A 57671-nucleotide genomic window follows, 5' to 3' on the forward strand; every position below is an offset into this window, starting at 1 on the left:
GTCGTCGAGCAGCTCGATCAGCCCGGTGCTGAGCACGATGAACGGCTTGCCGCTGCCGATCGTCATCGCGTTCGGCGTCGGGTCCTGCACCACGTACAGCTCGGGGACCTCGTCGAAGTCCAGGATGTAGGCCGCGTCGCGGACCATGTCGTGGATGTTGCGGAACTGGTCGTCGCCGACCCGCACGGCCCCGCCCAGGAACATCAGCCGCAGGGCGCGTTCGCTGAACATGCCGGACAGCCGGCGCAGGACGGTGTCGAACCCGGTCAGCGACCGCAACGCCACCAGGGCGGACCGGTCGGCCGGATGCTCATAGGCCCGGGAGCTGATCCCGGGGAAGCGTTTACGTGCCCGGTCCGGCGTGTTCTTCGTCATATCCGGCATGCTAAGTCCGACGAGCGGCCCCGCCCCAAGGTTCCCGAAGGCCCGTTCCGGCCACCTTCAGCGGCCCGAACGTCCGGGCCGCAACCCCGGGGCGGCCTGCGACCTGAAGATCGGCGCTCGTTATGGTCACCGATATGACCAGCAGCACTGCCGATGGTCCCAGGCGACTCGGCATCATGGGCGGCACCTTCGACCCCATCCACCACGGCCACCTGGTGGCCGCCAGCGAGGTCGCCCACCTGTTCCGGCTGGACGAGGTGGTCTTCGTCCCCACCGGCAGACCCTGGCAGAAGTCCGAACGCCAGGTGACCGCGGCCGAGGACCGCTACCTGATGACGGTGATCGCCACCGCCTCCAACCCCCGCTTCTCCGTCAGCCGCGTCGACATCGACCGGCCCGGACCCACCTACACCATCGACACGCTGCGGGAGATGCGCAAGATCTACGGCCCGCAGACCGAACTGTTCTTCATCACCGGCGCCGACGCCCTGGCCAAGATCCTGACCTGGCGCAACGCCGCCGACATGTTCAACCTCGCGCACTTCATCGGCTGCACCCGGCCCGGCCACCGCCTCGCCGACCCCGGCCTGCCCAAGGGCCGGGTCAGCCTGGTGGAAGTGCCCGCCCTGGCGATCTCCTCCACCGAGTGCCGCGACCGGGTCCGCGCCGGGGAACCGATCTGGTACCTCGTCCCCGACGGCATCGTCCAGTACATCAACAAGCGCGGCCTGTACCGCGACGCCCCCGACCGGCGCTGACCTGCGATGAAGCGACCCGCACCCGCCGGGCGCCGCCACGGCATAACCTGGAGGGAAGCGACCGCCGCCCGCTTTGCCGCGAAAGCACGGGCAGCGGCGACGGTCGTGAGAGAGTAGACCGGGAACCGTCCCCAACCGGGAGGATCACGACCGCACGTGACCGCATCCGACAGGGCCGCCGAGCTGGTCCGGATCGCCGCCGAGGCGGCGGGCGACAAGCTGGCCGACGACATCATCGCCTACGACGTGAGCGAGCAGCTGGTGATCACCGACGCCTTCCTGCTCTGCTCGGCGCCCAACGACCGTCAGGTCCGGGCCATCGTCGACGAGATCGAAAAGCGACTGCGCGAGGAGGCCGACGCCAAGCCCGTGCGTCGCGAAGGGGAACGCGAGGGCCGCTGGATCCTGCTGGACTACCTCGATGTGATCATCCACGTCCAGCACCAGGAGGAACGCGCCTTCTACGCCCTGGAACGGCTGTGGAAGGACTGCCCCGTCATCCCGCTGCCGCAGGCAGTCACCGCGCACGCCGCACAGCGTGCCTCCATGGCCGGTTCCGGAGGTCTGGGTGAGTGACGAGATGGGCACGGGCGCCCGCCGGGAGCCCGGCCGCCGCCGGCTGGTGCTGTGGCGGCACGGCCAGACCTCGTGGAACGTCGAGAACCGCTTCCAAGGCAAGACCGACATCCCGCTGAATGAGGTCGGTCGCGCCCAGGCGGCCCGCTCCGCCCGGCTGCTGGCCGGGCTGCGGCCCACCGCGATCGTCTCCTCCCCGCTGCAGCGCGCCGCCGACACCGCCGCCGCACTCGCCGAGATCACCGGTCTGACCGTCACCTACGACCGTGACCTCATCGAGCGCGACGGCGGCAAGTGGGAGGGCCTGACCGGCAAGGAGATCCGCGAACGCTGGCCGGTCGAGCACGCCCTCTGGCAGCCGCCCGGCGGCGAGACCAGCACCCAGGTCGCCAAGCGGGTCAGCGCCGCCCTGGAACGCGCCGTGGACGCGCTGCCCCCCGACGGGCTCCTGGTCGCCGCCTCCCACGGCGCCGCCCTCCGGCTGGGCATGTGCGGGCTGCTGGGCCTGCCCGAGGAGCTGTGGGAACGGCTCGGCGGCCTGTCCAACTGCTGCTGGTCGGTGCTGGAGGAGATGCGCGACGGCGGCTGGCGCCTGGTCGAGCACAACGCCGGCACCCTGCCCGAACCGGTCCTCAGCGACGACCGTCCCGGGCAGGACGACGGCAACGGCACCACCTGAACGGCAATTCGATTCGAGTCAACGGCCGGTGTCCTATACACTGGCTGCGCGCTGCGGGATGAAAGTCCACGCAGTTGCGCGGGGCTATGGCGCAGTTGGTAGCGCGCCTCCATGGCATGGAGGAGGTCTGGGGTTCGAATCCCCATAGCTCCACCTGGATCCAGGGCCGGTGAAGTCAGCGGTACAGCCGCTTTCCTCACCGGCCCTCGTCGTATCGGCCCGGGGAACGACCCCTGGGTCTCCGGGTTTTGCCTTCACACGTCGGTACAAGGCCCTGAGTGCGCAGGACCTTGAAGGTTTCGGCTCGGCGGGAACCCGGTTGTTCTCGAAGGGCACCGACCCGTTCTTAGGACAGGACCTCTTCCGCCGCGGGCGAGCGATAGGGCCCATGAGGCTTTCTGACCCGCTCCTTCGGACCGGCCTCGGAATTACCTTGCAGACTGCTCCAGCGGGTTTCGTTCGGCCGCTGTCAGCTCCACCGCGCACAGCCCCCTGGGGTCGGAACCGCCCACCAGCAGCCGGGCGCCATCCGATGTGAAGGCGAGAGCGGAGATCGCGCGGGAGACGGCCCGGTAGACGGTGGACGAACCGGTCATGGTCACATGGGCCACCCGGCCGTCTCCGAATCCCACCGCGAGCCAGCCGCTGGGGTGGAAGCACAGGGCGTTGGGTGCTTTGTCCGAGCCGAGTTCACGGGTGTCCAGGGCGAGCACCACCCGGCCGGTGGCGGTGTCGAGGACTGTGAGATTGACGTCTTCGGGCAGGGCGTTGTCCGCGATGCGCACCACCAGCCGGCCGCGCGGGCCGGGAGCGGAGGCGAACGCCGCCAAACGGCCGCCCGGCAAGGCTCCCGGAACAGGCGCTTTTTCTCGGTGAGCGCAGGCTGAGACCACACCAGTTCGCCCGTGGCCACCGAGAACCCCACCAGGCGGCTGTACACCCCGTAATCGGACGTATGGACGATGGCCACCGCCCCATCGCCCGTGACCGCCAGTTGCGCCCCCTGATACAGGGTGCCGCCCAGCACCCGGTGCCGGTCCAGGGCGGTCACTTCTGCCCGCACGACGTCAGCGGCCACCAGACGGGCCTTTGCGTCCCGCTCCAGGCCGAGCAGGTCGTCCACGACCGCCGCCGGCGGAATCGCCGGGGACATGACCGGCGGGCGCATGCCGGGGCGACGGGTGAGCGCCACCAGCGTCTCGCCGCTGGGCGTCCAGCCGAAAAGCGCCTGAAGAGGCCAGTGCACGCCCTCGGTTCCGTCCCCCACCTCGATCACCCGGACGCCCGGGGACGGTGAGGTCCGCTCCGACCCGGGCGGGACCGTCTCCGCCGCGGCCAGGCGCCTGCCGTCCCGGGTGAGCGCCACCGGCGCTCGCAACGCCTCGTACCGGGCGACCTGTGCCTGCAGATCGGGACCGGACCGTACGTGCACCTCGCAGGCGGAGTCCGGCGCGTGCCGGGGAGCCTCGTAGGCGATCGCGCAGGTGCCGTCCTCGGCCACCGAGATCGACCGGACCGCCCCCGGGCCATCGGGGAGGAGCCACTTCTTGGCGCGCCGTCCCGGCCCCGGGGGCAGCGTGAAGTCCAGATCGGACGCTTGACGGGCTGGCGGGGTCACAGGTCGAACCAGGGCAGGCAGGACAGGTCGTAGAGCCTGTTGGAGTCCAAGGTGGCCTCGACGACCTCGTGCCAGTTGCCGCCGTGCTGGGCGTGCATCCACTCCACCGTGGGGCCCATCGGGTCGCCGTAGCGGGCCCGGTTGCGCTCCTCCAGCTTGGCCACCTCCTTGGCCTTCATCTTGGTGCGCACCAGGGCCTTGGCCTCGTTGTGCCGCGGGACCATGATCTCGGCGATCTCCTTCTCGGAGCGTCCCTCCACGCGGAGCTTGTTGACCTCCACCCGCATGGCCTCGAGGCGGTCCAGGTACTGCTGCCGGACCTGGCAGTTGTGCACCCAATCGTCGAAGGGGCCGAAGCCGGTCCACAACGACAGCCCGAACGTGCTGGGCAGCACCAGGAGCGCGATGATCAGCCGCCGCATGCGCAGAACCTCCGGAGGACCGACAGGGCGCCATCGAGGAGGCGACGCCGCACAGGTCAAGGCTGATCAATGATCCCGCAATCGGGGTCGCTGTGCAGATTCACTCGCCGAGTGCACTAAGCTCTCTTCCAGCAGTCGGCGGATCTTCCGGCCACCGACGAGCACGGGGCTATGGCGCAGTTGGTAGCGCGCCTCCATGGCATGGAGGAGGTCTGGGGTTCGAATCCCCATAGCTCCACCTGAATCGAAGGCCACTGTGGTCAGCGGCAGTGACGCTCCCCACAGTGGCCTTCGTCGTTGTCGGCCCGGGATGAGCCTCGCAAGCATCGGCTTTCCCCGCTGAGGTTTCCGTCCCGAACCTCCAAAGCCACATGTTGAACAGGCTCAGGGCCGGCGACCTGGCTGAACGCGAGTGCGATCGGGTGCCGCGCCTCCGCGTCCGAACGGGACTCACCCAACAATCCACTCTTTCGCCGTTGTCTCACCCCTTGGAACACACCGGCGCAAAATGGGGCGATGCGCGTCCGAGTGGGAGATGTGAAGCTCTACTTCGATGTCGACGGCCCTCACCTCGTCCCGGACGGGCCGGCGATGCGAGAGCGCCCGACGATCGTCGTGCTGCACGGCGGGCCGGGCGCCGACCACACGCTCTTCAAACCGATCTTCACCGCTGCCACGGCCTTCGCCCAGGTGATCTACCTCGACCAGCGGGGCAGCGGACGCTCCGACCGCGGCGACGCCCGCTCATGGACGTGGGAACGCTGGGCCGATGACGTCATCGCCTTCTGCGACGTCCTGGAGATCGCAGATCCCGTCCTGCTCGGCACTTCAAGCGGGGGCTGGGTCGCGCTGACGGCGGCGCTACGCCACCCGGACAGGTTGTCCAAACTGGTGCTGGACAGCGTCATGCCCGGACCCACCGCAGAACGCCTGGCGGTCTTTGAACGCCTTGGTGGCCCGCGCGCCCGCGAGGTGGCCCGGCGCTACTGGAAGGGGGAGACCGGCGACGAGATCCGCCGGGAATGGGAGAGCGTCTGCCTACCCCTCTACTCCCGCCGCCCAGACGGCGACCCCGAAGCCGCCGACCGGCTGCGCCGCATCCGCTGGAACCACGATGTCCTCGAACACTTCCGGCATCACCTGGCGGCCGACTTCGACCCCTGGGACCGGCTCCATGCGGTGAGGTGCCCCACGCTCATCCTGGCGGGCGAGGACGACCCGGTGGCCACGGCACCGGCGGCCCGACGCCTCGCCGGTGCGCTCACCGGCTGCCCGGTGCGACTGCATGTCCTAGCGGAGGTCGGGCACGGCGTCTTCCGCGAGGCTCCGGACCGGGCTTTCGAGCTGCTCCGCGACTTCGTGATGGAAGAAGCCGAGTCTCCGGGCCAGTGAGTCAGCCTCGCCCGTGCCGGCCGAGCGGAGGCACCGGGACGACAACGCCCGAGTGAGTGTCTTTCCAGGTCGATCTACTGGCTGCCTGCCTATCGGGGCTTGGAGCTCCCTGGGACCACGACCGGAGCGTTCACCAGATCAGGGGCCGGTGGGCGCTGACGGCTTGGAGGTCTTTCCTGGGAGCCTGTCTGGAGACTGTGAGGTAGTGAGGCGCATGTTGCGCTGGCAAGAGCTCGGAGCAGTGACCAGTGGGATGCGACCGGCAGGGGTGGCCAGCGGTGCCTACCGGGGCTGGTTTGACGTTTGTGTTGATCTTGCTTAGAGTTCTCGTGCCCTCCGGGGAGCGGGGCCGCCGGTAGTGAGGCGGCCGGCTTGGAAGGAGGGGGTCTCTCTGGGGAATCTCGTTCGACGGGGTGTTCGGGCGGGGGTATCCTGGAGAGGTGAGCCCAGACGGGATGCGGGACACCGGGTGAGGTGGCCGGCCCGACGGGACTCCCACACCGGGTTCGGTCTTTGATCGTTGCGGCTCGTCGGCTGTGTCGGCGGGTGTGGGTGTGGGGCTGGGCGAGGTTCCTGGTCGGTGAGGTCGATTTGATCGGTCTCTTGACTGGGGCTAGGATCCCGGTAGTGTTGAAGGGTTGCCCCGGGGTCGGGGCCCGTGGTTGCGGGTCGCTGGTCCGGTGGGTGTCCGTTTCTTGAGAACTCAACAGTGTGTCAAAAGCCAGTGCCTTGTGTCAGCCTCTGCCTGGTGTGGGTGGGGGTTGTGGTTCCTCGTCAGAGGATGATGTTGTTGGGATCGTTTGATCTCGTCTGAAGGTTTGGCTCACCTGGTGTTTGTGCCGGGTGGGTGTGTGGCCTTTGGTGGAGAGTTTGATCCTGGCTCAGGACGAACGCTGGCGGCGTGCTTAACACATGCAAGTCGAGCGGAAAGGCCCCTTCGGGGGTACTCGAGCGGCGAACGGGTGAGTAACACGTGAGTAACCTGCCCTCGACTCTGGGATAAGCCTGGGAAACTGGGTCTAATACCGGATATTCACCTCCTGTCGCATGGTGGGGGGTGGAAAGTTCCCTCTTTTTGGGGGTTCGGTCGGGGATGGGCTCGCGGCCTATCAGCTTGTTGGTGGGGTGACGGCCTACCAAGGCGACGACGGGTAGCCGGCCTGAGAGGGCGACCGGCCACACTGGGACTGAGACACGGCCCAGACTCCTACGGGAGGCAGCAGTGGGGAATCTTGCGCAATGGGCGAAAGCCTGACGCAGCGACGCCGCGTGGGGGATGAAGGCCTTCGGGTTGTAAACCCCTTTCAGCACCGACGAAGTTTGGACGGTAGGTGCAGAAGAAGCGCCGGCTAACTACGTGCCAGCAGCCGCGGTAATACGTAGGGCGCGAGCGTTGTCCGGAATTATTGGGCGTAAAGAGCTCGTAGGCGGCTTGTCGCGTCTGTCGTGAAAGCCCACGGCTTAACCGTGGGTTTGCGGTGGATACGGGCAGGCTAGAGGCAGGTAGGGGAGCATGGAATTCCCGGTGTAGCGGTGAAATGCGCAGATATCGGGAGGAACACCGGTGGCGAAGGCGGTGCTCTGGGCCTGTTCTGACGCTGAGGAGCGAAAGCGTGGGGAGCGAACAGGATTAGATACCCTGGTAGTCCACGCCGTAAACGTTGGGCGCTAGGTGTGGGGTTCTTCCACGGATTCCGCGCCGTAGCTAACGCATTAAGCGCCCCGCCTGGGGAGTACGGCCGCAAGGCTAAAACTCAAAGGAATTGACGGGGGCCCGCACAAGCGGCGGAGCATGTTGCTTAATTCGACGCAACGCGAAGAACCTTACCAAGGCTTGACATCACCCGAAAACCTGCAGAGATGCAGGGTCCCTTCGGGGGCGGGTGACAGGTGGTGCATGGCTGTCGTCAGCTCGTGTCGTGAGATGTTGGGTTAAGTCCCGCAACGAGCGCAACCCTCGTTCCATGTTGCCAGCGGGTTATGCCGGGGACTCATGGAAGACCGCCGGGGTCAACTCGGAGGAAGGTGGGGACGACGTCAAGTCATCATGCCCCTTATGTCTTGGGCTGCAAACATGCTACAATGGCCGGTACAGAGGGCTGCGATACCGTGAGGTGGAGCGAATCCCTAAAAGCCGGTCTCAGTTCGGATCGAAGTCTGCAACTCGACTTCGTGAAGTCGGAGTCGCTAGTAATCGCAGATCAGCAACGCTGCGGTGAATACGTTCCCGGGCCTTGTACACACCGCCCGTCACGTCACGAAAGTCGGCAACACCCGAAGCCCGTGGCCTAACCCGTAAGGGGGGGAGCGGTCGAAGGTGGGGCTGGCGATTGGGACGAAGTCGTAACAAGGTAGCCGTACCGGAAGGTGCGGCTGGATCACCTCCTTTCTAAGGAGCACTTGTCCAACCTGCCGGCACTTGTGTGGTGTTGGTGTGGTTCAGGGTTTCGGTCTACGGGGCCGTGGGTGCCTCGGACCGGTGCTCGCAAATCGTGGAACACTGGCTAGTCAACCTGCCTGGGTTGCTGCCCGGTCAGTACTACCCGCATCCGACGGTGTCGGATGGCTCCTCTTGACTGAGGGGTCGGAGCCTTGCTTCTCCCTGTGCGGGGGGTGGGGTTCGGGGTGTGGAACCTCCGGTGTCGGGGGCTTGGGTGGGTTGGGCACACTGTTGGGTCCTGAGGAAACGGGCCTCTTTGGGGGTTGGTTTTCTCGGACTGTTCGGGGCCACGTGCCTGGCGCTCTGCCTGGTGGTGGGGTGTGTGGGTGTGGTTGTCCGGTTGTTTTTTGTGAACTGCATAGTGGACGCGAGCATCTGTTGATTGCCCGACCACCTGTTTCCTCCCTTTTTTGTGGAGGGGTTGGTGTTGGTAAGTTGGTAAGGGCATACGGTGGATGCCTTGGCACCAGGAGCCGATGAAGGACGTGGGAGCCTGCGATATGCCTCGGGGAGCCGGCAACCAGGCTGTGATCCGGGGATTTCCGAATGGGGTAACCTGGCACCTGTCATGGGGTGTCGCCGCCGTCTGAATGTATAGGGCGGTTGGTGGGAACGCGGGGAAGTGAAACATCTCAGTACCCGCTGGAAGAGAAAACAAATTGTGATTCCGTGAGTAGTGGTGAGCGAAAGCGGAGGAGCCTAAACCGTGCGCGTGTGATACCCGGCGGGGGTTGCGTGTGCGGGGTTGTGGGAGCGCCCAGCTGGGTCCGCCGGCCTGGCGGGGAGTGAGAAACCGTGTGTGTAGCCGAACGATCTGGGATGGTCGACCGTAGACGGTGAGAGTCCGGTAGGCGAAACGCATGCGGCTCCCGGGCGTTGTCCCGAGTAGCACGGGGCCCGTGGAATCCCGTGTGAATCTGCCACGACCACGTGGTAAGGCTAAATACTTCCTGGTGACCGATAGCGGACTAGTACCGTGAGGGAATGGTGAAAAGTGCCCCGGTGAGGGGTGGTGAAAGAGTACCTGAAACCGTATGCCTACAAGCCGTCAGAGCCGTTGGCCCTGCCTTTGGTGGGGTTGGTGATGGCGTGCCTTTTGAAGAATGAGCCTGCGAGTCATGGTGTGTGGCGAGGTTAACCCGTGTGGGGTAGCCGTAGCGAAAGCGAGTCTGAAGAGGGCGTTTGAGTCGCATGCTGTGGACCCGAAGCGGGGTGATCTAGCCATGGGCAGGGTGAAGCGCCGGTAAGACGGTGTGGAGGCCCGAACCCACCAGGGTTGAAAACCTGGGGGATGACCTGTGGCTAGGGGTGAAAGGCCAATCAAACTCCGTGATAGCTGGTTCTCCCCGAAATGCATTTAGGTGCAGCGTCGCGTGGTGCTTGCCGGAGGTAGAGCTACTGGATGGCCTAGGGGCCTTACCGGGTTACCGAAGTCAGCCAAACTCCGAATGCCGGTAAGTTGAGCGCGGCAGTGAGACTGCGGGGGATAAGCTTCGTGGTCGAGAGGGAAACAGCCCAGATCATCGGCTAAGGCCCCGAAGCGTGTGCTAAGTGGTAAAGGATGTGGAGTTGCCGTGACAACCAGGAGGTTGGCTTAGAAGCAGCCATCCTTGAAAGAGTGCGTAATAGCTCACTGGTCAAGTGATTCCGCGCCGACAATGTAGCGGGGCTCAAGCACACCGCCGAAGCCGTGGCATCTCGTGTTCTCCTTGGGAGGGCGCGGGGTGGGTAGGGGAGCGTCCTGTAGCCGGTGAAGCCGCCGAGGGATCGAGTGGTGGAGGCTGCGGGAGTGAGAATGCAGGCATGAGTAGCGAGTCACACGTGAGAATCGTGTGCGCCGGATGACTAAGGGTTCCTGGGGCAGGCTGTTCCGCCCAGGGTAAGTCGGGACCTAAGGCGAGGCCGTGAGGCGTAGTCGATGGGCAACGGGTTGATATTCCCGTACCCGCTGGTATGCGCCCATATCGAACCTCCGGATGCTAACCACCCGAACCGCCCCTGCGACCTTCGGGTCGTGGGTGTTTGCGGGGAGGCTGGGACCCGACGGGGTAGTAGGTAAGCGATGGGGTGACGCAGGAGGGTAGCTCAGCCCAGGCGGTGGTTGTCCTGGGGTAAGCATGTGGCCCGCGCGGTAGGCAAATCCGCCGCGCATTGAGGGTGAGGTGCGATGCCGAGCCGTTTTAGGCGAAGTGAGTGATCCCATGCTGCCGAGAAAAGCCTCTAGCGAGCATGCCGGCGGCCCGTACCCTAAACCGACTCAGGTGGTCAGGTAGAGAATACCGAGGCGTTCGGGTGAACTGTGGTTAAGGAACTCGGCAAATTGCCCCCGTAACTTTGGGAGAAGGGGGGCCCTGTCTGGTGAACCCACGTGCTGGGGGAGCTGGGTGGGGTCGCAGTGGCCAGGGGGAAGCGACTGTTTACTAAAAACACAGGTCCGTGCGAAGTCGTAAGACGCTGTATACGGACTGACGCCTGCCCGGTGCCGGAACGTTAAGAGGACCGCTTAACCCCTTCGGGGGTGAAGGTGAGAATCTAAGCGCCGGTAAACGGCGGTGGTAACTATAACCATCCTAAGGTAGCGAAATTCCTTGTCGGGTAAGTTCCGACCTGCACGAATGGCGTAACGACTTCCCCGCTGTCTCAACCACAGGCCCGGCGAAATTGCAGTACGAGTAAAGATGCTCGTTTCGCGCAGCAGGACGGAAAGACCCCGGGACCTTCACTACAGCTTGGTATTGGCGTTTGAGGTGGCTTGTGTAGGATAGGTGGGAGACTGTGAAGCCTGGACGCTAGTTCGGGTGGAGTCGTTGGTGAAATACCACTCTGGTCATTTCGAGCGTCTAACCCGCGCCCGTGGATCCGGGTGGGGGACAGTGCCTGGTGGGTAGTTTAACTGGGGCGGTTGCCTCCTAAAGGGTAACGGAGGCGCCCAAAGGTTCCCTCAGCCTGGTTGGTCATCAGGTGGTGAGTGCAAGGGCACAAGGGAGCTTGACTGTGAGACGGACGTGTCGAGCAGGTGCGAAAGCAGGGCCTAGTGATCCGGCATCTCCGTGTGGAAGGGGTGTCGCTCAACGGCTAAAAGGTACCCCGGGGATAACAGGCTGATCTTCCCCAAGAGTCCATATCGACGGGATGGTTTGGCACCTCGATGTCGGCTCGTCGCATCCTGGGGCTGGAGTAGGTCCCAAGGGTTGGGCTGTTCGCCCATTAAAGCGGCACGCGAGCTGGGTTTAGAACGTCGCGAGACAGTTCGGTCCCTATCCGCTGCGCGCGTAGGAGACTTGATGGGGGGCTGTCCCTAGTACGAGAGGACCGGGACGGACGAACCTCTGGTGTGCCAGTTGTCCCGCCAGGGGCATGGCTGGTTGGCTACGTTCGGGAGGGATAACCGCTGAAAGCATCTAAGCGGGAAGCCTGCCCCGAGATGAGGTCTCCCTCCCCGCCCTTCGGGGTGGGGGTAAGGCTCCCAGGAGATGACTGGGTTGATAGGCCGGGCATGGAAGCCCTGTGAGGGGTGGAGTGGACCGGTACTAATAAGCCGAGTGGCTTGCCTACACCGTTGGGTGGTTGGGCAGTCAACAGGTGTTCGTGTCCCTGTGTGGTTCACAGGAAACAACCCCGCACACACCCGCGCAAGGGGTGGTTTCGGGGTGGTTTGATAAGTGAACAGTGTGTGAGCGTGTGGTTTCCCGCCCCTTTTTGATGGGGGTGGGGGGAGCGTCCATGATGGGTTTCCTCACCGGCCCGCCGGTGGGCCTGGCCCCTTCCCCGGAGGACGGGGAGGGTGTGGCCGGCCCCCTGGGTGGGTTGGGGTGGGGGTTGGGCGTTCCGGTGGTTATGGCGGAGGGGAAACACCCGGTCCCATTCCGAACCCGGTAGTTAAGCCCTCCAGCGCCGATGGTACTGCATGGGAGACTGTGTGGGAGAGTAGGTCACCGCCGGAACACACACGTTGAAAAAGGAGGGGGTCTCGTCCCGGGTTGGGGGCGGGGCTCCCTCTTTTCTTTTTGTTGGGCCCGTGGGGGTGGGTTTTCGGCTCCTGAGCGGGGTTGAGAGAGGTGCTTCCGGGTTTTCCCGGAAGGGCGGGAGCTCCCTTTTTTGTTTTGTTGGGGTGTGGGGTGGTGTGCCGTCCCCGGTTTTCAGGTGGGGCTGAGAAAGGGTCGGGGGTGCGTTCGGAGAGCCCAGAGGGCGGGTCTGCGACCGTGTGGGCGGGGGGTGGGTTTCGGCTCCTGAGCGGGGCTGAGAGGGACGGGCTCCGGGAAGCACGGGGACCGGGGGTCCCCCCTTTTTTTGTGTTGTTGGGCGAGGGGGGGCGGGTTGGTGTGCCGATCCCCGATTCAGGCTGGGTTTTGTTTGCTCTGCCGCTTGGTTTGAGGCGGTGTCATGTGGGGGTGAGGTCCCTCATCGCTTCGGCAGACTGACGGGTGAGGTGGGGGGGTCAGCATGGCCACCGCCTCCCCACAAGGGTGAGGGAGCGGAGTTCTTCTCGGCTGATGACCCAGCACACCAAGGACTCGATGCCGGCCGCCAGGGAACTGCCGGCCACCTGCACCCGCGGGCCGCTCTCCAACAAGCCCGTGACCACTCTCCACCGCCTACCTCTCGGCTTCGTGCAGCATCCGAGCAGCTCGAACGGCCACAGCGCCTCTCCGAACAGGACACGGCGCAGACTCGCCGAGCCGTCTTCTGCAAGCAGGGAGTGGGACGGGCGCCGTGCGATCAAGAAACGGTACACCCAGGCTCGGGACGAGGCGGAACCGGCCGCTATGGAAGCTCGCCCCTCGACAAGAGACGCCGCGCCACACGGAGACTGACATCACCTCAGCTCGTTGATTCGGGTGATGGTGGGGAGGATTCCAGGCGTTGCAGGTGGGCGGCTGCGGCGTTGAGGTCGTTTTCGCTGAAGACGGTGATGCCGTGGCGTTCCAGGAGGGCCGTGGTGACGCCGATGCCGGGGGACAGCCGGCCGGTGAAGGAGCCGTCGTAGATCCGGGTGATGCCGCAGGATGGGCTGGATTCTTTAAGGATGGCCAGGCGGGCGCCTGCTCGCCGGGCCGCCTCCAGGGCGCGCTGGGCGCCGGCCAGGAAGGCCGCGGTCACGTCCTGGCCGGTGTCGGTGAGGACGCGGGCGGTGCCGTCCAGGACCGCCGGGCCGCCGCCGGGGCCGGTGATCTCCGCGGGGCGGCGGGGGACGGGCAGTCCGCCGCCGACCTCGGGGCAGTAGGGCACCAGGCGTCCTTCGGCCTGCCAGCGGTGGAGGATCGCATCGTCGCGCCGCTTATCGCGGCCGTCGTAGCGCACCGGCCGGCCCAGCAGGCAACTGCTGACCAGGATCTTCTCCACACCCTCACGCTACCCGGCCGGTGGGAGGGCTCGTTTTCGCGCGATGGATCTCGCGGTTGGGGCCTGCGACGTTGCCGGGGTGTCCGGAAGGTGCGGTCTGACCGGCGCTGACGTGGGCGTTCGTCCCGTGCGGTGCATGGACCCCGCCGTTAGTGGACAGGTAGAGCGGTGACAAGGAAGTCCCGTCTCGAGGAGCCCAGCATGGTTCTGCTCGGCCGTCAGTTGCCGGAGGCGCCGCCGGTGCGGCGTAGCCGGGGCTCGCAGCTCGTCTCCTGGATCACCTCGACCGATCACAAGGTGATCGGCCACCTGTACTTGATCACCTCGTTCGTGTTCTTCCTGATCGGCGGAGTCATGGCGCTGGTGATACGCGCCGAGCTGGCCGATCCCGGGCTGCAGGTCGTCACCAACGAGCAGTACAACCGGCTGTTCACCATCCACGGCACGGTGATGATGCTGCTGTTCGCCACCCCGCTGTTCTTCGGGTTCGCGAACGCGATCATGCCGTTGCAGATCGGGGCGCCGGACGTGGCGTTCCCGAGGATGAACATGCTGAGCTACTGGTTCTTCCTGTTCGGCGGCACGATCGTGATGCTGGGGTTCCTCACCTCCTCCGGTGCGGCCAGTTTCGGCTGGACCGCCTACACCCCCTTGAGCAACGAGACCTTCTCACCGGAGGTCGGCGGGGACCTGTGGATCATGGGGCTGGCGCTGTCGGGCCTGGGCACCATCTTGGGCGCGGTCAACTTCATCACCACCATCCTGGGGATGCGGGCGCCCGGCATGACGATGTTCCGGATGCCGATCTTCACCTGGAACACCCTGCTGACCAGCATCCTGGTGCTGCTGGTGTTCCCGCCGCTGGCGGCGGCGCTGCTGGCGCTGATGGCCGACCGCAGGCTGGGCGCCCACATCTACGACGCCTCGACCGGGGGCGCGCTGCTGTGGCAGCACCTGTTCTGGTTCTTCGGCCACCCGGAGGTCTACATCATCGCGCTGCCGTTCTTCGGGATCATCACCGAGATCATCCCGGTGTTCAGCCGCAAGCCGCTGTTCGGCTACGTCGGCATGGTCGGGGCGACGATCGCGATCACCGGGCTGTCGATGGTGGTGTGGGCGCACCACATGTTCACCACCGGCCAGGTGCTGCTGCCGTTCTTCTCGTTCATGACGTTCCTGATCGCGATCCCGACCGGGGTGAAGTTCTTCAACTGGGTCGGCACCATGTGGCGGGGCAGCATCACGTTGCAGACGCCGATGCTGTGGTCGATCGGGTTCCTGGTGACCTTCCTGTTCGGCGGGCTGACCGGTGTCATCCTGGCCTCCCCGCCGATGGACTTCCACGTGCACGACTCCTACTTCGTGGTGGGTCACTTCCACTACGTGGTGTTCGGCACGGTGGTGTTCGCGATGTTCGCCGGGTTCTACTTCTGGTGGCCGAAGTTCACCGGCAAGATGCTCAACGAGACGCTCGGCAAGTGGCATTTTTGGACCCTGTTCATCGGGTTCCACACCACGTTCCTGGTGCACCACTGGCTGGGCGCCGAGGGCATGCCGCGCCGTTACGCCGACTATCCGACCGAGTTCCTGGCCTTGAACAGGGTTTCCAGCGCGGGCGCGCTCCTGCTGGGGACCTCCACGCTGTTCTTCCTGTACAACGTCTACCGCACCGCGCGGCACGGCAAGCGGGTGCAGATCGACGACCCGTGGGGCTATGGGAACTCGATGGAGTGGGCCACGTCCTGCCCGCCGCCGCGGCACAACTTCCTGGCGATCCCGCGGATCAGGTCTGAACGCCCGGCGTTCGACCTGCACTACCCCCGCATCCGGGTGAGCACCGCGGCGATCGGCGGTGAGAGAGAGGGCGGCCGGGCGGTCGAGAGCGGAGGCGAAGAAACCTCCTAGCCGAGGTGGCCGCTGCGGTGACGCAGGGCTCAGCGGCCGTGGTGCTCGCGGCGGTAGCGGGCGGCGGCGAACTGGGCGACGCGCAGGACCGTCCTGGGGCTCAGGCGCATGCCGCGCCAGATGGCCCGGCCCGAGGCGGGGGCGACGATGAGCGCCTGGTTGCGGGCCACCCCGCGCATGATGTCGCGGGCGAGCCGCTCGGGGGTGTAGAAACCGCCGGCCTGCTTTTTGATCTGGGTTCGGCCGTCCCCGCTCATCGGGGTCTCCGGCAGGCCGGGGTTGATGTTGGCCAGCAGCGGGGTGTCCACGAAACCGGGGCAGACCACGCTGACCTTGACGCCGACGCCGGCCGCCTCGGCGCGCAGCGCCAGTGACAATCCGACCACCGCGTGCTTGGTGGCGGTGTAGGGGATGCCCATCGGCATGGGGAGCAGCCCGGCCAGCGAGGCGGTGTTGACGATGTGCCCGGAGCGCTGGCGCAGCATGAGGGGGTAGGCGGCCTGCACGCCGTGGACGACGCCCTTGAGGTTGATGTCGATGGCCCGGTTCCAGTGGTCGAGGGTCAGTTCCTCGGCCAGTCCGCCGATCGCGATGCCGGCGTTGTTGAAGACCAGGTCGAGCCGGCCGTGCTCGGCGTGGACGTCCTTGTAGAGGGTTTCGACGGCCTCGGCGTCGGTGACGTCCAAGGCGGCGGCGATGGCGCGGCCCCGGCCGAGGGTGTTGAGCTTGTCGGCGACGTGCTTGGCGCCGGGCTCGTTGATGTCGGCCACCACGACGGTGTCGCCGCGGGCCACCAGAGAGGTGGCGATGGCGCGGCCGATGCCTGAGGCGCCCCCGGTCACGATCGCGATCTTCATGAACTGGTTCCCCGCTCCAAGCCGCACGTCCGGCCGCTTTTATTGGACAGCCGGTCTACTCATGGGGAGTATACGGGGTGGTATGTGCTCGATGCCGAGCGTGTTGCTTTTCTAATTTCGTGACATCTTCATGACCTCTTGTGGCCGGAGGCGAAGACGAGACGGGCCCGCTGCAACGGCTGCAGCGGGCCCGCAGGGTTGTCACACCTTGGCGGCGCGTCCGCGCGGCTCGTCCCAGATGCCCAGGGCGATCCACAGCCGCTTGTTGATCGGGTTGATCACGCCCAGCTCGGCCAGCAGGTCACGGACCTTGCCCACGCACTCGCGGATCTGCTTTTTGAACTCGGGGCTGCCGTAGGCCTGCTTGACCACGTCCTCGGGGATGTCGTAGTAGCGGACCATCGGGCCGGGCGGGCACAGCATGATCCGTGCCATCAGCGCCAGGATCAGCGGGGCGGTGAGGCCGAGCAGCTGGCGGCGCAGGCGGCTCAGCTGCGGCACCCGGTGCTTGAGGTAGTGCCGCGCAAAGGAGATGTGGCGGGCCTCCTCGGCGATGTGGATCTTCATGATCGTCTCTTGCAGCGGGTGCTTGACGTGCCCGCCCTTGAGGGACTTGCGCTGGACGTAGTCGATCGGGTCCTCACCGCCGAGCACGAACACGAAGAACAGCTCGGTGCTGATGAGCGGAATCCACGGCGTCGCCTGGGCGATCAGGTTGAGGGAGCGCGGCATGCCGCGGATCGGCAGCTTGGTGCGGTTGACGAACTCCTGGAACATCATCGCGTGATGACATTCCTCGGTCGTCTCGTGGTAGACGTACCGGAACTCCGCCCGCCCGTTGGGCAGCCAGTAGGCGTAGTTCAGCAGGCCGCGCTTGAGCAGGTTCTCAAACTGCAGCCCCACCTTCATCGCGGTGGCCACCCGCCACAGGCCGATCTCGGCCTGGATCTCCGCCGGCTGCGACTTGTACCACTCGGTGCCGCCCAGCGGGTCCACCTCAGGGGCCAGGATCCAGCGCGGGTCGTGGCGCTCCACCCGGTAGTCGGGGTCCTCCCAGGGGATGTCGGCGTAGGCCTCCCAGTGTTTTTCCACCGAGGCCTTGCTGAGGCGTTCGATCACGCCCAGGTACGACTTGCGGTCGGTGACCTGTTCCTTGATCTCCTCGGCCAGCTGGGTGGGGGTCTTGGTCATGAGCGGGTTTCCTTGTCGTCGGGGATGAGCATGTGGGCGATGTCCTTGACCAGTGCCAGCACGGCCGCCTGGTGCCCGTGGACGTCGTTGTCCAGGGAGTTCTGGATCGACAGCCCCACCAGCAGGGCGAACAGCCCGCGGATGGTGGTGTCGACGATCTCGGGGGGCAGGCTTTCGGGGAACAGCTCGTGGAAGACCTCTTTGATGATCACGATCACGCGCTCGTGGAGGTCGGCGCTGAGGTCACGCAGGGATTCGTCGGTGCGGCCGGCCAGCGCCAGCTCCAGCAGCGCGATGGCCGGGGGCTGGCGCAGCATCTCCCAGAACAGGTCCAGCGCCCCTTCGATGTTGCGCTGCTCCTCCGGCAGCTCCGCATAGGCCTGTTCGTACTCGGCCCGCAGCCGGCTGAGCAGGTGCTCCAGCGCCGCCGCGACCAGCGACATCTTGGTGGGGTAGTGGTGCTGCTGGGCGCCCCGGGACACTCCCGCCCGGCGGGAGACCTCGGTGGTGGACAGGCCCGCCCACCCCAGGTCCGCCAGCGCCTCCGCGGTGGCGTCCAGCAGCCGGGCCTGGGTGGCGGACCGGCGCTCTTCCTGGGTTCTGCGGCTGGTGTGCCTGCGGTGGTATCGCCGGCGACCGTTGACTGACACGCCTTCGACGGTAGGCGTGCAACATACAAGCAAGCAAGCCTGCTTGTATGTTGCCCCGGTCACAATCGGACATTTCGTGCATGCGTTCGCGCTGGTGATGCGCGGTGCGCGGACCGGGTGCGCGTCCGCCTCGGGGATGACGCGGTGGCCGAGCCGGACGCGAGAGGGAAGCAGGCCCCGGGAATCGGGGCGGTGCGGGACGTGCGCTTACGGCGGGCCGTTTCAGCTTCCCGGACGGCCTGCGAGGGCGGCCGGCACGGAACGGGGAGCCGCACAGCGACGCCGGGGCGGCCCGGGCCGCCCCGGCGGGCGCGTTCTGCGTCGGGTTCCGTCAGGACGGGTAGCGGGTGGTCAGGAAAGTGCCGATGCGGGTGATGGCCTCCTCCAGCTCGGCGGCGTACTGGAGGGTGACCACGCGGAAGTGGTCGTGGGCGGGCCAGTTGAAGCCGGTGCCCTGCACGACGAGCAGCTTCTGGTCTTCCAGCAGCTCCAGGACGAACTGCATGTCGTCCTTGATCGGGTAGACCTCCGGGTCCAGGCGCGGGAACACATACAGCGCACCCTGCGGCTTGACGCAGCTCACCCCGGGGATCTCGTTGAGCAGCTTCCAGGCGCGGTCGCGCTGCTCGCCCAGCCGCCCGGTGGGCAGCACCAGCTCGTTGATGCTCTGGTGGCCGCCGAGCGCGGCCTGGATGGCGTGCTGGGCCGGCACGTTCGGGCACAGCCGCATGTTGGCCAGGATGTCCAGGCCCTCGATGTAGGACTCGGCGTGCTCCTTGGGGCCCGACAGCACCACCCAGCCGGAGCGGAAACCGGCCACCCGGTAGTTCTTCGACAGCCCGCCGAAGGTCAGGCACAGCAGGTCGGGGGCGAGCGTGGCGATCGAGATGTGCTCGGCGCCGTCGTAGAGCACCCGGTCGTAGATCTCGTCGGAGAAGATGATCAGCCCGTGCCGGCGGGCCAGCTCGGCCAGCCGCTCCAGCACCTGGCGGGAGTAGACCGCGCCGGTGGGGTTGTTGGGGTTGATGATCACCAGCGCCTTGGTCCGCTCGGTGATCTTGGCTTCCACATCGTCCAGGTCCGGGGCCCACCCGGCCTGCTCGTCGCACAGGTAGTGCACCGGGGTGCCGCCGCCCAGGCACACCGAGGCGGTCCACAGCGGGTAGTCCGGTGCGGGGATCAGCACCTCGTCGCCGTTGTTCAGCAGCGCCTGCAGGGTCATCGTGATCAGCTCCGAGACCCCGTTGCCCAGGTAGACGTCCTCGACGTCCAGGCCCTCAAAGCCCCGCTCCTCGTAGTGCTGCACGATGGCGCGGCGGGCCGACAGGATGCCCTTGGAGTCGCTGTAGCCGTGTGCCTCGGGCAGGTTGCGGATGACGTCCTGGAGGATCTCCGGCGGGGCCTCGAACCCGAACGGGGCCGGGTTGCCGATGTGCAGCTTGAGGATCTGGTGCCCCTCGGCCTCCAGCTCCTTGGCCCGCTTCAGGACCGGGCCGCGGATGTCGTAGCAGACGTTGGCGAGCTTCTCCGACTGGGTGACCTGCATGGGAGACAGACTAACGGCGGGCGTCAAAGCCTTTTCCGGGGGTTACGGACCTCCGTTAAAACGCCCCATAGTACTCGGCGTGTCGCTCTCCCGCTGTGTCTTCTCGAACTCGGTGGGGAGGGCCGCGGCAGCGGGAGCGGACGGGCCGGTGCGCATCGGGACGGTCAGGCGGCGGAGACCGCGGCGTCCAGGCGCCGCAGGGCGCCGCGGACCACGGCCGGGTCGGTCGTCGTCCAGAACGGGGGCAGCGACGATCTGAGGAACCCGCCGTAGCGGGCGGTCGCCAGGCGGGGGTCGAGGATCGCCACGACGCCCCGGTCGGTGGCCGAGCGCAGCAGCCGCCCGGCGCCCTGCGCCAGCAGCAGCGCCGCCTGGGTGGCCGCCACCGCCATGAAGCCGTTGCCGCCCCGGGCCGCCACCGCCCGCTGCCGGGCCGAGGCGATCGGGTCGTCCGGGCGGGGGAACGGGATCCGATCCATGATCACCAATTGCAGGGACGGGCCGGGCACGTCCACCCCCTGCCACAGCGACAACGTGCCGAACAGGCAGGTCCGCTCCTCCTCGGCGAACCTTTTGACCAGCAGGGAGGTGGCGTCCTCGCCCTGGCACAGCAGCGGGTGGCCCAGACGTCCCCGCAGCTCCTCGGCGGCCTGCCGGGCCGCCCGCATCGAGGAGAACAATCCCAGCGTCCGCCCGCCGGCCGCCTCGATCAGCTCGGCGATCTCGGTCAGGTAGGCCTCCGGCAGCCCGTCCCGCCCCGGTTGCGGCAGGTGCCGCGCGACGTAGAGGATGCCCGCCTTGGCGTGGTCGAACGGCGACCCGGCGTCCAGCGCCGACCAGCGCAGCTCACCGCCCTCCCCGGACGGGTCGCCCGGGCCTTGGGGCCGTGCCTGGCGTGCTGCGACGTCCGCAGGCTCCCGGCCGGCCCGCGAGCGGTCATCCCCGGGACCGGACTCGGCGGAAGAGCCGTCGGCCCCGGCCGAGCGGGACGGGTCACCCGCCGGGCCGTGACCGCCGGAACGTGGATCCGCGGCTTGACCGTCGTTGGATCCGTGGGAGGGACCGCGGGCGGCATGCGGCGGGCTGTGACCGTTGGAATTCGGCTTCCCGCTCCCTCGCGCCGACGAGCGGCCGTCCACGGACGGGTGGCCGTTCTCGGACCCCTGGGCGGTGGGGTGGGGTGAGCCGCCCGCCGGGTCGTGGTCGGCGAGACTCGGGTTCGCGGCGCGGTGGCCCGCAGGCGGTGCAAGGTCCGCCGGCCCGCGGCCGCCGGCGCGGTTCGCCGCCGGGGCCTGCGCGGAGCTCAAAGGAGGCAGGCCCCACTGGCGGGCCAAGGGCTCGAACGAGCCGCCCAGGGTGAGGGTGGCCGAGGTCAAGATGGTGGTGCGGGTGCCGAAGAGCGCCGTGCGCAGCAGGCCGCCGACGCTGATGGGGGCGATGTGCAGGGTCGGCGGGCGGCGGGGGCCGTCCGGTGCCGCGGGACCGGTGAGCGGCTTGTCGAGCCAGACCACATCGGAGCGCGCGGCGAGCTGCGGTTCGAAGGACTCCAGCATCCGCACCGCGGTGTCGTGCAGCTCCTCCACCGTCGAGCGGACGGCTCTGCGGGCCGCCAAGGCGGCCGGGTCGTCTGCGCGGTCGGAGCCGAGCGCGGTCAGGCAGGCGTGCGCGGCGTCCCGCAGCGCGGCCAGCGCCCGGCCCAGCGGTTCCGGCAGCACGTCCAGCCGCCCGGCCGGCAGGTCCTCCAGCAGCGCCGCCAGCTTCTCGGCCGCCTCCTTCAGCCGGTCGGCCACGCCCTCTTCGATGAGCCGGCCGCAGCGGCGGGCGGCGGTCTCGGCGGCCGGGCCGCTGAGCGCCCCGGAGCCCGCCGCGGTGACCCGGTCCACCAGCTCGTGCGCCTCGTCCACGATCACCACGTCGTGCTCGGGCAGCACCTGGCGTCCTTCCAGGGCGTCGATCGCCAGCAGGGCGTGGTTGGTGACCACGATGTGCGCTTGGCCCGCCTCGGCCCGGGCCTGCTCGGCGAAGCAGGACTCCCCGTGCGGGCAGCGCTGGGCGCCCAGGCATTCGCGGGCGCTCACCGACACCTGCCGCCACGCCTGCTCGCTCACCCCGGGCACCAGTTCGTCGCGGTCGCCGGTGACGGTCTGCCCGGCCCACTCGTGCAGCCGCTTGACCTGCCGGCCCAGCGCCGACAGCTGCTGCGGGTCGAACAGCGCCGCGTCCTCGGGCTCGTCGGGGGCGCCGGTGTGCACCCGGTGCAGGCACAGGTAGTTGCCGCGGCCCTTGAGGATGGCGAACCGGGGCTCTTGCCCCAGCAGCGGCCGCAGCGCCTCGGCCAGGCGGGGCAGGTCACGGTCCACCAGCTGGCGCTGCAGCGCGATGGTGGCGGTGGAGACCACCACCGTGGTGTCGGCCGCCACCGCGTGCCGGATCGCCGGGACCAGGTAGGCCAGCGATTTGCCGGTCCCGGTCCCGGCCTGGGCGGCCAGGTGCTCCCCGGTGGCGATGGCCCGCGCGACCGCCTCGGCCATTCGCACCTGGCCGGGACGTTCGGTTCCCCCGATCGCTTTGACCGCGGCGGCCAGCAGGGCGGCGGTGTCCGGGAGGCGGACCTCGCCGGGCGGATCAGCGGACGGCATGTCGGCCAACGCTACCCCGCCCGCGGCGGCGATGCGGCCTCACGGCTCCAGCCGGCCGGTGAGCCGGGCCACGGCGGGAGGCCGGAAGCGGGGGAAACCGGCCGCCCACTCCAGGGCCGTCTGGTGCCTCACCGTGTCGCCGGCCAGGGCGGCGACGGCCGGCGCAGGCGGCCGGTCGGTGCGTTTGCGCAGCTCCTGCCACTGCTCCAGGGCCAGCATGAGGAAACGCGGCGTCGTCGCGCCGGCCAGGTGCTCCAGATCGCCGACGGCGGCTTCGGCCAGGTCCAGGCCGTACAGCTTGGGCAGCGTGCTCAGCGGGGCGATGCGCACCGGCTGTTCGGTGGTCAAGACGACGGTGCGCAAGGTGGGGTGGCCGGTCAGCGGTGTCAGGTCCACCGTGTCCACCCTCAGCTCAAGGTTCTCCACCGGCAGTTCCCGCAGCACGCTCAGGTCGGGGTTCCGGCAGGTCAGGGTGATGTCGCGGAGCCGGGGCGCGTTGCGCAGCGGGCGCAGGTCCAGCTCGGTGCCGTGCAGGACGATGAGCCGCTGCACCTCCGGGCCGACCGAGGCCAGGGTCGCTCGGCGGGCGTCGATGCGGCGTTGCCAGGCGTAGCGGTCGGCCGGCTGCTCCCATTCGGGCCCGAACAGCTCTACGTAGTCCTCCTCCGGGGCCTCATAGTCACCTCGTTTGAGCGTTTTCAGCTCCATGCGCAGCAGGCCGGTGACCGAGTCGGCCCGGTACAGGGCGCCGTCGTCGTAGTCGCGGCCCATCTCGATGACCTGTCCCGGCCTGCCCCCCGGACCCGGGGCCATGTCGACGGCCAGGTAGTTGCCGCCGCCGTCGTGCGCGAACGGGATCCAGCCGAGGTGCCCGGTCACCCGGCGCACCCTTCGCAGCGGGTCGGTCTCCAAGACGGTGTGGTTCCAGCCCGTCTCCCAGCCCGGCCGGTTGTACCGGCCGTCTTCCAGCCGGCCCCCGGAGCCTTCGGGACCGACCAGCTCGCTCAAAGACAGCCACTCATAGTCGTCGAATGTCAGCGGACCGCCGTCGCTCACCCGGTAGAGCGCCAGCAGGTCGGCCGGCAGGGGCACCGGGGACCGTTGCTGCAGCAGCTCCAGCATGGCGGTGGAGGCGGGCGGGCGCGGCGGCTCGGTGCGGCCGAGGATCTCGTACTTGATCCGCATGACCTCGCGCAGCAGATGGACGGCCTCCTGCGGGTCCCCGGCGGGGGAGGCGTCGGCCGGACCGTCCTCCTCATCGCCGGGCTGCAAAGGATCGGCGCCGGGGTCGAGGAGATACAGGTGGCTGCGAAAGCCGGAGAACGGGCCGTGCTCGCCGGGCCAGATGACGAGCGCCTGGTAGTCGCCGGAGGACTGCACGGTCAGGTCCACGTGCGCCTGCCCGGCGCCGCCGCGCCGGCAGAGGGAGTGGAACGGGTCGAGGGGCAGGTCGAACAGACGGTCGTTCACCGGGCCCTCCGGACGGTGGTAAACCAGCCGCCGGCTCACCGAGATGGGCGTCACGACGCAGCTCAGGGTCGCGGACAGCCAGCCCGAGGGAGCCTCCCGGTACACGGCCGCCGCCACCGACCGCAAATGCTCGGCTGCCGGCGGATCCAGTTCACTCGCCATCGAGGACCTTTTCCCGTTCACGCATCGTAGTCACCGTAAGACCAAGAATCTCACAACATGAGCCATGGGCGAGTGAGGACGTCTGTGATGTGAGGCGCGGGCACGACCGGTCTCCAAATCCGCACTATCGCGACCATTGCTGCTTTAAGCTGCGAAAACCCTCTGGATGGAAGGAGCTTGAGTGGCCCGGTTCGCCCCCCTCGCCCCGCTGCCGGGGCCCGCCCGCTGGGCCGTGCGCGTCCTGGCGGTCCTGCTGGTGCTCGTGCTGCTGCTCACCGCGTGGACGGTGTGGACGGTGCGGCGCTCATTCCCCCGGATGGACGGGGAGATCAGGCTGCCGGGCCTGCGCGCCGCCGTCACCGTCTATCGGGATAAATGGGGTATTCCGCACATCTATGCGGATACCGGTGAGGATCTGATGCGCGCCCAGGGTTATGTGCACGCCCAAGACCGTTTCTGGGAGATGGATTTCCGCCGGCACATCACCTCCGGCCGCCTGTCGGAACTGTTCGGCGAGACCACCGTCGACACCGACAAGTTCGTGCGGACGCTGGGATGGCGGCGAGTGGCCGAACAGGAACTCGCCCTGCTGTCGCCCCGGACCAGGCGCTACCTGGAGGCCTACGCCCAAGGCGTCAACGCCTGGCTGAGAGAGCACCCCGACACCGCCACGCAGAGCCTGGAATACGCCGTCTTGGGCTTTCAGCGCTCCGGCTACACCCCCGAGCCGTGGACCCCGGCCGACTCGGTGGCCTGGCTGAAGGCGATGGCCTGGGACCTGCGCTCCAACCTGGAAGAGGAACTGGAACGCGCCCTGGCCGCCACCAAGGTCCCCAAGTCCCGGGTCGAGCAGCTCTTCCCGGACTACGACCACGACCGCTTCCCGGTCATCGTCGCAGGCGGCGAGGTCGAAGACGGCGAGTTCCGCCCCTCGGGCGACGCCGCGCCGGCCGCCTCCCCCCGCGCCCGCGCCACCGTCCCCGCCCTGGAGAACGCTCCGCGGGAAGCTTCAGGTGATGAGACGCCCGGGGCGGACGCGGCGCCGGCGCTGGAGCGCCTGGCAAGGGCGCTGCGCGCGATGCCGTCCCTGATGGGCAACGGGGCGCCGGGCATCGGCTCCAACTCCTGGGTGGTCGCCGGCAGCCGCACCACCACCGGCAAGCCGCTGCTGGCCAACGACCCGCACCTGGCACCGCACATGCCGTCCATCTGGTACCAGGCGGGGCTGCACTGCCGGCGGATCACCGAAGAGTGCCCCCTGGACGTCACCGGCTTCACCTTCTCCGGCACCCCCGGCGTGATCATCGGGCACAACGACCGGATCGCCTGGGGCTTCACCAACCTGGGACCGGACGTCGCCGACCTGTACCTGGAGAAGATCACCGGCGACGCCTACGAGTACAAGGGCTCCCGGGAGCCGCTGCAGACCCGCGTCGAGGAGATCAAGGTCGCCGGCTCCGACCCGGTGCGGATCACCGTCCGCGCCACCCGGCACGGCCCGATCGTCTCCGACGTCATGGACATCGAACCCATCGCCGGGGAGGGGACGGCCGTGGCGCTGCGCTGGGTGGCGCTGGAGCCCCGCCCGACCGCCGACGCCATCGTGGCGATGAACTCCGCCCGCAACTGGGAGGAGTTCCGCGAGGCGGCCAGGTTCTTCGACGTGCCCGCGCAGAACCTCGTCTACGCCGACGTGGACGGCAACATCGGCTACCAGGCGCCCGGCCGCATCCCGATCCGCGCCAAGGGCGATGGAACCTGGCCGGTGCCCGGCTGGACCGGGGAGTACGAATGGACCGGCTACATCGACTTCGATGAACTGCCCAGCGTCTACAACCCCCGCTCCGGGTACATCGTCACCGCCAACAACGCCGTCATCGGCTCTCAGTACCGGCACCTGCTCACCAAGGACTGGGCCTACGGGTACCGCGCCGCCCGCATCCAGCAGCTGATCACCGCCGCTCCGAAGGTGGACCAGGCCGCCATGAGCCGCATCCAAAAAGACGGCTACGACGGCTTCGCGGCCGTGCTGGTGCCGCACCTGCTGCGCGTGGGCGGCCCCGATGTGGAACTGCTGCGCGGCTGGGACTTCCAGCACTCGCGCGACTCGGCTCCCGCCGCCTACTTCAACGCCATCTGGCGTCACCTGCTCATCGGCACCTTCAACGACGAGCTGCCCGAGCAGGCCCGCCCCTCCGGCGGGGAACGCTGGTCGGAGGTCGTCCGCCTGCTGCTGGACCGCCCCGACGACCCCTGGTGGGACGATGTGCGCACCGCCGGCGTCAAGGAGACCCGCGACGACGTCCTGCGCCGGGCCGTCCGCGCCGCGCACACCGAGCTGACCGGCAGGCTCGGCGACGACCCGCGCCGCTGGCGGTGGGGCGACCTGCACACGCTCAAGCTCACCAACGACACCTTCGGCACCTCCGGGATCGCCCCCATCGAGTGGCTGTTCAACCGCGGGCCGCTCAAGCCGTCCGGCACCGAGAGCAGCGTCGACTCCACCGGGTGGGACGCCCAGGAGGGCTATGAGGTCACCTCGGTGCCGTCCATGCGGATGGTCGTCGACCTGGGCGACCTGGACCGCTCCCGCTGGATCAACCTGACCGGCGCCTCCGGGCACGCCTTCCACGCCAACTACCACGACCAGGCCCGGCTGTGGGCCGACGGCCGGACCATCCCCATGTACTCGCGCCCGGACTCGGTGCGCCGCGCCGCCGAGCACACCCTCACTCTCACTCCCTGACCGGCGGACGGGCCTTCGCCGCGGCGCGGGGCGCCCGGCCGTTCCCCGAGCGGCCGGGCACCCCGCGCCCAAGGCGTGAACGGTTATCCACATTTTCAAGTGATCTCCCGGCCGTGGCCGCCCGCCTGACAGGCTCGAGGGCATGAAAGAGCCCATGGCCCGCACCGACCGGCCCGCGTTGAAGATCCGGTCACCGCACGATGCGGTGTCCGTCGTGCCCTACCTGCTCGGCTTCCATCCCGCCGACAGCCTGGTCGCCATCGGTTTCGACGGCCCCGCCGGCACGTGCGCGATGCGGTTCGACTTACCGCGGTCCGGTGCCGCCGAACTGCGCGAGGGACTGGCCGAACGCGCCGGCCTGCTGCTGTCCCGCAACGGCTTCCGGCAGGTCCTGCTGATCGGATACGGCCCCGCCGAACGCGTCACACCCGTCATCGACGCCTCCCGGCGGGCCCTCGCCGAGCGCGGCATCACCGTCAAGGAGGCCTTGCGCGTCGCCGATGGACGCTGGTGGTCGTACCTGTGCCGGGACCCCGGCTGCTGCCCGCCGGAGGGCACCGCCTACGACATCTCCGCCAGCGTGATCGCGGCCGAGGCCACCTTCGCCGGGCATGTGGCCTACGCCGACCGGTCCGAGCTGCAACGCACCATCGCCCCCCTCACCGGTCCCGCCCGGCAGGCCATGCGCCGGGCCACCGACCGGGCTGAAGAACGCCTGCTGTCGTGGGCCGCCGCCGGCCATTCGCCGGAGCGGATCCGCGCCCGGATGGTCGAGGAGGCCGTTCCCCTGCTGGCCGACCTGACCTCCCGCGCCGGCCCGCCGTCCGACGAGGAGATCGCCTGGCTGGGCGTCCTCCTCACCAATTTGCGGGTGCGCGATGAGGCCTGGGTCCGCATGGACCTGGACGATCCCGCCTCGGTCATCGCGTTCTGGAGCGACGTGCTGCGCCGCGTCGAGACCCCCTACGCCGCGGCCCCGGCGTGCCTGCTGGCCTACGCCGCCTACACCACCGGCGACGGCGGCCTGGCCAACATCGCGCTCGACCGCGCGATGGAGGCCGACCCGGCCTATTCCCTGGCACTCGTCCTGCGCGAAGTCATCGACTCCGCCATCCCCCCATCGAAGGCCCGCCTGAAGATGACCCCTGAGGAACTCGCCGCCGCCTACGCGGAACAGGAGAAGAACGCCGCCCTGAACGGAGAGCGCGGGAAACCTCAACCCTCCGGACGCGACGGCACTGCCGGGCGCGGCGCAGGCCCGCCGCCCTGAAAGGCCCTCGGTGGTCTTGCGGTCTTCCGGCCGCAAGACCACCGAAGGCATGCCGGCGGTGCGCCTTTCACTACGTGACCTGAGGCTCCGAGACGGGTTTCGGTGGTGCTCGGTGCCGGGCCGAAACGCGCCGCGGGCCGCCGGAACGGCGGATCACCTGTTCGGACCTGCTATTGCCCCGCTCGCTTCGGCCCGTCCGATCCCGGATCCTTCCCGGGCTCTGGCAGGTGTCTCGGCGGGGAGACGGCCGGTCAGGAGGAGACGGCTTCGCCGGGAGAGCCGGGGTCGAGACGGCGGTGGCGGTTGCGTTCGTTCCAGGCGCGCATGCGCGGCGGGTAGCCGACCAGCTGGGCGTCGTAGACGGGCAGGCCCAGATCACGGGCCACCTTGTGGATCACCTGGGGGGCGCCGACCCGGCGGCGGATCCACTCCCCGTCGGAGGCGACGGCGACCGCGGTGGTGTCGGTGGCGAAGGTCTGGGGCTCGACGTAGAACTCCACGCCCTGGCGGCTGCGGGCAAAGGCGATCAGCGCCTCGATGTCGGCGTTGGTCGCCTCCCGGTCCAGCCTGGTGATCCTGTTCCCGCGCCACTTGCGGATTCCGAATCGGTCCCGGAACCTCATCCGCCTGCCCTGCCATTCGGTGTTCGTGGCGCTCCGGCCCCCGCGGAGCGTGCCCCTTGCCTGCTGGGTCGATGCTGGTTGAAAGGACAACGGCCGGTGCGTTCGAGCGGTTCCCCAAGCCCGCCCCGGCGTCGCATCCGGACCGGACCAGCCGTCCTCGCCCTGGGCATCTCTGCAGAGCCCCGCATGGGAAACAGCGCCTTTGGGCCCGGGACGCCCGGCGCGGCGATCCCCTGAGCGCGGCGGAGCGGGAGACCAGGGTAAAGCCAGGGGCTTCCCCGATATCCGCCGACGCGGGACGGAACCGAGCATGGAGGCATGAACGGCGGTGGATACGCGACGACGGCGCTGAGGGTTTCGGACGCCGAGAGAGAACCGGTGCTCGAACGGCTCAAAGACGCCTATGCCGAAGGACGGCTGGATCACGCGGAATTCGAGCTGCGGATGCATCTGGCGATGACCGCCAAGACCCGCGCCGACCTGGCGGCGGTGATGGCGGGCCTGGAACGGCCGGTGCCGGAGCCCGCCTCCGGCGGCGTCCCCGGCAAGACGGCGCCCGGCCCGCCGGACGGGCGGCAGCGGCTGCTGGCCGCCCTGGCGCACGGGTCGGGCGCGGTGCCGCTGATCATCCCGCCTTTGGCGGTCATGCTGCTCGCCGGAGCCGGCGCGCCGTACGCGCGGCGCCAGGCGGCCGAGGCGGTGAACTTCCAGCTGACGCTGCTGCTGGTGACGATCGTGACGTTCGGGCTGGGCGGCATCGTCTACACCGTCTCCTGGGTGGTCGCCCTGGTCGCCGCCGTGGCCGCGCTCGGCGGCCTGGACTTCCGCTACCCCTGGATCTTGAGGCTGCTCCGGGCGTGACCCCCGCGCGGGGCGGGGCTCAAGAGCCGGTGGGAGGGTCCAGGGCGGGCAGGCCGTCGATGCTGGTGGTGTTCTTCTCGCGGCGGTAGGCGGCGAAGTCCTCCGGGCTCTTGCGCCGTGACCAGTCTTTGAGATGCTCGCGGTCGCCGGCGAAGTCCATGTAGGGGACGCCGTAGCCGCAGGAGTCGGCGATGCGGTGCACGTCCACCACGATGATCGACCGCGCGCCCGGGATGTCGGAGGGGAAGAAGGACACCAGCGCGGGCCACTCGGCGGAGCCGGGGGTGACGACACGGCCGGTGCCGTACAGGCGCAGGATCTTCGGGGTGCGCTCAAAGGAGCAGAACATCACGGTGATCCGGCCGTTCTGCCGCAGGTGCGCGATGGTCTCCGCGCCGGAGCCGTGCATGTCCAGGTAGGCGACGGTGCGGTCGTCGATGACGGCGAAGGTGTCGCGGTATCCCTTGGGGGACACATTGATGTGACCGCCCTCCAGCGGGGCGGTGGCGACGAAGAACAACGGCTGCCGGGCGATGAAGGCACGCAGACGGTCATCGAGGCCGTCGTAAAGCTTCCCCATGATGCTCCCTTGACGGGCAATCTGTGACGACCATAACGGGAGAGCGCCTGGAACGGGCATGGGATGATCGGTTTACTGGTCACGGGAAGGGGCGCGATGTCACAGCTGGCGGTCACAGACCACCACGAGCGAGCGGTCGAGGCGCTGCGCAGGTCGTATGCGGCGATCCCGCCGGGCACACCGGTCCGCTTGGCCAAGCAGACCTCCAACCTGTTCCGCTTCCGCGAGCCGACGGCCGCGCCCGGCCTGGACGTGTCCGGCTTCAACCGGGTGCTGGCGGTGGACCCGGATGCGCGCACCGCCGACGTGCAGGGCATGACCACCTACGAGGACCTGGTCGACGCCACCCTGCCGCACGGGCTGATGCCGCTGGTGGTGCCCCAGCTCAAGACGATCACGCTGGGCGGGGCGGTGACCGGCCTGGGCATCGAGTCCACCTCCTTCCGCAACGGCCTGCCGCACGAGTCGGTGCTGGAGATGCAGATCATCACCGGCGCCGGCGAAGTGGTCACCGCCACCCCGGACGGGGAGCACTCCGACCTGTTCTGGGGCTTCCCCAACTCCTACGGGACGCTGGGGTACGCCCTGAAGCTGAAGATCGAACTGGAGCCGGTCAAGCCGTACGTCCGGCTGCGGCACCTGCGCTTCGACGACGCCGGCGAGTGCGCCGCCAAGCTCGCCGAGCTGAGCGAAAGCCGCGAGCACGAGGGCGATGAGGTGCACTTTTTGGACGGCACCTTCTTCGGGCCGCGCGAGATGTACCTGACGCTCGGCACGTTCACCGACACCGCCCCCTATGTGTCGGACTACACCGGGCAGCACATCTACTACCGGTCGATCCAGCAGCGGTCGATCGACTTTTTGACCATCCGCGACTACCTGTGGCGCTGGGACACCGACTGGTTCTGGTGCTCGCGCGCCCTGGGCGTGCAGAACCCGCTGATCCGGCGGGTGTGGCCGAAGAGCGCCAAGCGGTCGGATGTGTACCGCAAGCTGGTGGCCTACGAAAAGCGCTACCAGTTCAAGGCGCGCATCGACCGGTGGACGGGCAAGCCGCCGCGCGAGGACGTCATCCAGGACATCGAGGTGCCGGCAGAACGCCTGCCGGAGTTCCTGGAGTTCTTCCACGACAAGATCGGGATGAGCCCGGTGTGGCTGTGCCCGCTGCGGGCGCGCCACCGCTGGCCGCTGTACCCGCTCAAGCCCGGCGTCACCTACGTCAACGCCGGCTTCTGGGGGACGGTGCCGCTGCAGCCAGGGCAGATGCCCGAATACCACAACCGGCTGATCGAACGGAAGGTCGCCCAACTGGACGGCCACAAGTCTCTGTACTCGACGGCGTTCTACTCGCGTGAGGAGTTCTGGCGGCACTACGACGGGGAAACCTACCGGCGTCTGAAGGACACCTACGACCCCGACGCGCGCCTGCTCGACCTCTACGACAAGTGCGTGCGGGGACGCTGACCGGGGCGGCGGCGATGAAGACCCGCGGGGCGGGACGGACAGGAGGGAAGCGATGACGCTGGCCAAGGTCTTCGAGGAGCTGGTCGGGGCGGACGCCCCTGTGGAGCTCACCGCCTACGACGGATCGAGAGCCGGACGCCTGGGCAGTGATCTGCGGGTCCACGTGAAGTCGCCGTACGCGGTGTCCTACCTGGTGCACTCGCCGAGCGCGCTCGGGCTGGCCCGCGCGTACGTGGCCGGGCACCTGGACGCCTACGGCGACATGTACACGCTGCTGCGGGAGATGACGCAGCTGACCGAGGCACTGACGCCCAAGGCCCGGCTGCGGCTGCTGGCCGGTGTCCTGCAGGATCCGCTGCTGCGCGCGGCGGCCAGCCGCCGTCTGCCGCCCCCGCCGCAGGAGGTGCGGACCGGCCGCACCTCCTGGTTCCGGCACACCAAGCGGCGGGACGCCAAGGCCATCTCCCACCACTACGACGTGTCCAACACCTTCTATGAGTGGGTGCTGGGCCCGTCGATGACCTACACCTGCGCCTGTTTCCCCACCGAGGACGCCACCTTGGAGGAGGCGCAGTTCCACAAGCACGACCTGGTCGCCAAGAAGCTCGGGCTGCGGCCGGGCATGCGGCTGCTGGACGTGGGCTGCGGCTGGGGCGGCATGGTGATGCACGCCGCCAAGCACTACGGGGTGCGGGCGCTGGGCGTCACGCTGTCCAAGCAGCAGGCCGAGTGGGCGCAGAAGGCCATCGCCGAGGCGGGCCTGAGCGACCTGGCCGAGGTCCGCCACCAGGACTACCGGGACGTCACCGAGGGCGACTTCGACGCCATCAGCTCGATCGGCCTCACCGAGCACATCGGCAAGGCCAACCTGCCGTCCTACTTCGGCTTCCTGTACGGCAAGCTCAAGCCGGGCGGGCGGCTGCTCAACCACTGCATCACCCGGCCCGACAACACCCAGCCGGCCATGAAGAAGGACGGGTTCATCAACCGGTACGTCTTCCCCGACGGGGAGCTGGAGGGGCCCGGCTACCTGCAGACCCAGATGAACGACGCCGGTTTTGAGATCCGCCACCAGGAGAACCTGCGCGAGCACTACGCCCGCACCCTGGCCGGATGGTGCCGCAACCTCGATGAGCACTGGGACGAGGCGGTGGCCGAGGTCGGCGAGGGCACCGCGCGGGTGTGGCGGCTGTACATGGCCGGCAGCCGGCTCGGTTTCGAGCTCAACTGGATCCAGCTGCACCAGATCCTGGGCGTCAAGCTCGGCGAGCGCGGCGAGTCCCGCATGCCGTTGCGGCCCGACTGGGGCGTGTGACGGAATCGCGCTCCCGGCCGCCTGCATACGGGACGGCGCCGTGGCCTGCGGATGTCGGCGGAGCCGCCGTCTCGGGGCTTTGGCGGCCGGGTGCTGAAGGCCTCGGTGGGCCCGTGCGTCCCGGGACGCACGGGCCCACCGCCGGAGAGAAAGCCGGTGCGCTCGTCCTCCCGGAGGATCTCGGCGGAGCGCACCGGCCTCCGCGACCGGAGGGAATGACGAGATCCCCGGGACGCCGGCTTTGCTGAGCGGCCCGGCAAGGGGAGCGCGGCCGGACGGCGAGCGCTAATTCTGCTTGCCCGGATTTCCGCCGGCCGGGTTGCCGTTTCCCGGCTTCCCGCTTCTTGCACTGCCATTGCCGGCGTTGCCGTTGCCCGGGGCGCCCTTTCCTGACTCGGCCTTGCCCTTCCCCCGGCCGGGGTTGTTCTCAGGCCCTTTGCGGTTCGCGCCGTCGTCCTTGCCGGCGTTGTTCTTTCCGGCGGGGCCGGAAGGGGCGGAGGGCTTCAGCGCGAGCCGGCAGTAGCGGTCCACGTCACCGCCTGTTCGCGCGGACAGCGCGGCGAAGGCGGGGGAGCGGCGCGCGGCCTGCGGGTTGACCTTGGCGGCGCTGGTGTAGGCCCGGCACAGCCGCACCGTCTCAGGCGCGGCCGTCCCCGCGGCGGACGGCGCGGCCGAAGGGTCGGCCGAAACGGAGGGGGCCGTGGCGCTCTGGGACGGTGCGGCATGGATGCGGGGAGGGCCTGCGGGCGGCTCCCCCCGCCCGCCCGGTGACGGCATGCCGAGGACCGCGGGCAGGAAGACCGGCAGCACCGTGATCACCAGCGCCGCCGAGGCGAGCAGCAGCGGGGCGTGGCGGGCCGCGGCGCGGGCGGGGCGCGGCCCGCGGGCCCGTGCCCGGAAGGCCGCCACGGCGGCCTCCTCGCCGGCCAGTTCCGCCTCCGTGCCGGGCGCCGCGGCGGCCTGCAGCAGCCGGACCAGCGGGTCCGCCGACTCGGGGGCCGGTGACCGCGGACACGCCGAGGCGGCCTTGAGCATCCGCTCGGCGCTCTCGTGGTCGATCCGACGGTCGTCTGCGTTCATCTCATTCCCTCTGCCTCCACGGCCGGTGCGCATCACGGCTGCGGCGCGCCCGCCGCTTGCCGCCCGGAGCGCTCCCGGCCGAGGATCTCCGCGAGCCTGCGCAGCCCCCGGTGGGCGGAGGTGCGGACGGTGCCCGCCCGTTTGCCCAGCACCCGGCCCGCCGCCTTGGCGTCCAGGCCCACGACCACCCGCAGCAGCACCGCCTCGGCCTGGTCGCGCGGCAGTTGCGCGATGAGCGTGATGGCCGTCTCGGTGGACAGCCGCTCCAGCGCGTCGGTCTCGGCGTCGCGCACGCCGGCCGTCTCGGGGAGCTCCTCCACCGGCAGGCTCGTGCCGGGGCGGCGGCCGATCCTGCGCAGGTGATCGATGGCGCGGTTGCGGGCGATACGAGTGCACCAGCCGCGGAACCGGTCGTAGTCGCCGCGGAAGCCCTTCAGGTCCCTGGCGATCTGCAGCCAGGTGTCGGAGGCGACGTCGTCGGCGTCGGGACCGACCAGGATGCGCAGGTAGCGGAGCAGCCTGGGCTGGATGTCCCGGTAAAGCATCCGGAACGCCGTCTCATCTCCGTCGAGCGCCGCCTGCAGGGCCTCCTCGAGCTCCGCCTCTCCCGCCGCCTGGCCCCCCGGTTCTTCGGACAGGAGCGGACGCCCTTGGGAAGGCTCGGCCACAGGAAAGCGTTCCCGCGCGCCGTCCATGCGTAGATGATGCAGGGAACGGGGGTGTTGTAAGTGACGATTCAACGGATCAACCCGGATTATGTGTCCTTTTAATGGTGATTGATGCAGTATTTTCGGTTTATGTGATCTTGTGGGGTGTGCTCCGCCTGCGATGGCGCTCGGCGGGCCGCGGCCTCCGAACGCGGCGATCCTGCGATCGCATCCTGCGGAAACGGCTTTTCCGGGACTTCATTTCCGCAGGCCCGAAAGGGTGCGGCAACGGGACGGGGCAAGCGGCGGGCTTCCTTCCCCGGCATCTGGAATGGCGGGGGGATTTGAGTTCCCCGCCGGCGGCGGGGCGCCCGTGAACGCGGACGGGAGCGCGGGACGAACTTTTTCAACACATGATCTTGGGAGCCGGAGGCAGGAGCCCTGACGGTCATGACATTGCAGGTCACGGCATCGCCCTGACTCCAAGGCCCCGTACCCCTTGCGGGAACGCCGTGTTGAAAAGGGGTCAATGCGAACCGGGGCGGCGGGAACGCCCGCACCGGGCGGGCCTTCGGAGGCGCGGTCGCCGCAGAGCTGAGCCCGCCGTCGTGATGGCGGCGGGCTCGCGGCATCGCGGACGGCTCAGTGCGGGGTGAAGACCTTCTCGACGAACTCGGCGAGCTGGTCTTCGGGGAGTTTCTGGGCGAGGTCGGCCTCACTGATCATGCCGACCAGCCGCTTGTTCTCGATGACCGGAAGGCGCTTGATGCGGTGCCGGGTCATCTGGCGCACCGCCTCGGAGATGTCGGCGTCGGCGTCGATCCACTGCGGCGTGCCCTGGGCCAGCTCACTGGCGGTGACCTTGGACGGGTCGTGGCCGGCGGCGATGCACTTCACCACGATGTCGCGGTCGGTGATGATGCCCTGCAGCCGGTCGTCGTCGCCGCAGATCGGCAGGGCGCCCACGTCCAGCTCCCGCATCATCTGAGCGGCCCGGTCCAGCGTCTCGTGCGCGGGTATGCACTGCACACCCGCGTGCATGACGTCACGTGCCTTGGTCATATGAATCCCCCTTGTCACAGTGCGGCCGCGGTTGCGGCGCCTTGGACGTTCTCGTCGCGGCAGTCCTGATGCCCGGTTTGGGGGGATTCAAGCCTGCTGGTGTCGCCCGCCGCCGGGAAGGCGGTGGCCGTCCGCGCGCAGGACGGCCACCGCCTTCGCCGCCTACAGCCGGTTGCTGGCCTCCGACAGGACCGCGCGCAGGATCTGCTCCATCTCCTCGAAGTGGGAGCGGTCGCAGATCAGCGGCGGGGCGAGCTGGACGACCGGGTCGCCGCGGTCGTCGGCCCGGCAGTACAGCCCGGCCTCGAACAGCGCCTTGTCCACGAAGCCGCGCAGCAGCCGCTCGGACTCTTCGTCGGTGAAGCTCTCCTTGGTGGCCTTGTCCTTGACCAGCTCGATGCCGTAGAAGTAGCCGGCGCCGCGCACGTCCCCGACGATCGGCAGGTCCAGCAGCTTCTCCAGGGTGGAGCGGAAGAGGGCCTCGTTGCGCTGCACGTGGCCCAGCAGGTCCTCGCGTTCGAACAGGTCGAGGTTGGCCAGGGCCACCGCCGCCGACACCGGGTGCCCGCCGAAGGTGTAGCCGTGGGCGAACGTGGTGGTGCCCTTGCGGAACGGCTCGAACAGCCGGTCGGTCACCAGCATGCCGCCGAGCGGGGCGTAGCCGGAGGTGATGCCCTTGGCGAAGGTGATGATGTCGGGCTGGTAGTCATAGCGCTGCGCCCCGAACATGGTGCCCAGCCGCCCGTAGGCGCAGATCACCTCGTCGGAGACCAGCAGCACGTCGTAGCGGTCGCAGATCTCGCGGACCCGCTGGAAGTAGCCGGGCGGCGGGGGGAAGCAGCCGCCGGCGTTCTGCACCGGCTCCAGGAACACCGCCGCGACCGTGTCGGGGCCTTCGAAGAGAATCGCCTCTTCGATGCGGTCGGCGGCCCAGCGTCCGAACGCCTCGGGGTCGTCGCCGTGCACGGGGGCGCGGTAGATGTTGGTGTTGGGCACCCGGAACGCGCTGGGCACCAGCGGCTCGAACGGCGCCTTGATGGCGGGCAGCCCGGTCAGCGACAGCGCGCCCTGCGTGGTGCCGTGGTAGGCGATGGCCCGGCTGATCACCTTGTGCTTGGTGGGCTTGCCGGTGAGCTTGAAGTACTGCTTGGCCAGTTTCCAGGCGCTCTCCACCGCCTCGCCGCCGCCGGTGGTGAAGAAGACCCGGTTCAGCTCGCCGGGGGCCAGCGCCGCCAGCCGTTCGGCCAGCTCGATCGCCTTGGGGTGGGCGTAGGACCACAGGGGGAAGAAGGCCAGTTCGGCGGCCTGCTTGGCGGCGGCCTGCGCCAGTTCCTGGCGGCCGTGCCCCACCTGGGTGGTGAACAGGCCGGCCAGGCCGTCCAGGTAGCGCTTGCCCTTGTCGTCATAGACGTAGGGGCCGTCGCCGCGCACGATCACCGGGACCTCGCCGCCGTCGATGAGCGAGGAGTGCCGCGTGAAGTGCATCCACAGGTGATCGCGGGCTGCGCTCTGCAGGGGGTCCTGCGTGGGGTCCGTCATCACTCTTCCTCAGGCTGGTGCGGGCAGAGCAGGCAATCGCCACGCTGCGATTGATCCAGTTGTGCAGCTTGTCGATGGCAACTGATTCGCGTGACTTATGGGCTTTCAGCCACGATATTCGAAGTCGGAATCTTTGCCTAGTGTCCGGAAGGTCCGGATGTCTACCGAATGACGCTCGGTCGGCGGTAACGTCGCGGTCGGTCCCTGATCACGCGAACGGAGATGGGCATGGACACGATCAAGGCGAACGGGCTGGAGTTCGGCTACCTGGCGCAGGGCCCCGCCGACGGGCCGCTGGCGCTGTGCCTGCACGGCTTCCCCGACTCCGCGCACACCTGGCGGCACCTGCTGCCGGCGCTGGCCGCCGCCGGCTACCGCGCGGTCGCCCCGTTCATGCGCGGTTACGCCCCCACATCGGTGCCGGCGGACGGCGCCTACCAGACCGGGGCGCTGGGGGCGGACGCCAACGCCCTGCACGAGGCGCTGGGCGGCGGCCCGGACGCGGTGCTGATCGGGCACGACTGGGGCGCCGCGGCGACCTATGCCGCGATCGCCCAGGCCCCCGAGCGCTGGCGGCGCGCGGTCACCCTGGCGCTGCCGCCCGTGCCCGCCCTGCTGGCCGGCTTTCTGACCTACGAGCAGCTCAAGCGCTCGTTCTACATCTTCGTGTTCCAGACGCCGCTGGCGGAGATGGCGCTGAACCGCTCGTTCGTCGAAGGGCTGTGGCGGGACTGGTCGCCCGGCTACGACGCCGCCGAGGACGTCGAGCACGTCATGGAGTGCCTGGCCACCCCCGACAACATCGCCGCCGCGATCGGCTACTACCGGGCCATGCTCGACCCGTCCCGCCACCTGCCGGCCTACGCCGCCGCCCAGGAGGCGGCCGAGCGGCGGGGGGAGCGGCCCATCCGTTATCTGCACGGCACCGGCGACGGCTGCCTGGGCGCCGACATCACCGGCGGCGCCGCGGGCGTCCTGCCCCACCTGCCGCCGGGCTCGCAGGTGGACTTCGTCGAGGGCGCCGGCCACTTCCTGCACCTGGAACGGCCGGATGAGGTGAACGCGCTGATCCTGGACTGGCTGAGCCGCTGAGGGCATCCGCCCGGCCGGAATGGTGATCGTTGTCGCCCCCGAAGGTTTCGGCGAGGGACTGGTGCAGGGGCGGTTTACTTTGGCAGGATGAATGTAAACCGAATGAGGTTCTAGTTCTAGGGATCACTCCATGATCGAGGCAGCCGAAATCAACCTCACCGACTGGGACTTCTGGAAGCGCCCCCGGCCGGAACGCTATGAGGCCTTCCGCGTCCTGCGCCGGCAGGAGACCCTCCCGCGCTTCCCGGAGCCCCAGGTCGCCGGCCTGCCCACCGGGCCGGGCTACTACGCGGTCACCCGGCACGCCGACGTGGTCGAGGCCTCCCGCCGGCCCAAGGACTTCTGCTCCGGGCAGGGCGCCATCAGCATCCCGGACATGCCGACCGAGCTCAACGAGTACTTCGGCTCCATGATCAACATGGACGACCCGCGGCACGCCCGGCTGCGCCGGATCGTCTCCCGGGCCTTCACCCCCCGGATGATCCAGCGCTTTGAGGACCACGTCGAGGACGTGGCCGCGCGGATCGTGGCGCGGGTCCGCGACGGCGGCACCGGCGAGTTCGTCTCCGACGTGGCCGCCCGGCTGCCGCTGACGATCATCTGCGAGCTGATGGGCATCCCCGACGCCCACTACCAGACCGTCCTGGACGCCAGCAACACCATCCTGGCCGGCGCCGACCCCGAGTACGTCGAGGACGTCACCGACTACGAGAAGATGGCCACGGGGCTGCTGAACGCCGGGCAGACCCTCATCAACATCATGGAGGAGCTGGCCCGCGACCGCCGCGCCAACCCCACCGACGACCTGACCTCCGCCCTGGTCAACGCCAACATCGACGGCGAGTCGCTGACCGACCAGGAACTGGGCTCCTTCTTCATCCTGCTGGCGGTGGCCGGCAACGAGACCACCCGCAACGCCATCGCCCACGGCCTGCACCTGTTCACCACCCACCCCGACCAGCGCGCCCTGCTGGCCGAGGACTTCGAGGGCCGCATCGCCGGCGCGGTGGAGGAGATCGTCCGCTACGCCTCCCCGGTCATCTGGATGCGCCGCACCGCCACCTGCGACACCACCCTCAACGGGCACGAGATCAAGGCCGGCGACAAGCTGCTGCTGTACTACGCCTCGGCCAACCGCGACGAGACGGTCTTCGACGACCCCGACCGCTTCGACATCCTGCGCTCGCCCAACCCGCACGTGGGCTTCGGCGGCCCCGGCCCGCACTTCTGCCTGGGCGCCCACCTGGCCCGCCGCGAGGTCACCGTGATGTTCCGCGAGCTGTTCCGCCAGGTGCCGACCATCCGCGCGGCCGGCGAGCCGGAGTGGCTGCTGTCGAACTTCGTCAACGGCATCAAGCGCCTGCCCTACGAGATCTGACGCCCCGCCCCGCGGAAGGGGCGCCGACGACCGACAGGGCCCGCCCGGTGCCGACCGGGCGGGCCCTGTGGCCTTCGTCAGGCCGCGCTCAGCGCAGCTCGCGCTTGAGGATCTTGCCGGTGGCGGTCATCGGCAGCTCGTCGCGGAACTCCACGATGCGCGGGTACTTGTAGTTGGCCAGCTGCTCCTTGCTCCAGGCGATCAGCTCCTCCTCGGTGATCGTGGCGCCGGGGGTGCGGATCACGTACGCCTTGATCTCCTCGCCGTGGGAGTCGTGCGGCACGCCCACCACCGCGGCCAGCGAGACCTGCGGGTGGGTCATCAGGACCTCTTCGATCTCGCGCGGGTAGACGTTGTAACCGCCGCGGATGATCATGTCCTTGGAGCGGTCGATGATGTAGTAGTAGCCGTCCTCGTCGCGGCGGGCGATGTCACCGGTGCGGAACCAGCCGTCCTTGATCGCCCAGGCGGTGGCCTCCGGCCGCTTGTAGTAGCCCTTCATCACGTTCGGGCCGCGCACCGCGATCTCCCCGGGGCCCTCGCCCTCGATGGTCTTCCACTCGTCCTCGGAGTGGGGGTCGATGAGCTTCATCTCCACGCCCCACACCGGCAGCCCGATCGAGCCCGGCTTGGTGGGCCGGTCCGGACGGTTGAACGAGCACACCGGGGAGGTCTCCGACAGGCCGTAGCCCTCCAGGATGTCGACGCCGAACTTGTCCTTGATGCCCTTGAGGACCTCCATCGGCAGCGCCGCGCCGCCGGAGACCGCCACCCGCAGGTTCTCCCGGATGGCCGCCACGTCCTCCGGGGAGGTCTCGTCGGTCAGCAGCGCCCACCACATGGTCGGCACCCCGGCGAACTGGGTGACCTTCTCCTTGACCATCAGCTGGATGGCGCCCTTGGGCTCAAAGCGCGGCATCAGCACCAGCGTGGCCCGCCGGTAGAAGCCGACGTTCATCACGCAGGTCTGCCCGAAGATGTGGAACAGCGGCAGCGTCACCAAGAAGACGTCGTCCGGGGACCGCTCAAAGAGCGTGTCGGCCACCATCGTGTTGGTCAGCAGGTTGCTGTGGGTGAGCTCGGCGCCCTTGGGCTGGCCGGTGGTGCCGCTGGTGTAGAGCACCACGGCGGTGTCCTCGGGCTTGGTGACCACCGTCTCGAAGGTCTTGGGCTGGTCGCCGATGGCCGCCCAGAACAGCTCGGCCCCCTCGATGGGGGACTCGGTGACGTCCAGCCCGGTCGGCAGCAGGAAGAAGTGCTCGCAGGTGGGGACCTCGGCAAAGCCCGCCCAGCCCGTCTCGCTCAGCGGCAGCTCGGGGGTGCCCTGGAAGCAGAAGTAGGCCTTGGCCTCCGAGTCGGTCAGGTGGTAGGCGATCTCGCGCTGCTTGAGCAGCACGTTCAGCGGGACGACCACCGCCCCCGCCTTCAGCGCCCCGAAATAGATCATCGGGAAGTAGGGCAGGTTCGGCGAGGAGATGGCGATCTTGTCGCCCGGCTTGATCCCCCGGGAGACCAGCAGGTTCGCCACCTGGTTGGCGACCTGGTCGATGAACGAGTACGACAGCCGCATGTCCCCGAAGACCACGGCGTGGCGGTCCGGCGTCTCCCGCGCGGCGTCCTCGAGCAGAACCGACAGGTTGAGCATGGTACTCCTCGCGAAATGACCCACCAGGGGCCACGTAGGGGCAATCTGTGATGTGTGCTACTCATCCTGTCTCACTGATCCCCGCCCCCGCTAGCCACAAGTAACCACTTATGGGCGGATGAACAGCGTTCTCGCCGCGAGACCTTGCCGCTGCGCTAGTCTTGATGTATGCGAGTGCGCCTGCTTCTCGGCCCGTCGCGCTGACCCGATCGTCGGCGCGGCGTCCCCTCCTGCGTGAGGGGTCTCTTCATGTATGGGGCCCCGAGCCAAAGCAGATGCGAAGCCGCCGGCAAACCCGTACGGCACCTCGTACACCCGTTACCGAAAGACCGGAGTCGACGACCGTGAGCACCGACGAGAACACCCGCCAGGCGTCGGGGAGCACAGCCGGGGCGCAGCCCGCGGACTCCTACGACCCGCGGGCGGTGCAGGAGAAGTGGCAGGCCCGCTGGGCGGAGATGGACCCCTACCGGGCCGAGGAGTCCGACGACGACCCCCGCGAGCGGCGCTATGCCCTCGACATGTTCCCCTACCCCTCCGGTGACCTGCACATGGGGCACGCCGAGGCGTTCGCCATCGGCGACGTGGTCGCCCGCTACTGGTTCCAGCGCGGCTACAACGTGCTGCACCCCATCGGCTGGGACTCCTTCGGGCTGCCCGCCGAGAACGCCGCCATCAAGCGCAACGAGCACCCGGCCAAGTGGACCTACGCCAACATCGAGACGCAGGCCGCCTCGTTCCGCCGCTACGCCCCCTCCTTCGACTGGTCCCGCCGGCTGCACACCTCCGACCCCGAGTACTACAAGTGGACCCAGTGGCTGTTCCTGCGCTTCTATGAGCGGGGGCTGGCCTACCGCAAGGGCGGCCAGGTCAACTGGTGCCCCAACGACCAGACCGTGCTGGCCAACGAGCAGGTCGTCGGCGGGCACTGCGAGCGCTGCGGCGCCCTGGTCGAGCGGCGCACCCTGACCCAGTGGTACTTCCGCATCACCGAGTACGCCGACCGGCTGCTGGAGGACATGAAGCAGCTGGAGGGCAAGTGGCCCGAGCGGGTGCTGGTGATGCAGCGCAACTGGATCGGCCGCTCCACCGGCGCCGACGTCGACTTCGTCATCGAGGGCCGCAAGGAGCCCGTCACCGTCTTCACCACCCGCCCCGACACCCTGTACGGGGCCACCTTCTTCGTGGTCGCCGCCGACGCCCCGCTGGCCGATGAGATCTGCGCCCCCGAGCAGCGGGCCGAGTTCGAGGCCTACCGCGAGCAGGTCTCCCGCGAAAGCGAGATCGACCGGCTGTCGACCGAACGGGAGAAGACCGGCGTCTTCCTGGGCCGCTACGCCATCAACCCGGTCAACGGCGAACGCATCCCGATCTGGGCCTCCGACTACGTGCTGGCCGAGTACGGGCACGGGGCGATCATGGCCGTCCCCGCCCACGACCAGCGCGACCTGGACTTCGCCCGCAAGTTCGGCCTGCCGGTGCGCGTGGTGGTCGACACCGGCGAAGAGGACCCCGCCGTCACCGGCGTGGCCACCCCCGGCGACGGCCGGCTGATCAACTCCGGCCCGCTCAACGGGCTGAACAAAGCCGAGGCCATCAAGAAGATCATCCAGATCCTGGAAGAGAAGGGCCTGGGCAAGGCGGCGGTGAACTACCGGCTGCGCGACTGGCTGGTCTCCCGCCAGCGGTTCTGGGGCTGCCCCATCCCGATCATCCACTGCCCCTCCTGCGGCGAGGTGCCCGTCCCGGACGAGGACCTGCCGGTCACGCTGCCCGACAACCTGCGCGGCGCGGACCTGGCCCCCAAGGGCACCTCCCCGCTGGCCGCCGCCACCGACTGGGTCAACGTGTCCTGCCCCAAGTGCGGAGGCGCCGCCAAGCGCGACTCCGACACCATGGACACCTTCGTCGACTCCTCCTGGTACTACTTCCGGTACTGCTCGCCCGACTACACCGAAGGCCCCTTCGACGTCGAGCAGGTCCGCAAGTGGATGCCGGTCGACCAGTACACCGGCGGCGTCGAGCACGCCATCCTGCACCTGCTCTACAGCCGGTTCTTCACCAAGGTGCTGCATGACATGGGCATGGTGGACTTCACCGAGCCCTTCACCCGGCTGCTCAACCAGGGCCAGGTGATCCTGAACGGCAAGGCGATGTCCAAGTCCACCGGCAACCTGGTCGACCTGGGCGAGCAGATCGCCGAGCACGGCGTGGACGTGGTCCGGCTGGCCATGCTGTTCTCCGGCCCGCCCGAGGACGACATCGACTGGGCCGATGTCTCCCCGGGCGCCATGACCAAGTTCCTGGGCCGGGTGCACCGCATCGCCGCCGAGACCGCCGCCCCCGTCGGCGCCGACCCCGCCACCGGCGACGTCGCGCTGCGGCGGGTCACCCACCGGACCATCGACGAGGTCACCACCCTGGTCGAGGCCTACCGCTTCAACGTCGCCATCGCCCGGATCATGGAGCTGGTCTCGGCCACCCGCCGCGCCATCGACTCCGGCCCCGGCGCCGCCGACCCGGCCGTCCGGGAGGCCGCCGAGACCATCGCGGTGCTGCTGTCGCTGTTCGCCCCCTACACCGCCGAGGAGGCCTGGGAGCTGCTGGGCCGCCAGGCCCCGGTCGCCAAGGCCGGCTGGCCGAGCGCCGACCCGGCCCTGCTGGTGGAGGAGGAGGTCACCTGCGTGGTCCAGGTCGCCGGCAAGGTCCGCGACCGGCTGCAGGTCTCCCCGTCCATCTCCGAGGAGGAACTGGAGCGCCTGGCGCTGGCCTCCGAGAAGGTCACCGCGGCGCTGGGCGGCGCCGGCATCCGCAAGGTCATCGTCCGCGCCCCCAAGATCGTCAACATCGTCCCGGCCTGACGACGGACGGCCTGGGCGCCGCCTTCGGGTGGCGCCCAGGCCGTCTGAGCGTGTTACGCCGGTGGTGCGGCCCGGCGGTCAGATCTTGCGCAGCACGGCCACCACCCGGCCCAGGATGGTCGCCTCGTCGCCGGGGATGGGGTCGTAGGCCTTGTTCTGCGGCATCAGCCAGATGTGGCCGTCCTTGCGCTTGAACGTCTTGACGGTGGCCTCCCCGTCGATCATCGCCGCGACGATGTCGCCGTTTTCGGCCACCGGCTGCTGGCGGACCACCACCCAGTCGCCGTCGGCGATGGCCGCCTCGATCATCGAGTCGCCGGAGACCTGCAGCAGGAAGTGGGTGCCCTCGCCGACCAGCTGCCGGGGCAGCGCGAACACATCCTCCACGCTCTCTTCGGCCAGGATGGGGCCGCCGGCCGCGATCCGGCCGACCAGCGGCACCATGGCCGCCTTCGGCGCCGCCTCGGCCCCCTCGGCGGACGCCGCCGCGCCGGCCGCCCGCACCGGGGCGCCCTCCGGCATCCGCACCTCCACCGCGCGCGGCCGGTTCGGGTCGCGCCGCAGGTAGCCCTTGCGCTGCAGGGTGCGCAACTGGTGGGACACGCTGGAGGTGCTGGTCAGCCCCACCGCCTCACCGATCTCCCGCATCGAGGGGGGATAGCCGCGCCGCTGCACCGAATCCCGGATGACCTCCAGTACCATGCGTTGGCGCTGGGTGAGACCGCTGTCGTCCATCGGCCCGTCGGGCAGCTGCCGGACCTTGCTCATCGCTCGACCGCCTCCTGGCGCTGGACGTGGCGGCCTGACCGACGCGCCACTGGTACGGGACCCTCACTCCTTCGCTGTTATGGCACGTTAGCGCGGATCCCGCTGCTGATCAAACAACTGTTCGAAAAAAGTCGGCGTGTCCTCCTCGCCCCGCGCCGGGCCCATGCGATACAAATCGCACATCCGTTCGATCGAACTTTCATTCGAATCACTCGATCGGAGGCCAGCCGATGGCGAGCCCGTCCCCGACACCCCGCCCCCGCCGAGCCCTCCTCACCCGCAAGCACCTCACCCTCATTCCCTGCGGCACCGACGAGCTCCCACCCGAGCTTTTGACCTCCATCCGTCCGGACTCCCCAAAGCCCCGCCGACGAGGCGACGCCCTCCAGGCGCCGGGCCGTCAGAGCCCTCCCGGCCGCGGCCTGACCCGCGGCTCCTTTCGCCCCGACGTCCCGACGCGCCGAGAGCCGCCCGGCCGGAGCATCGCCCGCGGCGAGCCGGCCCGCCGGAACTCTCCCGGGGCGGACCCGGCTCACGGCCCATCCCGCCGCGGCGCGACGAGCCCCGGCCTGGCGCGCCGGCGGCCGTCCGGGCGAGACACCGCCCGCGGCGAGCCGGAACACGCCCCCGAACGCCGGCAGCCGTTCGAAGGGAAACCGGCCCGGGGCCTCCCGGGCCCCGACATGAGGCGCCCGCAGCCGCTCAGGCGGCGCGTCGCCCGTGACGGGACGGTGCATCGCGGCTCTCCCACGGGCGGCCCGTACCGCAGGCGCTCGCCCGCCCACGGCAGGGCGGGAGGCGCCCCGGCGGGCGGCCGGCCGTCCCGGGACAGAAGACGCCGGGACCCCGCCGCCGGGCCGGTGCGGCTGACCCGGCGCGGCAAGGGCGCGGTCACCCTCGCCGTGGCCGCCTTGACCCTGGGGGCGTTCTGGCTCGGCACCGAGCAGGGCGCCCGAGCCGACCACGTCACAGACCCCTCCCCGCACTCCCAGGCCGTCCCCGTGAACCACGGCCGAACCCCCTGAGACGGCCCCGCCCGCAAGAGCGGGCCTCCCGCTACCGCCTACCCGGCCCGCACGCCGACGCGACACGCCGAGGCCGGCGGACATGACCTCCTGTGATCAGCGCTACTGGCGCCCGCAGGCCGGTTCAGGTTGCGCAGCCCTCCGCCGAGCCCCTACGGTTGACCACAACATCTAGTAATTACACCGATGTGATTATCCACAGGTTGTGGTCACACGGCGGTCTGTCAGGGGAGGTCGACACAGGGTGCACTGCCCGTTCTGCCGCAACCCCGACAGCCGGGTGATCGACAGCAGGTCCGTCGAGGACGGCACGGCCATCCGGCGCCGCCGGTCCTGCCCCCAGTGCGGGAAGCGCTTCACCACCCAGGAGACCGTGCTCCAGATGGTGGCCAAGCGCAGCGGGGTCACCGAACCCTTCTCCCGGGAAAAGATCATCGCGGGGGTGCGCAGGGCCTGCCAGGGCCGGCCCGTGAGCGAGGACGCCCTGGCCAGGCTGGGCCACCAGGTGGAGGAGGCGATCCGGGCCACCGGGCTCGCCGAGATCCCCTCCCATGAGATCGGCCTGGCCATCTTGGGACCGCTGCGGGAACTCGACGAGGTCGCCTACCTGCGCTTCGCCTCCGTCTACCGGGGGTTTGAGTCGCTGGAGGACTTCGAGCGGGAAATCCAGTCGTTGCGCGCCGCCGCCAAGGAGCGGCGCGAGCAGCACGACGACTGAACCGGCCTCGGCCGGCGGATGAGCCGGCCTTCTGACAACGTTCATCCTGTTATGGGCTCCGCCATGGGCCTGGAGGGGGATAGAGTCATGACCGAAACAGTGAGCGGCTCGGCGCCCAGGCGCGGCAAGCGCAAAGGGCTCAAGATCGAGCGCATCTTCACCACTCCCGGCGTGCACCCGTACGACGAGGTCACCTGGGAACGCCGGGACGTCGTCATGACCAACTGGCGCGACGGCTCGATCAACTTCGAACAGCGCGGCGTGGAATTCCCCGACTTCTGGTCGGTCAACGCCGTCAACATCGTCACCTCCAAGTACTTCCGCGGAGCCGTCGGCACGCCCGAGCGCGAGTGGAGCCTCAAGCAGCTGGTCGACCGGGTCGTCAAGGTCTACGTCGACACCGGCAAGGCCCACGGCTACTTCGCCTCCGACGAAGACGCCGAGATCTTCGACCACGAGCTCAAATACGCCCTCATCCACCAGATCTTCAGCTTCAACTCGCCCGTCTGGTTCAACGTCGGCACCAAATCCCCCTGGCAGGTCAGCGCCTGCTTCATCCTGTCCGTGGACGACACCATGGAGTCGATCCTGGACTGGTACAAGGAAGAGGGGATCATCTTCAAAGGCGGCTCCGGCGCCGGCCTGAACCTCTCCCGCATCCGCTCCAGCAAGGAACTGCTGTCCTCCGGCGGCACCGCCAGCGGCCCGGTCTCCTTCATGCGCGGCGCCGACGCCTCCGCCGGCACCATCAAGTCCGGCGGCGCCACCCGCCGCGCCGCCAAGATGGTCGTCCTCGACGTCGACCACCCCGACATCGAGGAATTCATCTGGACCAAGGCCCGCGAAGAAGACAAGATCCGCGCGCTGCGGGACGCCGGCTTCGACATGGACCTGGGCGGCAAGGACATCACCAGCGTCCAGTACCAGAACGCCAACAACTCCGTCCGCGTCTCCGACGAATTCATGCGCGCCGTCGAAAACGACGAGGAATTCGGCTTGCGCGCCCGCCTCACCGGCGAGGTCATCGAGACCGTCAGGGCCCGCGACCTGTTCCGCGCCATGGCTCAGGCCGCCTGGGAATGCGCCGACCCGGGAATCCAGTACGACGACACCATCAACGACTGGCACACCAACCCCGAAACAGGGCGCATCACGGCAAGTAACCCTTGCTCGGAGTACATGAGCCTTGACAATTCCTCGTGCAACCTGGCATCCATCAACCTGCTGAAATTCCTGCGCGAGGACGACACCTTCGATATCACGCGGTTCGTCAAGCTCACCGAGCTGATCATCACCGCGATGGATATCTCCATCACCTTCGCCGACTTCCCGACCGAGAAGATCGCCGAGACCACCCGGGCCTACCGGCAGCTGGGCATCGGCTACGCCAACCTGGGCGCCTTGCTGATGGCCACCGGGCACGCCTACGACTCCGAGGGCGGGCGGTCGCTGGCGGCCGCGATCACCTCGCTGATGACCGCCACCGCCTACCGCCGCTCCGCCGAGCTGGCCGGCATCGTCGGCGCCTACGACGGGTACGCCCGCAACGCCGAGGCGCACAAGCGGGTGATGCGCAAGCACGCCGCCGCCAACGACCAGCTCCGCCCCCTGGAGGAGATGGACAAGGCCATTCACGCCGAGGCCACCAGGCAGTGGTCCCAGTGCCTGGCCCTCGGTGAGAAGAACGGCTACCGCAACGCCCAGGCCAGCCTGCTCGCGCCCACCGGCTGCCTGACCGGGGAGACCCTCGTCACCACCGACCGGGGACTGACCAGGCTGTCGGAGATCGGCGACGTCTACGGCGACCGGTGGCAGGACCTGGACATGACGGTTTCCACCGACGCCGGTCCCCGGCGGGCGACCAAGTTCTTCGTCAACGGCGAGGAGCCGACCCGGCTGATCCGCACCGAGGGCGGCTACACCATCCAGGGCACCCTCACCCACCGGGTCAAGGTCGTGGACGAGCGCTCCGGCGAGTGGGTGTGGAAGCGCCTGGCGGACATCGAGCCGGGGGACCTGGTGCCGATGCAGCTGGGCACGCTGGTCGGGGAGTCCCGCCGGGTGCCGCTGCCCGTCCTCGACCAGGCCTACTACACCGACGACCGGACGATCACGGTGCCGGATGCCGTCACCGAGGAGCTGGCCGAGCTGGTCGGGTACTTCATGGGGGACGGGAGCCTGCACGCCAAGGGCATCCGGCTGTGCGTCCCCGACACCGACCTCGACGTCGCCGACCGCCTCGGCATCCTGGCCAAGGAGCTGTTCAACCTGCAGCCGGTGGTGCGGCAGGCCGAGGGCTACCGGGAGCTGACGCTGCAGTCGGTGCGGCTGGCCCGCTGGTGGCGGGCGGCCGGTTTCGCCAAGGACCTGCCGGGCGTCGACCACGCCGGCAAGGGCTGGACGCCGCGAGTGCCCTCGGCGATCCTGGAGACCAACGACCCGGCGATCTACAGCGCGTTCCTGCGCGGCCTGTTCGAGGCGGACGGCACCGTGGCCGAAGGCGTGCCGAGCCTGTCGACCTCTTCGGAGTCCTTCGCCGGGGAGATCCGGACGCTGCTGCTGGCGCTGGGCATGGTCACCACCACCCGCCGGACCGCCAGCGGCTTCGGCGGCCCGGTCTTCCAGGTGCGGCTGCGCAACACCGATCACGCGCTGCGCTTTGAGGAGATCGTCGGCTTCATCGGCGAACGCAAGGCCAGGCTCGTGGTTCAGCTGGAGCCGGCCCGGTCGGCCAAGGAGGACTACGTCGTCCTGCCGCGCCCGGTCTGGGAAGAGCTGGTGCCGGCCGGGCACCGCTCGCGCGACGCGGTGCTGCAGTCGCTCAGGAAGACCGGCGGGGTCGCCCGGATGCTCGCCCAGGAAATCTTCCAGGAGACGCTCGACGAGCGGCTCCAGCACGCTCTGGGTTATGCGTTCGAGCGGGTCGCAGAAAATGCCGACGGCGGAATCCAGCCGACCTATGACCTGTCGGTTCCCGACAACGTCACTTACGTCGCCAACGGCATGGTGAGTCACAACACCATCGGCTTGATGATGGACTGTGACACCACCGGGATCGAGCCCGACCTGGCCTTGAAGAAATTCAAGAAGCTGGTCGGCGGCGGGTCGATGGAGATCGTCAACCACACCGTCCCGCGGGCGCTGCGCAAGCTGGGCTACCAGCAGGAGCAGGTGGAGGCCATCGTCGAATACATCTCCGAGCACGGGCACGTGGTGGACGCGCCCGGCCTGCGCCCCGAACACTATGAGGTGTTCGACTGCGCGATGGGCGAGCGGGCGATCAGCCCCATGGGCCACATCCGGATGATGGCCGCGGTCCAGCCGTTCCTGAGCGGGGCCATCAGCAAGACCGTGAACATGCCCGAGCACGCCACCGTCGAAGACGTCGAGAAGGTGTACTTCGAGGGGTGGAAGATGGGCCTGAAGGCCCTGGCGATTTACCGGGACAACTGCAAGGTCGGGCAGCCGCTGTCGGCGGCCGGGAAAAAGAAGAAGGAAAAGGAGGAGGCCAAGGGCGAGGCGGCGCCGGTGCCCACGCGGCCGGTGCGGCGGCGGCTGCCCAAGCAGCGGCCGGCGACGGTGACGCGGTTCTCGGTGGCCGGGGCCGAGGGGTACATGACGGCCTCCACCTACCCCGACGACGGGCTGGGGGAGGTGTTCCTCAAGCTCGGCAAGCAGGGGTCGACGCTGGCCGGGGTGATGGACGCCTTCTCGATGGCGATCTCCATCAGCCTCCAGTACGGGGTGCCGCTGGAGACGTGGGTGGAGAAGTTCACCAACATGCGCTTTGAGCCGGCCGGGATGACCGACGACCCCGACATCCGGATGGCCACGTCGGTGATGGACTACATCTTCCGGCGGCTGGCGCTGGACCACCTGCCGTATGAGAAGCGAGCCGAGCTGGGCATCTTCACCGCCGAGGAGCGGGCGATGCAGGCCAACGGGGAGGACCCGGCCACGCTGCACACCGACGAGCAGGTGGCGCGGGAGACGCTGGCGCAGAGCGCCGAGATCGACCGGCCGCACGCTCCGGCGGGACGGCCCGCCGAGCCGCAGGGCCCGTCGGCGAACGTGATCGAAAGCCGGCAGGGCCGCACCGCCGAGGACGCGCCGCTGTGCATGACCTGCGGGACGAAGATGCGTCCGGCCGGCAGCTGCTACGTGTGCGAAGGCTGCGGCTCCACCAGCGGCTGCAGCTGAGCGGTTCTGCGCGGTGGCGAACGCACCGGGGGCGGGATGCCCGGCATCCCGCCCCCGGTGCGTCGCCGGTTCCGGCCACCGGCGGCGTGGGCGTGGGACGGCGGGGTAGGAGTGGTCGACATGACCGTTCCTGACATCACCCTCAACAACGGCGTGCGGATGCCGCAGCTGGGTTTCGGGGTGTTCCAGATCCCCGACGACGAGGCCGAGCAGGCGGTGGCGACGGCGCTGCGGGTCGGCTACCGCAGCATCGACACCGCGGCGATATACCGCAACGAACGGGGCGTCGGCCGCGCCCTGCGCGCGTCGGGGGTGCCGCGCGAGGAGGTGTTCATCACCACCAAGCTGTGGAACTCCCAGCACGACTACGACGCGGCGCTGGCGGCCTTCGACAAGAGCATGGCGCGGCTCGGCCTGGACGTGCTGGACCTGTACCTGATCCACTGGCCGGTGCCCGCGCAGAACAAGTACCTGGAGGCCTGGCGGGCGCTGCGGCGGCTGCAGGAAGAGGGACGGGTGCGCGCCATCGGGGTGTCCAACTTCACCGTCGAGGCGCTGACCAGGGTGATCGAGGACTCCGGGGTGGTGCCGGCCGTCAACCAGATCGAGCTGCACCCCCGCCTGGCGCAGGCGGAGCTGCGGGCCTTCCACGCCGAGCACGGCATCGCCACCGAGGCGTGGGGGCCGCTGGGCCAGGGCAAGGGGCTGCTGGAGGACCCGGTGCCGGCCCGGCTGGCCGCCAAGCACGGCAGGACTCCCGCCCAGGTGGTGCTGCGCTGGCATCTTCAGCTGGGCAACATCGTGATCCCCAAGTCGGTGACGCCGTCGCGGATCGCCGAGAACTTCCAGGTGTTCGACTTCGAGCTCGACGAGGAGGACATGGCCGAGATCGCCACGATGGACGTGGGGGAGCGCCTGGGGTTCGATCCGGCCACGATGAACATCACCTGAGGGCCGGGGCGCGGGTCAGGCGCCGGGGTCGTCGCGCGGTTTGCGCCGCCCGGCCACGAACACATCGTCCGGGCCGGTGCCCTCGATGATCTCGGAGGCCGGGCGGGGCCGGGCGGCCGGTTCGCCGCCGGGGGCGGGCTCGGCGTCCGGTGCGTCCGGTTGCTTCTTTGAGCGGCCTTTGGCGGGCGGGCGTTTGCCGCGGGTTTCGGGCGGCTGCGGCTCGTCCCGCGGCGGCGGGGCGGGTTCCGGCTCGGGCGGGGGCGGCTGTGGCGCGTCCACCGGGCCGGGGGCGGCGCGGCGCCGGGAGAACAGGCGGTGGTCCAGGGAGATGCGCCCGCCGCCGCCCGCGGCGAACAGCAGGCTCGCCGCGCCCAGCGCCAGCACGAGTTCGAAACCGCCCCGGGCCGTGCCCGTGCCCTGGTCGACCAGGAAGAGCCCGTTGCCGGCGTGGACGAACACCAGCGCCCCGGCCATGTCCGCAAACAGCAGCGCGCCGGCGATCGGCAGGCCGAGCCCGGCGATCAGGGCCAGGCCGCCCAGCAGTTCGGTGAACGTGGCGTAGATGGCGGCGGCGGTCGGCGCCGGCACGTCCATCTGCGCGAAAGAGCGGCTGGTGGCGATGATGCCCACCTGGATCTTCTGCCAGCCGTGGGCCAGGAAGACGATTCCGACGCCGACCCGGGCCGTCAGCGCGGCGACGTCGTACAGCCGGTCGTGCAGCGGCCGAGTGCGCATGGCCGTCAGTTCCCTTCGTGCCTGCCGGGGGTGATCCGACGCCGCCCGGACCGGCGTCTCCATGCATCCGAAAGCGAAAACATAACGCTATCGGACTTGCCGTTTTAAGTTGCTTTTCATGAGCTTAAGTTGGGTTTCATGAGTATGCCCAAGGGCGCCAACGTCCCGGTGCCGGTTCCCGTCGTCCGGGTCGAGATGGGATGGACGCAGGGCCCGGGAGTGCCCGACGCGGACATCTCGGCATTGCTGCTGGCGGCGGGCAGGGTCCGCGGCGACGACGATTTCGTGTTCTACAACCAGCCGCGGCATCCGTCCGGGGCGGTACGGCATGAGGGAAAGCGGCGGGGTTCGCTCTGCCGGGACGTGCTGTGGGTGGATCTGATGCGGGTCGAACCGCAGATCGAGACCATCGTGATCGCCGCCTCCGCCGACGGCGGCGCCTTCGCCCGGTTCCACGGGCTGCATGTGCGGGTGCTGGATGCCTCCAACGGCGCCGAGGTGGCGCGTTTCGACTGCACCGGCGCCACCACGGAGACGGCGCTCGTGCTGGGCGAGCTGTACCGCAGGCGGGGCGTCTGGAAGTTCCGGGCCGTCGGGCAGGGCTACGACACCGGCCTGGCGGGGCTGGCCACGGATTTCGGCATCACGGTGGACGATGCGCCCGGCCCGCCTCCGCCCCCCGCCGCGCAGCCCCCGGTGCGGCCGGCCGGCCTCGGCAAGATCTCGCTGACCAAGGACGCTCCCGCGGTCTCGCTGACCAAGCAGGGCGCCACCGCCGGCAACATGCGGGTCAATCTGGTCTGGAAGGCCCGTCCCGGGGCGGCCAGGGGGCCGCTGGGCAAACTCCGCCGCGGCATCGACCTGGATCTGGACCTGTGCTGCCTGTGGGAGCTGACCGACGGCAGAAAAGGCATCGTCCACGCCATCGGTGATTTCGGCTCGCTGCACCGCCCGCCCTACATCCAGCTCGACCGCGATGACCGCATCGGCGGCAGCGACACCGGCGAGAATTTGACGATCAATTTGGATCATGCCGCCGAGTTCCGGCGGATCCTGGTCTTCGCCGAGATCTACGACGGTGCCCCGGACTTCCGGGGGGTGGAGGCCACCGCGACCTTGTATCCGGTCGGTTCACCGCCGATCGAGATGAGGATAAGCGGCTGCCGCGACGGCTCCCGCGACGTCGTCTTGGCGTTGATCGAGAACGTGGGCGGGGAGCTGGTGGTTCGCCGGGAGGGCCGTTTCATCCGGCCGCCGCCGGGCCGTCCCCGCTGGGGCAAGGTGGAGGTCGACCGCGCCTACGGCTGGGGCCTGCGGTGGGTGGCGACCCGCGGTAAGGACTGAACCCGCCCGGCCGCAGGCGAACCGGGCGGGTTCGCCTGCGGCCGGGCGCTTCTCAGAAGAAGACGGTCATCGATTGCGAAGCGGAGTGTTCATCGGGCGGTTTGCGGGGTAGTTGTCATTTGCCGTTCTTGACGATGGCGTCGGCGAGCTTCTCGTCGTGGCGGACGCGGACCAGCGCGACCGCGAAACGCGCCAGGTCCTTGTCGGGCACCAGGTCGGCCAGGCGTTTGGGATCGGTGGGCAGGCCGAGCCGCTCGGCGCCCGCGCGGGCCTGCTCATCGAAGTAGGGGCGCAGCCATGGCCAGATGGCCTGGGCCTCCCGGCAGAAGGCGTCCACCCCGGCGGGGCCGAATCCGGGGAACTCCTGCAGCAGCTCGGCGGCCCGGACCCGGTCGCGTCCGCTGTCGCGGGCCAGCCGCCGCAGGTCTCCGTCGTATTTGTGCTGCGCCAGCTCGGCGGTGTCGCTCAGCCGGGTGGGGGCGCTTTCGTCGTGGCGCATGCAGCGGTCCCGGCCCAGCGCGTCCACCAGGTCCTGCCAGGACATGCGCGCCAGGCCGCGTGCCGTGCCGCCTCCGGCGGCGAACAGCTCCCGGGCGGAGGCCACCGCGATGTCGGCGGGGATGCGGGAGCTGAGCAGACTGCTGAGGACCAGCAGCTTGAACAGGGCCGGCGGCTGGTCCTTCACCACGACCCCGGCCTCTTCGGCGTAGGTCCGCCCGGCCTCGCGCAGCAACTTTTTGACAACGGCGTCCATCACACGCACCTCCGTATGTTCACGAGGCTTACCCGTGTGACGGATGCTTATGAGCCGTCTAAAGAAGCGAGAGTTGTCCCGTTTCGGTCAACGGGTCGTGACGTTTACGTAGGTGCCGCCATCGCGGCAGGTCATCGAGGTACGACCAGGACAGCCGGTGGTGGGGGGTCGGCCCGTGCTCCTGCAGCGCCCGCCGGTGGGCGGGGGAGGGGTAGCCGGCGCTGTCGGCGAACCCGTAGCCGGGGAACTCCTCCTCCAGGCGGGCCATCAGCCGGTCCCGGTGCACCTTGGCCAGGACGGACGCGGCCGCCACCGACACCGAGCGCCGGTCGGCCCCCACCTGGCAGTGCACCCGCCACGGGGCGCCCAGCACATCGTGCTTGCCGTCCAGGATCACCGCATCGGGCCGGTGCGGCAGCGCCTGCAGCGCCCGCACGGCCGCCCGGCGCAGCGCCTCGGTCATCCCCACCCGGTCGATCTCGGCGGGTTCGGCGGCGCCGAGGGCGTGCGCCTCCAGCCAGGCGGGCAGGATCTCGGCGAACGCCTCCCGCTGGGCCCGGGTGAGCAGCTTGGAGTCGGTCAGGTGGACCGTGCCGCCGCCCCGGCCGGGCAGGGACGGGGGCGCGCCGGGCCCGGCGATCGCCGCGCAGACCACCACCGGCCCGGCCCAGGCGCCGCGGCCCACCTCGTCCACCCCGGCGATCCGCACCGCCCCGGCCTCGCGCAGCCTTCGTTCGATCTCGTCGCCGGCCCGCCGCGGATCCCGCGCCGGCGCCTGCGGCTCCTCCAGCCCCGGCAGCGCATCGGTCATGGGGTTCTCCGAACGTGAACGGCGGAACTTCGGCGCCCGCCCGCTGCGGTGAGCCTGCCGGGCGGGCCGGTCACGGGCGGGAATCTACCAGTGAACCTTCGTGTGGCTGCGCCGCTTCCCCAGGGCGGGTCCGAGACGTCCGGAAGCGGGGGAGCGGGCACCGCAAGAGAGGCCGGCCGGTGTCCCCCGGCACAGATCCGCCCGGCATCCGGCGGCAGGATGGTTCCCGGGCCCGTGGCGTGCGAGTCTGGACAGGCGCGGGGCGCGAGGTGGAGCATGATCGGACCTGACCGCCCATGGCGCGGCGGAAGATCCCCGGGCGACCGAGGAGGCCAGTCGGAACCCATGCCATGCGAGGTCGGCGGATCCCCTCCCCGCCCGGCGGCGGGGAGCGCGCTGCGGGATCTGTTCGAGCGCGCCCGCTGGCGCTACTTCCAGATCCAGCCGGGGCTGCGCCTGCTGGGCGGGGCGGTGCTGATCGCCGTGGCGGTCGCCGTCACCGTGCTGGCCCACCTGCCCGCCGCCGTCGTGGCGGGGACGGCGGGCGCGCTGGCGGCCGTGCTGGCCGTCTGCCACCTGACCATGCGCTCACCGGCCGGCATGGCCGTGGCGGCGGTGGTGGCCTGCTGGGCGGCGGTGTCCGTCCCGCTGGGCCAGCAGTATCCCCGGCCCGGCCACCACGGCCTCCTGCTGGCGTTGCTGGGGGTGCCCGTGGCGTTCGGCGCGGTCCGGCTGCGGGGGTATGCGCCCTGGCGCACCGTGCTGCTGGCGCTGACGGCCGCGGGGCTGGTGGCCGCCGCCCTGGCCCGCCCGCTGCACGCGCTGCACGTGGCGCCCGCCTGGATCACCGCGCTGGCGATCCTCGGCTACCGCTGGGAGCAGTCCCGCCGCGCCGTGCCCGCCGAGGCCTACGACACCGGCTGGGTGCAAGAGCAGCAGGCCGCCACCGGCCGCGGGGACGAGGCGGAGCCCGGCGCGGGCGAGGCGGTCACCGCCGGGGTCCCCCCGGCCACTCAGGCCGCCTACGAGCAGCTCGCCGCGGCCGAGCTGCGCGAGCCCGCCGAGGAGGCCCCGCAGATCTCGGTGGGGGACGCGCTGGCCGAGCTGGAGGCGATGATCGGGCTGGAGCCGGTCAAACGGCAGGTCCGCTCGATCGCCGCCGCCATCGAGGCCGCCCACCTGCGCGCCGCCGCCGGAGTGCCCACCGAAAAGCCGCTGCGGCATTTCGTGTTCGTCGGCCCGCCGGGCACCGGCAAGACCACCGTGGCGCGGGTGCTGGCCGGCATCTTCTATGCGTTCGGGCTGCTGCCCCGCCCCACGGTGGTGGAGGCCCAGCGGGCGGACCTGGTCGGCGAGCACCTGGGCGCCACCGCCATCAAGACCAACCGGCTGATCGACTCGGCCCTCGGCGGGGTGCTGTTCATCGACGAGGCCTACGGGCTGGTCAACGCCGCCGACGGCCAGGTGGACCGGTTCGGCAACGAGGCCGTGCAGACCCTGCTCAAACGCGCCGAGGACGACCGGGACAACCTGGTGATCATCCTGGCCGGCTACGAGGCGCAGATGGCCGAGTTCCTGGACTCCAACCCGGGACTGGCCTCCCGGTTCAGCACCCGGGTGCGGTTTCCCTCCTACACCCCCGAGGAGCTGCTGCGGATCGCCGAATACCACACCGGGCTGCGGGAGGACCGGCTGGATGAGGAGGCCGTCCGCCGGCTGCGCGCCCGTTTCGAGGAGGTGTGCCGCCGCGGCCTCATCGACGAGCTCGGCAACGGCCGGTTCGTGCGGTCGCTGACCGAGGCGGCCGCCCGCGCCCGGGACGTGCGGGTGGTCGGCTCCGGCGCCTGGTCGGGCCGCCGGCCCACCGCCGAGGAACTGGTGACGGTGCGGGCCGAGGACGTGGAGGCCGCCTTCGCCGAGGTCACCGAGCAGTACCGGGGCTATGACGAGACCCCCACCCTGCAGGAGGCGCTCGCCTCGCTGGATGCGATGATCGGGCTGGAGCCGGTCAAGCGGCAGGTCCGGGAGATCGCCGCGCAGCTGCAGGTCGCCCAGATGCGCGCCGAGCGCGGCCTGCCCACCCGGCCCCCCATGCGGCATTTCGTGTTCGTCGGCCCGCCGGGCACCGGCAAGACCACCGTGGCGCGGGTGCTGGGCCGGGTGTTCGCCG

General features: G+C 69.4%; 40 protein-coding genes, 2 tRNA genes and 3 rRNA genes (2 of these 45 only partly in view). 24 read left to right on the top strand and 21 right to left on the bottom strand.

All coding sequences use genetic code 11. The features are described from left to right. Positions 1-375: the beginning of a M48 family metallopeptidase gene (locus BUE48_RS07660; RefSeq protein WP_041439407.1), read on the bottom strand. Its footprint begins 651 nt before the window's first position; the window shows 375 of its 1026 coding nt (coding positions 1-375); it begins with the start codon at positions 373-375; its stop codon lies off the left edge, out of view. 143 nt (positions 376-518) lie between these two features. Here BUE48_RS07660 and nadD point away from each other — a divergent pair, with 143 nt between their 5' ends. The 4 genes from nadD to BUE48_RS07680 all read left to right on the top strand — a co-directional run bounded on the left by nadD (position 519) and on the right by BUE48_RS07680 (position 2550). Then, complete coding sequence (gene nadD / locus BUE48_RS07665) at positions 519-1142, top strand: nicotinate-nucleotide adenylyltransferase (protein ID WP_083789978.1); 624 nt, start codon at positions 519-521, stop codon at positions 1140-1142. A gap of 156 nt (positions 1143-1298) precedes the next feature. Next, positions 1299-1718, top strand: a complete 420-nt coding sequence (gene rsfS / locus BUE48_RS07670) for a ribosome silencing factor (protein ID WP_012851915.1) — start codon at positions 1299-1301, stop codon at positions 1716-1718. Between the two features lie 4 nt (positions 1719-1722). Further along, entirely contained in the window at positions 1723-2397 is a 675-nt protein-coding gene (locus tag BUE48_RS07675) for a histidine phosphatase family protein (RefSeq protein ID WP_041439409.1), read from the top strand. An 80-nt stretch (positions 2398-2477) separates the two neighbouring features. Continuing rightward, positions 2478-2550, top strand: a tRNA-Ala gene (locus BUE48_RS07680). Between the two features lie 275 nt (positions 2551-2825). On the opposite strand, the gene BUE48_RS07685 is transcribed toward BUE48_RS07680, so the two are convergent. Then, positions 2826-3242 carry a WD40 repeat domain-containing protein gene (locus BUE48_RS07685; RefSeq protein ID WP_286989481.1) on the bottom strand — a complete coding sequence of 139 codons (417 nt, stop codon included), beginning with the start codon at positions 3240-3242 and terminating at the stop codon, positions 2826-2828. 769 nt (positions 3243-4011) lie between these two features. Continuing rightward, positions 4012-4437 carry a hypothetical protein gene (locus tag BUE48_RS07690; RefSeq protein ID WP_012851918.1) on the bottom strand — a complete coding sequence of 142 codons (426 nt, stop codon included), beginning with the start codon at positions 4435-4437 and terminating at the stop codon, positions 4012-4014. Positions 4438-4602: 165 nt separating this feature from the next. Here BUE48_RS07690 and BUE48_RS07695 point away from each other — a divergent pair. From BUE48_RS07695 to rrf, 5 genes are all read left to right on the top strand, one after another. Beyond that, a tRNA-Ala gene (locus BUE48_RS07695) sits at positions 4603-4675 on the top strand. A 278-nt stretch (positions 4676-4953) separates the two neighbouring features. Continuing rightward, a complete protein-coding gene (locus BUE48_RS07700; protein WP_286989482.1) occupies positions 4954-5829 on the top strand; it encodes an alpha/beta fold hydrolase in 876 nt (291 codons plus the stop codon). Between the two features lie 858 nt (positions 5830-6687). Next, a 16S ribosomal RNA gene (locus BUE48_RS07705) occupies positions 6688-8218 on the top strand. Between the two features lie 479 nt (positions 8219-8697). Continuing rightward, positions 8698-11824 (top strand): 23S ribosomal RNA (locus BUE48_RS07710). Between the two features lie 272 nt (positions 11825-12096). Further along, positions 12097-12213, top strand: a 5S ribosomal RNA gene (gene rrf / locus BUE48_RS07715). The 16S, 23S and 5S rRNA genes sit together here, the layout of an rRNA operon. 877 nt (positions 12214-13090) lie before the next feature. Here the strand turns inward: rrf and BUE48_RS07720 are convergent. After that, positions 13091-13612, bottom strand: coding sequence for a 2-thiouracil desulfurase family protein (locus tag BUE48_RS07720; RefSeq protein ID WP_012851920.1), 522 nt, complete (start codon positions 13610-13612; stop codon positions 13091-13093). A gap of 201 nt (positions 13613-13813) precedes the next feature. Here BUE48_RS07720 and ctaD point away from each other — a divergent pair, with 201 nt between their 5' ends. Beyond that, the gene (gene ctaD, locus BUE48_RS07725) at positions 13814-15517 is read left to right on the top strand and encodes an aa3-type cytochrome oxidase subunit I (protein ID WP_286989485.1); all 1704 of its coding nucleotides are present in this window, start codon (positions 13814-13816) and stop codon (positions 15515-15517) included. Between the two features lie 29 nt (positions 15518-15546). Here the strand turns inward: ctaD and BUE48_RS07730 are convergent, their stop codons facing one another. The 6 genes from BUE48_RS07730 to BUE48_RS07755 form a co-directional block, all read right to left on the bottom strand. Further along, on the bottom strand, positions 15547-16374 hold the full coding sequence (locus tag BUE48_RS07730; protein ID WP_012851922.1) for an SDR family NAD(P)-dependent oxidoreductase: 828 nt from the start codon (positions 16372-16374) through the stop codon (positions 15547-15549). Between the two features lie 201 nt (positions 16375-16575). Further along, positions 16576-17565, bottom strand: coding sequence for an AurF N-oxygenase family protein (locus BUE48_RS07735; protein ID WP_012851923.1), 990 nt, complete (start codon positions 17563-17565; stop codon positions 16576-16578). Beyond that, entirely contained in the window at positions 17562-18215 is a 654-nt protein-coding gene (locus tag BUE48_RS07740) for a TetR/AcrR family transcriptional regulator (RefSeq protein ID WP_245537006.1), read from the bottom strand. Before BUE48_RS07740 ends, BUE48_RS07735 begins: the two co-directional genes overlap by 4 nt. A gap of 331 nt (positions 18216-18546) precedes the next feature. Beyond that, positions 18547-19761, bottom strand: coding sequence for a pyridoxal phosphate-dependent aminotransferase (locus BUE48_RS07745; protein WP_012851925.1), 1215 nt, complete (start codon positions 19759-19761; stop codon positions 18547-18549). Positions 19762-19925: 164 nt separating this feature from the next. Continuing rightward, positions 19926-22400 (bottom strand): ATP-dependent DNA helicase, encoded by a 2475-nt coding sequence (locus tag BUE48_RS07750; protein WP_286989489.1) that lies wholly within the window; start codon positions 22398-22400, stop codon positions 19926-19928. Between the two features lie 39 nt (positions 22401-22439). After that, positions 22440-23870, bottom strand: a complete 1431-nt coding sequence (locus BUE48_RS07755) for an SMI1/KNR4 family protein (protein WP_286989490.1) — start codon at positions 23868-23870, stop codon at positions 22440-22442. A gap of 343 nt (positions 23871-24213) precedes the next feature. On the opposite strand from BUE48_RS07755, the gene BUE48_RS07760 reads away from it, so the two are divergent. Further along, positions 24214-26778, top strand: a complete 2565-nt coding sequence (locus BUE48_RS07760) for a penicillin acylase family protein (RefSeq protein ID WP_012851928.1) — start codon at positions 24214-24216, stop codon at positions 26776-26778. A gap of 142 nt (positions 26779-26920) precedes the next feature. Continuing rightward, positions 26921-28048: a DUF4192 domain-containing protein gene (locus BUE48_RS07765; RefSeq protein ID WP_012851929.1), complete on the top strand. Its 1128-nt coding sequence runs from the start codon at positions 26921-26923 to the stop codon at positions 28046-28048. 251 nt (positions 28049-28299) lie between these two features. On the opposite strand, the gene BUE48_RS07770 is transcribed toward BUE48_RS07765, so the two are convergent. Beyond that, entirely contained in the window at positions 28300-28671 is a 372-nt protein-coding gene (locus BUE48_RS07770) for a hypothetical protein (RefSeq protein ID WP_012851930.1), read from the bottom strand. Between the two features lie 318 nt (positions 28672-28989). Between BUE48_RS07770 and BUE48_RS07775 the strand changes: the two genes are divergently transcribed. Next, positions 28990-29532, top strand: coding sequence for a DUF1707 and DUF4870 domain-containing protein (locus BUE48_RS07775; protein WP_286989492.1), 543 nt, complete (start codon positions 28990-28992; stop codon positions 29530-29532). A gap of 19 nt (positions 29533-29551) precedes the next feature. Here BUE48_RS07775 and BUE48_RS07780 read toward each other — a convergent pair whose 3' ends face one another. After that, positions 29552-30112: a pyridoxamine 5'-phosphate oxidase family protein gene (locus BUE48_RS07780; RefSeq protein WP_012851932.1), complete on the bottom strand. Its 561-nt coding sequence runs from the start codon at positions 30110-30112 to the stop codon at positions 29552-29554. 96 nt (positions 30113-30208) lie between these two features. Between BUE48_RS07780 and BUE48_RS07785 the strand changes: the two genes are divergently transcribed. Both BUE48_RS07785 and BUE48_RS07790 read left to right on the top strand, forming a co-directional pair. Then, entirely contained in the window at positions 30209-31576 is a 1368-nt protein-coding gene (locus tag BUE48_RS07785) for an FAD-binding oxidoreductase (RefSeq protein ID WP_012851933.1), read from the top strand. 52 nt (positions 31577-31628) lie between these two features. Then, entirely contained in the window at positions 31629-32891 is a 1263-nt protein-coding gene (locus BUE48_RS07790; RefSeq protein ID WP_012851934.1) for an SAM-dependent methyltransferase, read from the top strand. Positions 32892-33176: 285 nt separating this feature from the next. Here BUE48_RS07790 and BUE48_RS07795 read toward each other — a convergent pair whose 3' ends face one another. The 4 genes from BUE48_RS07795 to BUE48_RS07810 form a co-directional block, all read right to left on the bottom strand. Then, complete coding sequence (locus BUE48_RS07795; RefSeq protein WP_286989493.1) at positions 33177-33971, bottom strand: hypothetical protein; 795 nt, start codon at positions 33969-33971, stop codon at positions 33177-33179. Between the two features lie 32 nt (positions 33972-34003). Further along, positions 34004-34666: an RNA polymerase sigma factor gene (locus tag BUE48_RS07800; protein WP_012851936.1), complete on the bottom strand. Its 663-nt coding sequence runs from the start codon at positions 34664-34666 to the stop codon at positions 34004-34006. A 594-nt stretch (positions 34667-35260) separates the two neighbouring features. After that, positions 35261-35680 carry a CBS domain-containing protein gene (locus tag BUE48_RS07805; protein WP_012851937.1) on the bottom strand — a complete coding sequence of 140 codons (420 nt, stop codon included), beginning with the start codon at positions 35678-35680 and terminating at the stop codon, positions 35261-35263. A 162-nt stretch (positions 35681-35842) separates the two neighbouring features. Then, positions 35843-37219 (bottom strand): aspartate aminotransferase family protein, encoded by a 1377-nt coding sequence (locus tag BUE48_RS07810; protein WP_012851938.1) that lies wholly within the window; start codon positions 37217-37219, stop codon positions 35843-35845. A gap of 228 nt (positions 37220-37447) precedes the next feature. Between BUE48_RS07810 and BUE48_RS07815 the strand changes: the two genes are divergently transcribed. Together BUE48_RS07815 and BUE48_RS07820 are read left to right on the top strand one after the other, a co-directional pair. Then, the gene (locus BUE48_RS07815; RefSeq protein WP_012851939.1) at positions 37448-38311 is read left to right on the top strand and encodes an alpha/beta fold hydrolase; all 864 of its coding nucleotides are present in this window, start codon (positions 37448-37450) and stop codon (positions 38309-38311) included. Positions 38312-38441: 130 nt separating this feature from the next. After that, on the top strand, positions 38442-39689 hold the full coding sequence (locus BUE48_RS07820) for a cytochrome P450 (RefSeq protein ID WP_012851940.1): 1248 nt from the start codon (positions 38442-38444) through the stop codon (positions 39687-39689). Positions 39690-39777: 88 nt separating this feature from the next. Here the strand turns inward: BUE48_RS07820 and BUE48_RS07825 are convergent, their stop codons facing one another. Further along, on the bottom strand, positions 39778-41334 hold the full coding sequence (locus BUE48_RS07825) for a long-chain-fatty-acid--CoA ligase (RefSeq protein ID WP_286989496.1): 1557 nt from the start codon (positions 41332-41334) through the stop codon (positions 39778-39780). Between the two features lie 344 nt (positions 41335-41678). On the opposite strand from BUE48_RS07825, the gene leuS reads away from it, so the two are divergent. Continuing rightward, positions 41679-44195, top strand: a complete 2517-nt coding sequence (leuS, locus tag BUE48_RS07830) for a leucine--tRNA ligase (protein ID WP_012851942.1) — start codon at positions 41679-41681, stop codon at positions 44193-44195. Between the two features lie 78 nt (positions 44196-44273). On the opposite strand, the gene lexA is transcribed toward leuS, so the two are convergent. Continuing rightward, complete coding sequence (gene lexA / locus BUE48_RS07835; RefSeq protein ID WP_286989497.1) at positions 44274-44963, bottom strand: transcriptional repressor LexA; 690 nt, start codon at positions 44961-44963, stop codon at positions 44274-44276. Positions 44964-45823: 860 nt separating this feature from the next. Here lexA and BUE48_RS07840 point away from each other — a divergent pair. The 4 genes from BUE48_RS07840 to BUE48_RS07855 all read left to right on the top strand — a co-directional run bounded on the left by BUE48_RS07840 (position 45824) and on the right by BUE48_RS07855 (position 51857). Then, positions 45824-45988, top strand: coding sequence for a hypothetical protein (locus BUE48_RS07840; protein WP_286989499.1), 165 nt, complete (start codon positions 45824-45826; stop codon positions 45986-45988). Positions 45989-46232: 244 nt separating this feature from the next. Next, positions 46233-46706: a transcriptional regulator NrdR gene (nrdR, locus tag BUE48_RS07845; RefSeq protein WP_012851945.1), complete on the top strand. Its 474-nt coding sequence runs from the start codon at positions 46233-46235 to the stop codon at positions 46704-46706. Positions 46707-46793: 87 nt separating this feature from the next. Beyond that, positions 46794-50906 carry a vitamin B12-dependent ribonucleotide reductase gene (locus BUE48_RS07850; protein ID WP_286989502.1) on the top strand — a complete coding sequence of 1371 codons (4113 nt, stop codon included), beginning with the start codon at positions 46794-46796 and terminating at the stop codon, positions 50904-50906. A gap of 120 nt (positions 50907-51026) precedes the next feature. Then, the gene (locus BUE48_RS07855) at positions 51027-51857 is read left to right on the top strand and encodes an aldo/keto reductase (RefSeq protein ID WP_012851947.1); all 831 of its coding nucleotides are present in this window, start codon (positions 51027-51029) and stop codon (positions 51855-51857) included. 15 nt (positions 51858-51872) lie between these two features. Here BUE48_RS07855 and BUE48_RS07860 read toward each other — a convergent pair whose 3' ends face one another. Further along, positions 51873-52592, bottom strand: coding sequence for a DoxX family protein (locus BUE48_RS07860; protein ID WP_286989514.1), 720 nt, complete (start codon positions 52590-52592; stop codon positions 51873-51875). 138 nt (positions 52593-52730) lie between these two features. Between BUE48_RS07860 and BUE48_RS07865 the strand changes: the two genes are divergently transcribed. Continuing rightward, positions 52731-53936 carry a TerD family protein gene (locus BUE48_RS07865; RefSeq protein ID WP_286989516.1) on the top strand — a complete coding sequence of 402 codons (1206 nt, stop codon included), beginning with the start codon at positions 52731-52733 and terminating at the stop codon, positions 53934-53936. A gap of 115 nt (positions 53937-54051) precedes the next feature. Here BUE48_RS07865 and BUE48_RS07870 read toward each other — a convergent pair whose 3' ends face one another. Both BUE48_RS07870 and rnhB read right to left on the bottom strand, forming a co-directional pair. Next, positions 54052-54690, bottom strand: a complete 639-nt coding sequence (locus BUE48_RS07870) for a hypothetical protein (protein ID WP_012851950.1) — start codon at positions 54688-54690, stop codon at positions 54052-54054. A 58-nt stretch (positions 54691-54748) separates the two neighbouring features. Further along, positions 54749-55501: a ribonuclease HII gene (rnhB, locus tag BUE48_RS07875; protein WP_286989519.1), complete on the bottom strand. Its 753-nt coding sequence runs from the start codon at positions 55499-55501 to the stop codon at positions 54749-54751. 345 nt (positions 55502-55846) lie between these two features. On the opposite strand from rnhB, the gene BUE48_RS07880 reads away from it, so the two are divergent. Beyond that, positions 55847-57671: the 5' portion of an AAA family ATPase gene (locus tag BUE48_RS07880; RefSeq protein ID WP_012851952.1), read on the top strand. Its footprint extends 635 nt past the window's final position; 1825 of the gene's 2460 nt are visible here — the first part of the coding sequence; its start codon is at positions 55847-55849; the stop codon falls past the right edge of the window.

Origin of the sequence: Thermomonospora sp. CIF 1 (genome assembly GCF_001896795.1) — a bacterium.
GTDB lineage: Bacteria > Actinomycetota > Actinomycetes > Streptosporangiales > Streptosporangiaceae > Thermomonospora > Thermomonospora curvata.

Bases quoted from the DNA above. Each gene is read 5' to 3' on its own strand.
- nadD (WP_083789978.1), top strand. From the start codon at position 519: ATGACCAGCAGCACTGCCGATGGTCCCAGGCGACTCGGCATCATGGGC.
- BUE48_RS07675 (WP_041439409.1), top strand. From the start codon at position 1,723: ATGGGCACGGGCGCCCGCCGGGAGCCCGGCCGCCGCCGGCTGGTGCTG.
- BUE48_RS07690 (WP_012851918.1), bottom strand. From the start codon at position 4,437: ATGCGGCGGCTGATCATCGCGCTCCTGGTGCTGCCCAGCACGTTCGGG.
- BUE48_RS07700 (WP_286989482.1), top strand. From the start codon at position 4,954: ATGCGCGTCCGAGTGGGAGATGTGAAGCTCTACTTCGATGTCGACGGC.
- ctaD (WP_286989485.1), top strand. From the start codon at position 13,814: ATGGTTCTGCTCGGCCGTCAGTTGCCGGAGGCGCCGCCGGTGCGGCGT.
- BUE48_RS07730 (WP_012851922.1), bottom strand. From the start codon at position 16,374: ATGAAGATCGCGATCGTGACCGGGGGCGCCTCAGGCATCGGCCGCGCC.
- BUE48_RS07735 (WP_012851923.1), bottom strand. From the start codon at position 17,565: ATGACCAAGACCCCCACCCAGCTGGCCGAGGAGATCAAGGAACAGGTC.
- BUE48_RS07745 (WP_012851925.1), bottom strand. From the start codon at position 19,761: ATGCAGGTCACCCAGTCGGAGAAGCTCGCCAACGTCTGCTACGACATC.
- BUE48_RS07750 (WP_286989489.1), bottom strand. From the start codon at position 22,400: ATGCCGTCCGCTGATCCGCCCGGCGAGGTCCGCCTCCCGGACACCGCC.
- BUE48_RS07765 (WP_012851929.1), top strand. From the start codon at position 26,921: ATGAAAGAGCCCATGGCCCGCACCGACCGGCCCGCGTTGAAGATCCGG.
- BUE48_RS07770 (WP_012851930.1), bottom strand. From the start codon at position 28,671: ATGAGGTTCCGGGACCGATTCGGAATCCGCAAGTGGCGCGGGAACAGG.
- BUE48_RS07775 (WP_286989492.1), top strand. From the start codon at position 28,990: ATGAACGGCGGTGGATACGCGACGACGGCGCTGAGGGTTTCGGACGCC.
- BUE48_RS07780 (WP_012851932.1), bottom strand. From the start codon at position 30,112: ATGGGGAAGCTTTACGACGGCCTCGATGACCGTCTGCGTGCCTTCATC.
- BUE48_RS07785 (WP_012851933.1), top strand. From the start codon at position 30,209: ATGTCACAGCTGGCGGTCACAGACCACCACGAGCGAGCGGTCGAGGCG.
- BUE48_RS07790 (WP_012851934.1), top strand. From the start codon at position 31,629: ATGACGCTGGCCAAGGTCTTCGAGGAGCTGGTCGGGGCGGACGCCCCT.
- BUE48_RS07795 (WP_286989493.1), bottom strand. From the start codon at position 33,971: ATGAACGCAGACGACCGTCGGATCGACCACGAGAGCGCCGAGCGGATG.
- BUE48_RS07800 (WP_012851936.1), bottom strand. From the start codon at position 34,666: ATGGACGGCGCGCGGGAACGCTTTCCTGTGGCCGAGCCTTCCCAAGGG.
- BUE48_RS07805 (WP_012851937.1), bottom strand. From the start codon at position 35,680: ATGACCAAGGCACGTGACGTCATGCACGCGGGTGTGCAGTGCATACCC.
- BUE48_RS07810 (WP_012851938.1), bottom strand. From the start codon at position 37,219: ATGACGGACCCCACGCAGGACCCCCTGCAGAGCGCAGCCCGCGATCAC.
- BUE48_RS07815 (WP_012851939.1), top strand. From the start codon at position 37,448: ATGGACACGATCAAGGCGAACGGGCTGGAGTTCGGCTACCTGGCGCAG.
- BUE48_RS07820 (WP_012851940.1), top strand. From the start codon at position 38,442: ATGATCGAGGCAGCCGAAATCAACCTCACCGACTGGGACTTCTGGAAG.
- BUE48_RS07825 (WP_286989496.1), bottom strand. From the start codon at position 41,334: ATGCTCAACCTGTCGGTTCTGCTCGAGGACGCCGCGCGGGAGACGCCG.
- lexA (WP_286989497.1), bottom strand. From the start codon at position 44,963: ATGAGCAAGGTCCGGCAGCTGCCCGACGGGCCGATGGACGACAGCGGT.
- BUE48_RS07850 (WP_286989502.1), top strand. From the start codon at position 46,794: ATGACCGAAACAGTGAGCGGCTCGGCGCCCAGGCGCGGCAAGCGCAAA.
- BUE48_RS07855 (WP_012851947.1), top strand. From the start codon at position 51,027: ATGACCGTTCCTGACATCACCCTCAACAACGGCGTGCGGATGCCGCAG.
- BUE48_RS07860 (WP_286989514.1), bottom strand. From the start codon at position 52,592: ATGCGCACTCGGCCGCTGCACGACCGGCTGTACGACGTCGCCGCGCTG.
- BUE48_RS07865 (WP_286989516.1), top strand. From the start codon at position 52,731: ATGAGTATGCCCAAGGGCGCCAACGTCCCGGTGCCGGTTCCCGTCGTC.
- BUE48_RS07870 (WP_012851950.1), bottom strand. From the start codon at position 54,690: ATGGACGCCGTTGTCAAAAAGTTGCTGCGCGAGGCCGGGCGGACCTAC.
- rnhB (WP_286989519.1), bottom strand. From the start codon at position 55,501: ATGACCGATGCGCTGCCGGGGCTGGAGGAGCCGCAGGCGCCGGCGCGG.